The organism is Aquimarina spongiae (genome assembly GCF_900141785.1).
Classification (GTDB): domain Bacteria; phylum Bacteroidota; class Bacteroidia; order Flavobacteriales; family Flavobacteriaceae; genus Aquimarina; species Aquimarina spongiae.
The window spans coordinates 519,045-576,715 of sequence record NZ_FQYP01000002.1; the positions used below are offsets into that span (position 1 = coordinate 519,045).

Annotated in this window: 54 protein-coding genes, 1 tRNA gene and 1 riboswitch (2 of these 56 cut by a window edge); of the genes, 30 read left to right on the forward strand and 25 right to left on the reverse strand. The window is 36.4% G+C overall.

Annotated features, from left to right (window positions below; genetic code table 11):
- On the reverse strand, positions 1-954 hold the 5' end (the start) of the coding sequence (locus BUE24_RS07090) for a S9 family peptidase (RefSeq protein ID WP_073315371.1). It extends 1,356 nt beyond the left edge of the window; the window shows 954 of its 2,310 coding nt (coding positions 1-954); its start codon is at positions 952-954; its stop codon lies beyond the left edge, outside the window.
- Between the two features lie 252 nt (positions 955-1,206).
- Between BUE24_RS07090 and BUE24_RS07095 the strand changes: the two genes are divergently transcribed.
- From BUE24_RS07095 to BUE24_RS07105, 3 genes are all read left to right on the forward strand, one after another.
- On the forward strand, positions 1,207-2,061 hold the full coding sequence (locus tag BUE24_RS07095) for a DUF6503 family protein (RefSeq protein ID WP_073315273.1): 855 nt from the start codon (positions 1,207-1,209) through the stop codon (positions 2,059-2,061).
- 142 nt (positions 2,062-2,203) lie between these two features.
- Positions 2,204-2,551 (forward strand): DoxX family protein, encoded by a 348-nt coding sequence (locus BUE24_RS07100; RefSeq protein ID WP_073315274.1) that lies wholly within the window; start codon positions 2,204-2,206, stop codon positions 2,549-2,551.
- 2 nt (positions 2,552-2,553) lie between these two features.
- Positions 2,554-3,165, forward strand: coding sequence for an alpha-ketoglutarate-dependent dioxygenase AlkB family protein (locus BUE24_RS07105; RefSeq protein ID WP_073315275.1), 612 nt, complete (start codon positions 2,554-2,556; stop codon positions 3,163-3,165).
- Positions 3,166-3,250: 85 nt separating this feature from the next.
- Here the strand turns inward: BUE24_RS07105 and BUE24_RS07110 are convergent, their stop codons facing one another.
- Positions 3,251-3,664: a hypothetical protein gene (locus tag BUE24_RS07110; protein WP_073315276.1), complete on the reverse strand. Its 414-nt coding sequence runs from the start codon at positions 3,662-3,664 to the stop codon at positions 3,251-3,253.
- A 202-nt stretch (positions 3,665-3,866) separates the two neighbouring features.
- On the opposite strand from BUE24_RS07110, the gene BUE24_RS07115 reads away from it, so the two are divergent.
- A complete protein-coding gene (locus tag BUE24_RS07115; RefSeq protein ID WP_073315277.1) occupies positions 3,867-4,724 on the forward strand; it encodes a helix-turn-helix domain-containing protein in 858 nt (285 codons plus the stop codon).
- A gap of 7 nt (positions 4,725-4,731) precedes the next feature.
- Here the strand turns inward: BUE24_RS07115 and BUE24_RS07120 are convergent, their stop codons facing one another.
- Complete coding sequence (locus BUE24_RS07120; protein ID WP_073315278.1) at positions 4,732-5,514, reverse strand: S1/P1 nuclease; 783 nt, start codon at positions 5,512-5,514, stop codon at positions 4,732-4,734.
- A gap of 161 nt (positions 5,515-5,675) precedes the next feature.
- Between BUE24_RS07120 and BUE24_RS07125 the strand changes: the two genes are divergently transcribed.
- The 5 genes from BUE24_RS07125 (at position 5,676) to BUE24_RS07145 (ending at position 11,614) form a co-directional block, all read left to right on the forward strand.
- Positions 5,676-6,602 carry an alpha/beta hydrolase gene (locus BUE24_RS07125; RefSeq protein WP_073315372.1) on the forward strand — a complete coding sequence of 309 codons (927 nt, stop codon included), beginning with the start codon at positions 5,676-5,678 and terminating at the stop codon, positions 6,600-6,602.
- Between the two features lie 43 nt (positions 6,603-6,645).
- A complete protein-coding gene (locus BUE24_RS07130; RefSeq protein WP_073315279.1) occupies positions 6,646-7,452 on the forward strand; it encodes a Cof-type HAD-IIB family hydrolase in 807 nt (268 codons plus the stop codon).
- A 2-nt stretch (positions 7,453-7,454) separates the two neighbouring features.
- Entirely contained in the window at positions 7,455-9,356 is a 1,902-nt protein-coding gene (locus tag BUE24_RS07135; protein ID WP_084549433.1) for a M61 family metallopeptidase, read from the forward strand.
- Between the two features lie 79 nt (positions 9,357-9,435).
- Positions 9,436-10,740 carry a DUF819 family protein gene (locus BUE24_RS07140; protein WP_073315280.1) on the forward strand — a complete coding sequence of 435 codons (1,305 nt, stop codon included), beginning with the start codon at positions 9,436-9,438 and terminating at the stop codon, positions 10,738-10,740.
- A gap of 127 nt (positions 10,741-10,867) precedes the next feature.
- A complete protein-coding gene (locus BUE24_RS07145; RefSeq protein WP_073315281.1) occupies positions 10,868-11,614 on the forward strand; it encodes a DUF4369 domain-containing protein in 747 nt (248 codons plus the stop codon).
- Positions 11,615-11,668: 54 nt separating this feature from the next.
- Here BUE24_RS07145 and BUE24_RS07150 read toward each other — a convergent pair.
- The 13 genes from BUE24_RS07150 to BUE24_RS07200 all read right to left on the reverse strand — a co-directional run bounded on the left by BUE24_RS07150 (position 11,669) and on the right by BUE24_RS07200 (position 26,467).
- Positions 11,669-11,742: transfer RNA gene (locus BUE24_RS07150), tRNA-Thr, on the reverse strand.
- A gap of 58 nt (positions 11,743-11,800) precedes the next feature.
- The gene (locus BUE24_RS07155; protein ID WP_073315282.1) at positions 11,801-12,067 is read right to left on the reverse strand and encodes a hypothetical protein; all 267 of its coding nucleotides are present in this window, start codon (positions 12,065-12,067) and stop codon (positions 11,801-11,803) included.
- A gap of 39 nt (positions 12,068-12,106) precedes the next feature.
- Positions 12,107-12,568 carry a peroxiredoxin gene (locus tag BUE24_RS07160; protein ID WP_073315283.1) on the reverse strand — a complete coding sequence of 154 codons (462 nt, stop codon included), beginning with the start codon at positions 12,566-12,568 and terminating at the stop codon, positions 12,107-12,109.
- A gap of 1 nt (position 12,569) precedes the next feature.
- Positions 12,570-12,980, reverse strand: a complete 411-nt coding sequence (locus BUE24_RS07165) for a 6-pyruvoyl trahydropterin synthase family protein (RefSeq protein WP_073315284.1) — start codon at positions 12,978-12,980, stop codon at positions 12,570-12,572.
- Complete coding sequence (idi, locus tag BUE24_RS07170) at positions 12,977-13,498, reverse strand: isopentenyl-diphosphate Delta-isomerase (RefSeq protein ID WP_073315285.1); 522 nt, start codon at positions 13,496-13,498, stop codon at positions 12,977-12,979. The genes BUE24_RS07165 and idi overlap by 4 nt, the downstream gene beginning before the upstream one ends.
- 223 nt (positions 13,499-13,721) lie before the next feature.
- Positions 13,722-15,677, reverse strand: coding sequence for an OmpA family protein (locus BUE24_RS24370; protein WP_073315286.1), 1,956 nt, complete (start codon positions 15,675-15,677; stop codon positions 13,722-13,724).
- A gap of 29 nt (positions 15,678-15,706) precedes the next feature.
- Positions 15,707-16,660, reverse strand: coding sequence for a PorP/SprF family type IX secretion system membrane protein (locus BUE24_RS07180; protein WP_073315287.1), 954 nt, complete (start codon positions 16,658-16,660; stop codon positions 15,707-15,709).
- Positions 16,661-16,703: 43 nt separating this feature from the next.
- Positions 16,704-21,248, reverse strand: coding sequence for a T9SS type B sorting domain-containing protein (locus BUE24_RS07185; RefSeq protein ID WP_073315288.1), 4,545 nt, complete (start codon positions 21,246-21,248; stop codon positions 16,704-16,706).
- Positions 21,249-21,989: 741 nt separating this feature from the next.
- The gene (locus BUE24_RS07190; RefSeq protein WP_073315289.1) at positions 21,990-22,661 is read right to left on the reverse strand and encodes a response regulator; all 672 of its coding nucleotides are present in this window, start codon (positions 22,659-22,661) and stop codon (positions 21,990-21,992) included.
- Between the two features lie 106 nt (positions 22,662-22,767).
- Entirely contained in the window at positions 22,768-24,819 is a 2,052-nt protein-coding gene (locus BUE24_RS07195) for a tetratricopeptide repeat-containing sensor histidine kinase (protein ID WP_073315290.1), read from the reverse strand.
- 125 nt (positions 24,820-24,944) lie between these two features.
- Entirely contained in the window at positions 24,945-25,103 is a 159-nt protein-coding gene (locus BUE24_RS23910) for a hypothetical protein (protein ID WP_170864568.1), read from the reverse strand.
- A 57-nt stretch (positions 25,104-25,160) separates the two neighbouring features.
- Entirely contained in the window at positions 25,161-25,316 is a 156-nt protein-coding gene (locus tag BUE24_RS23915) for a hypothetical protein (protein WP_170864569.1), read from the reverse strand.
- A 413-nt stretch (positions 25,317-25,729) separates the two neighbouring features.
- On the reverse strand, positions 25,730-26,467 hold the full coding sequence (locus tag BUE24_RS07200) for a LytR/AlgR family response regulator transcription factor (RefSeq protein ID WP_073315374.1): 738 nt from the start codon (positions 26,465-26,467) through the stop codon (positions 25,730-25,732).
- A gap of 471 nt (positions 26,468-26,938) precedes the next feature.
- Between BUE24_RS07200 and BUE24_RS07205 the strand changes: the two genes are divergently transcribed.
- Positions 26,939-27,619 carry an SIR2 family NAD-dependent protein deacylase gene (locus BUE24_RS07205; protein ID WP_073315291.1) on the forward strand — a complete coding sequence of 227 codons (681 nt, stop codon included), beginning with the start codon at positions 26,939-26,941 and terminating at the stop codon, positions 27,617-27,619.
- A gap of 104 nt (positions 27,620-27,723) precedes the next feature.
- On the opposite strand, the gene BUE24_RS07210 is transcribed toward BUE24_RS07205, so the two are convergent.
- Entirely contained in the window at positions 27,724-28,245 is a 522-nt protein-coding gene (locus BUE24_RS07210) for a heme-binding domain-containing protein (RefSeq protein WP_073315292.1), read from the reverse strand.
- A gap of 168 nt (positions 28,246-28,413) precedes the next feature.
- Here BUE24_RS07210 and BUE24_RS07215 point away from each other — a divergent pair, with 168 nt between their 5' ends.
- Both BUE24_RS07215 and purB read left to right on the forward strand, forming a co-directional pair.
- On the forward strand, positions 28,414-28,968 hold the full coding sequence (locus tag BUE24_RS07215; RefSeq protein ID WP_073315293.1) for an adenylosuccinate lyase: 555 nt from the start codon (positions 28,414-28,416) through the stop codon (positions 28,966-28,968).
- Between the two features lie 92 nt (positions 28,969-29,060).
- Complete coding sequence (gene purB / locus BUE24_RS07220; protein ID WP_073315294.1) at positions 29,061-30,404, forward strand: adenylosuccinate lyase; 1,344 nt, start codon at positions 29,061-29,063, stop codon at positions 30,402-30,404.
- A gap of 233 nt (positions 30,405-30,637) precedes the next feature.
- Here the strand turns inward: purB and BUE24_RS07225 are convergent, their stop codons facing one another.
- The 4 genes from BUE24_RS07225 to BUE24_RS07240 form a co-directional block, all read right to left on the reverse strand.
- On the reverse strand, positions 30,638-31,243 hold the full coding sequence (locus BUE24_RS07225; protein ID WP_084549435.1) for a DUF4252 domain-containing protein: 606 nt from the start codon (positions 31,241-31,243) through the stop codon (positions 30,638-30,640).
- A gap of 67 nt (positions 31,244-31,310) precedes the next feature.
- A complete protein-coding gene (locus BUE24_RS07230; protein WP_073315296.1) occupies positions 31,311-31,847 on the reverse strand; it encodes a DUF4252 domain-containing protein in 537 nt (178 codons plus the stop codon).
- A 60-nt stretch (positions 31,848-31,907) separates the two neighbouring features.
- Positions 31,908-32,381 carry a hypothetical protein gene (locus BUE24_RS07235; protein ID WP_073315297.1) on the reverse strand — a complete coding sequence of 158 codons (474 nt, stop codon included), beginning with the start codon at positions 32,379-32,381 and terminating at the stop codon, positions 31,908-31,910.
- Positions 32,368-32,877: an RNA polymerase sigma factor gene (locus BUE24_RS07240; RefSeq protein WP_073315298.1), complete on the reverse strand. Its 510-nt coding sequence runs from the start codon at positions 32,875-32,877 to the stop codon at positions 32,368-32,370. Before BUE24_RS07240 ends, BUE24_RS07235 begins: the two co-directional genes overlap by 14 nt.
- A 149-nt stretch (positions 32,878-33,026) precedes the next feature.
- Between BUE24_RS07240 and BUE24_RS07245 the strand changes: the two genes are divergently transcribed.
- Positions 33,027-34,415, forward strand: a complete 1,389-nt coding sequence (locus BUE24_RS07245) for a S41 family peptidase (protein WP_073315299.1) — start codon at positions 33,027-33,029, stop codon at positions 34,413-34,415.
- A 93-nt stretch (positions 34,416-34,508) separates the two neighbouring features.
- The gene (locus BUE24_RS07250) at positions 34,509-36,020 is read left to right on the forward strand and encodes a S41 family peptidase (RefSeq protein WP_073315300.1); all 1,512 of its coding nucleotides are present in this window, start codon (positions 34,509-34,511) and stop codon (positions 36,018-36,020) included.
- 78 nt (positions 36,021-36,098) lie between these two features.
- On the opposite strand, the gene BUE24_RS07255 is transcribed toward BUE24_RS07250, so the two are convergent.
- Positions 36,099-38,057 carry a TonB-dependent receptor plug domain-containing protein gene (locus BUE24_RS07255; protein WP_073315301.1) on the reverse strand — a complete coding sequence of 653 codons (1,959 nt, stop codon included), beginning with the start codon at positions 38,055-38,057 and terminating at the stop codon, positions 36,099-36,101.
- Between the two features lie 80 nt (positions 38,058-38,137).
- A riboswitch (cobalamin riboswitch) is annotated at positions 38,138-38,397 on the reverse strand.
- 81 nt (positions 38,398-38,478) lie between these two features.
- On the opposite strand from BUE24_RS07255, the gene BUE24_RS07260 reads away from it, so the two are divergent.
- From BUE24_RS07260 to cobC, 4 genes are read left to right on the forward strand one after another with little or no spacing between them, the layout of a single operon-like run.
- Positions 38,479-38,991: a bifunctional adenosylcobinamide kinase/adenosylcobinamide-phosphate guanylyltransferase gene (locus BUE24_RS07260; protein WP_073315302.1), complete on the forward strand. Its 513-nt coding sequence runs from the start codon at positions 38,479-38,481 to the stop codon at positions 38,989-38,991.
- A gap of 9 nt (positions 38,992-39,000) precedes the next feature.
- A complete protein-coding gene (gene cobT, locus BUE24_RS07265; protein ID WP_073315303.1) occupies positions 39,001-40,035 on the forward strand; it encodes a nicotinate-nucleotide--dimethylbenzimidazole phosphoribosyltransferase in 1,035 nt (344 codons plus the stop codon).
- 3 nt (positions 40,036-40,038) lie between these two features.
- The gene (locus BUE24_RS07270; RefSeq protein ID WP_073315304.1) at positions 40,039-40,803 is read left to right on the forward strand and encodes an adenosylcobinamide-GDP ribazoletransferase; all 765 of its coding nucleotides are present in this window, start codon (positions 40,039-40,041) and stop codon (positions 40,801-40,803) included.
- Entirely contained in the window at positions 40,785-41,303 is a 519-nt protein-coding gene (gene cobC, locus BUE24_RS07275) for an alpha-ribazole phosphatase (protein WP_073315305.1), read from the forward strand. The genes BUE24_RS07270 and cobC overlap by 19 nt, the downstream gene beginning before the upstream one ends.
- On the opposite strand, the gene BUE24_RS07280 is transcribed toward cobC, so the two are convergent.
- Positions 41,300-41,956, reverse strand: a complete 657-nt coding sequence (locus BUE24_RS07280; protein WP_073315375.1) for a Dph6-related ATP pyrophosphatase — start codon at positions 41,954-41,956, stop codon at positions 41,300-41,302. The two genes, cobC and BUE24_RS07280, sit on opposite strands and share 4 nt — an antisense overlap.
- An 85-nt stretch (positions 41,957-42,041) precedes the next feature.
- Here BUE24_RS07280 and BUE24_RS07285 point away from each other — a divergent pair, with 85 nt between their 5' ends.
- The 12 genes from BUE24_RS07285 to BUE24_RS07340 all read left to right on the forward strand — a co-directional run bounded on the left by BUE24_RS07285 (position 42,042) and on the right by BUE24_RS07340 (position 54,957).
- The gene (locus tag BUE24_RS07285; RefSeq protein WP_073315306.1) at positions 42,042-43,181 is read left to right on the forward strand and encodes an ABC transporter substrate-binding protein; all 1,140 of its coding nucleotides are present in this window, start codon (positions 42,042-42,044) and stop codon (positions 43,179-43,181) included.
- Positions 43,182-44,213: a FecCD family ABC transporter permease gene (locus BUE24_RS07290; protein ID WP_073315307.1), complete on the forward strand. Its 1,032-nt coding sequence runs from the start codon at positions 43,182-43,184 to the stop codon at positions 44,211-44,213.
- A gap of 66 nt (positions 44,214-44,279) precedes the next feature.
- On the forward strand, positions 44,280-44,855 hold the full coding sequence (locus BUE24_RS07295; protein ID WP_073315308.1) for a DUF1572 family protein: 576 nt from the start codon (positions 44,280-44,282) through the stop codon (positions 44,853-44,855).
- Between the two features lie 130 nt (positions 44,856-44,985).
- Positions 44,986-46,104 carry a DNA polymerase III subunit beta gene (gene dnaN / locus BUE24_RS07300; RefSeq protein ID WP_073315309.1) on the forward strand — a complete coding sequence of 373 codons (1,119 nt, stop codon included), beginning with the start codon at positions 44,986-44,988 and terminating at the stop codon, positions 46,102-46,104.
- 127 nt (positions 46,105-46,231) lie between these two features.
- On the forward strand, positions 46,232-46,672 hold the full coding sequence (locus BUE24_RS07305; protein ID WP_073315310.1) for a VOC family protein: 441 nt from the start codon (positions 46,232-46,234) through the stop codon (positions 46,670-46,672).
- A gap of 25 nt (positions 46,673-46,697) precedes the next feature.
- The gene (locus tag BUE24_RS07310) at positions 46,698-47,096 is read left to right on the forward strand and encodes a hypothetical protein (protein ID WP_073315311.1); all 399 of its coding nucleotides are present in this window, start codon (positions 46,698-46,700) and stop codon (positions 47,094-47,096) included.
- A gap of 105 nt (positions 47,097-47,201) precedes the next feature.
- Positions 47,202-48,203 (forward strand): NAD-dependent epimerase/dehydratase family protein, encoded by a 1,002-nt coding sequence (locus BUE24_RS07315; protein ID WP_073315312.1) that lies wholly within the window; start codon positions 47,202-47,204, stop codon positions 48,201-48,203.
- 12 nt (positions 48,204-48,215) lie between these two features.
- Positions 48,216-49,064, forward strand: a complete 849-nt coding sequence (locus BUE24_RS07320) for an alpha/beta hydrolase family protein (RefSeq protein WP_073315313.1) — start codon at positions 48,216-48,218, stop codon at positions 49,062-49,064.
- Positions 49,065-49,094: 30 nt separating this feature from the next.
- Complete coding sequence (locus tag BUE24_RS07325) at positions 49,095-50,030, forward strand: threonine ammonia-lyase (protein WP_073315314.1); 936 nt, start codon at positions 49,095-49,097, stop codon at positions 50,028-50,030.
- Positions 50,031-50,206: 176 nt separating this feature from the next.
- A complete protein-coding gene (locus BUE24_RS07330; RefSeq protein ID WP_073315315.1) occupies positions 50,207-50,566 on the forward strand; it encodes a BlaI/MecI/CopY family transcriptional regulator in 360 nt (119 codons plus the stop codon).
- On the forward strand, positions 50,566-53,319 hold the full coding sequence (locus tag BUE24_RS07335) for a M56 family metallopeptidase (protein ID WP_073315316.1): 2,754 nt from the start codon (positions 50,566-50,568) through the stop codon (positions 53,317-53,319). Before BUE24_RS07330 ends, BUE24_RS07335 begins: the two co-directional genes overlap by 1 nt.
- Before the next feature lie 225 nt (positions 53,320-53,544).
- Positions 53,545-54,957, forward strand: coding sequence for a S41 family peptidase (locus tag BUE24_RS07340; RefSeq protein WP_073315317.1), 1,413 nt, complete (start codon positions 53,545-53,547; stop codon positions 54,955-54,957).
- 84 nt (positions 54,958-55,041) lie between these two features.
- Here BUE24_RS07340 and BUE24_RS07345 read toward each other — a convergent pair whose 3' ends face one another.
- On the reverse strand, positions 55,042-56,505 hold the full coding sequence (locus BUE24_RS07345) for a glutamate synthase subunit beta (protein WP_073315318.1): 1,464 nt from the start codon (positions 56,503-56,505) through the stop codon (positions 55,042-55,044).
- Between the two features lie 12 nt (positions 56,506-56,517).
- Positions 56,518-57,671 carry the 3' portion of a glutamate synthase large subunit gene (gltB, locus tag BUE24_RS07350; protein ID WP_073315319.1) on the reverse strand. The gene runs 3,346 nt beyond the window's last position, so the window shows 1,154 of its 4,500 coding nt (coding positions 3,347-4,500); its start codon lies beyond the right edge, outside the window; the stop codon is at positions 56,518-56,520.

Sequence of the window (57,671 nt, forward strand, 5' to 3'; positions counted from 1 at the left end):
AGCATATCCTTTTAAATTTCCATCCTTATCAAAATTGTATCCAGCGATAGGATTAGCGGCATCTTCATTTTTAAACAACTGTTTGATTTCTCCTGTTACAATATTGATCTTGTAAGGTTCAAAAATCTGCTTGTTGTTTTTGTTCATCGAAATGATCATATGATCTTCATCTTCTCTTAACCCTTCCAAAATATTTACCTGTACTCCTTCATAAGGGGTCAACTCTTTTTGATCAGATCCGTCGATATTAGCAGCAAACAAATGATAATCTTCATTCCCGCCTTTATCCATTACATATACCAGACGGCCGTTGTTGGCCCAGCCATACCCTCGGATCAATTCTTCTTTCTCTTCGATTACGCGAGTTACTTTGCCCGAGGCAATTTCTTTTACATATACATGATTCTTTTTGTTCTCATCCTTTTCTCTATACGAAAGGTATTTCCCATTTGGGGAGAAACGAAACGTTCTGGCCTTTGGTTTTGCAAAATAATCTTCTACAGAATACCCATAGGCCCCTTTATCCAGGTCTGCCAACTTTATTAATTCTGCATCAGAGGTAACCAATTCTGGATTACCGGGGATTGTTTTTTCAGATTTTTCCATTTCTAAGGGTAATTCCATTCCGCCTTGATAAAAAGTTCCTTTTAATTTTTGTGGTGCTACTGCTGCTACATACTTGATGCCAGCTTTCTTGAATACTAATGTTAATTGTTCATTTTCTAGTAGTACTTTGTCCATTGGAAGTCCCGTAGCTCCTTGAGAAGGACTATCCATGGTAGCCGCCAAAGCTCCATCCTTTTTTTCGATGTGAAATGCCAAAGGTATTTCGGCTCCTTGCACAGATAATTTACCTTTCCAGGTACCTGTGACTTCCTGTGCTTGTATAGGCACAAAAGACAAACATAAAAGCACTATAAATGTGCTCCAAACTGTAGATGATTTTGTTCTCATATTGATTGATTTATAAAGAAAAAGTGTGTTTCTAATATCATAAGTAATCATCGTTTGGATTTTGTTACATTCTATTTATGTTTTAACATAAAACTTGCAAATTTGGAAACAATCAAAGTAACATAATCCTTATCGCACCGGCACCTCTATCATATATACTTAGAATATTATGGAGTGTTACATTTTTCCCAAATATTACTATTCATTTTTTGGTTTTAGTACTTTTACTCGAGTAACACAAATTAACTATCTATGAAAAAATTATATATGTTGGCGGTTGCGCTTATTCTTATAAGTTGTAATCAAACCAAAAAAGAAGAAACCAACACCGATCAATCTTCAGAAACTCAAAAAGAAGCTATACCGGTTGAACCCAATGAAGGTATTGGGGATGGAGCAGTTTCTATTACCGATAGTTTTATCGGCAGCATTGAAAAAGCACATAAAAAAAGTGATTTCCTAAAGCATAAAGCCATCAGTTTTAATATCAACATCATCTTTGGTGGTAAGGAGCATCTGGATGGAAAAATCACTATGCTTACCAATTCTACAAAAATCAGAATTGACAAAAAAGATGAGACGAAGCTTATTTATAATGGTGAAAAAGTATTTTTATGTCCTGAAGATGCTACTGCCGGAGGAGCGCGGTTTGATATGTTTACTTGGACCTATTTCTTTGGTTTACCTTATAAATTAAATGATCCCGGTACGCAATGGGACTTAAAAAACGATCTGCCTTTGGACGGAGTTGATCATCATACTGCCAAACTTACTTTTAAACCAGGAACGGGAGATGCTCCTAAAGACTGGTATGTTATCTATACAGATACTGAAAAGAATACGTTAAAAGCTGCAGCGTATATCGTTACTTTTGGAAGTGGAGATGATATCAGTAAGGCTGAAGAAGATCCACATGCCATACAATATAAAAACTTCGAAATGGTAGAAGGAATACCTTTTGCCACCTACTGGGAATTTTATGGATGGCAGGAAGATAAGGGGATGACTCAAAAGCTTGGTGAGGCTACCATTACAGATATTACTTTCCTTGAAGATGAAGGTGCCATTTTTGAAACTCCTGATAATTCAAAAGAAATTTCTTTGTAATTTCTACAACTCGAGATACGATCTAATCCCTTTGCTATTGTTACGCAAAGGGATTTTTTTATTCATGCATATCCTTATCTTTAACTAAATAAATTTTGTGGTATCTTTTACCCTTAATCTTATTAACACTTAATTTTAAATAATGAGTTGGCATTTATACGTACTTTCTTTCATATTTATAATAGCAGGAATTTTTCATTTTATCAGACCCAAAGCTTTTATGAGAATAATGCCACTTTACATACCATATCATAAATTTTGGGTGTACCTCAGTGGAGTTTTTGAAGTTCTGGCAGGTGTAGGGTTAATTTTTGAGAGTACCCGAATATTTTCCTTGTTGTTAATCATCATCATGCTGGTTCTGTTTTTTCCGGTGCATGTCCATATGTTGATCAATAAAAAAGCAGGACTTAATCTTCCGAAATGGGTATTGATTCTTAGATTGCTTTTACAATTTGCCCTTATCTACTGGGTGTATCAATATGTATAAAAATGGAACCATTACTCTTTCCTAATAACTCGGATCCAATACAATTAGATATGAAAGATGCAGATGTGTGGTACTATCCTGCTTTTTTCACCGATGAGGAATCTACTCATCTTTACGACCAACTTATCAAGACCATAGCCTGGCAACAAGATCCCATTACTATTTTTGGAAAAACCTATATGCAACCAAGGCTCACCGCTCTTTATGCCAATAATACAAAGCCGTATCGATATTCAAATATCACCATGCATCCAAAAGCTTTTACTCCAGAATTGTTATCAATAAAAAATAGCATCGAAAACACTTGCGATATTCAATTTACTACCTGTCTATTGAATCTATATCGAGATGGGAGCGATAGTAATGGTTGGCATGCAGATAATGAAAAAGAGCTAGGACAACATCCAGTAATTGCATCTGTCACTTTTGGAGAAGAGCGTTGGTTTCACTTCAAACACAGATATGACAAAAATCTAAAACTAAAAGTAAAATTGCAACACGGTAGTTTATTAGTTATGCAAGGGGCAACTCAAGAAAATTGGCTGCATCAAATTCCTAAAACGAAAAAAAAGATTTCTTCTCGGATCAACCTGACCTTCAGAGTGATAAAGTAAAACCCCTACCAGGGGGCGGCAGGGGTTTTGAATCAAACAAAAATCAATTTATGAAAAAAATCCTATCTGTAGGGATTGTCTTTTACTATGTTAACCTATAAAAATCTTCTCTGTAATCTTTTGATCTTATGTCATAATTATCTTTCTTCAACAACACCAACGACACCAAACAGCATAGCAAATGGATAAACGCACAACTTTCTCTACCTGCATCCCAAAGAAATAGGGTAAAAAAAGCAAACAATATCACCGATATTTTTAATACATGTTTGGTAAACATTCCTAATACCAAGAAGAAGCCAATTACAAACTCTTCAAAAGGAACCAGAGGGGCCAACGCTTCCAACACCATATTATCAAACAAAGAAACTGAAACGAAGTAGCCATCCAGTCGATCTAGATACCCCGAATACTTGATAACATTATAAGTGCTATATACGACCAAAAAAGCACCGAAAGCGATTCTGGTAAAGTGATACAAATAAATTTTGAGTTTCATGTGAAGGTGTTTAAAAAACGGAGGACAAAATTACTAGAAAGGGGTTCATAATCTCTTGTACTTTTTGTTTAATAACTTGTACAAAAATCACCTAACTACCTCTTAATCAATAAAATCAAACGGTTTCGTTGAAATTTACTTGTAAAAAATAAATGTTAAAATATTGATTTTATTTTGTAACTTTAGATATAAAAAGTTGTTTATGAACCGCTATACATTGCATGAAACCTTTGTGGTACACCAATATTCTATCGATGAATGGGAAGCGGAACCTCACAATCATAATTATTTCGAAATAATTTTTGTTGAACAAGGAAATGGATATCATACCATTAATGATGTCAGGTTTCCATATAGAGAAAATGACATTTTCCTATTGGCTCCAGAAGACACACATCACTTTGAAATCGAAAGTCATACCAAGTTCACTTATTTTAAGTTCACTGAGCTTTTATTTTCCAGTAAGGTTAATCTTCCCGACAGAAAGTATTGGTTACAACGTATAGAACAATTGTTACACCATCCAAATATTATTCCTGGGGATGTGATCTGCCATGAAGAAGATCGAAGTATCGTTTGGGACATTCATAATTTGGTGTTGGAAGAATTCAAAAATGAAAAGATTTACTATCAGGAAATCATCTCCAACGCAATCAGTACCATATTAAGTATCATTGTCCGTAATATTTCAGAAAAGTACAATTCAAACAAAAGAGAGATCACTGTTAATCATTCGAAAATAGATCAAATACTAAGTCATATCCGACAACACGTATATGATAATGATCTTACTAAAATCAATTTTTTGGCAAATAAGTTCAATATGTCTCAGAGTTCAATTAGTACATATTTCAAAAGAAAAACAGGAGAATCTATCCATCAATATGTCACCAAGTATAAAATGAAATTGGTGGAATACCGATTACAACATACCGAGTTTACTATTGCAGAGATTGCCTACCAATTAGGATATACCGATGAGAGTCACTTAACAAAAACTTTTAAAAAGCATTTTGCAATGTCTCCCAAACAGTATCGTAAAGAATTGGCGTTAAGCTGATCTCGAATTATCCAAAAATTTCATTGAGTACTACTGCAAGTCGGATTCCTCCCTTCTGCAATTGGGCATGCAGGGTAGGAAAATAATCGTACATATATCTGTATCCGAGTTTTTCACCCACATTAGCAGAAGCATACACTTTTTTGGCTAAATCCTGAGATTCCTGAATCCAATCCAAGACAGTGCCTTTTTTGATTTCCTCAATTTGCTGATCAGAAAATAAGGTAGCGTTCTTAGACAATTCAGTATAACTCATCCCAAAATGATTGATCATATTGCTGTCCCAAACCCGATGCAAATTTGATCCATCTTTGAACCACCTTACCTGGATATCATTACCCCCTTTATCCTCTCCTCTACCCACATGCAAGGGTTGGTGTAAATCTCCTACAAAATGTACCAGCATTTTTAAATAGAATTCCTTATCCTCTATCGATGAAGAATCATTTTTTAACACTTCTATACATTTTTGTATTCCTTGTACCAGGTCTCCATATTCACTTGGCGTTTCTTCTCCATATTTTTTATCAAAAGGGAAATTCACATAATGCCAGGGGCTGTATCCTTTGTACTTGGCTTCACTTTTAATATCATCGGCAAAAGTAGACACCATAGCAAGGCTTTGGCCTTTTAATATCTTTGCAATATTACGTTTTGCTTTTTTGGTAAGGTAATTGCTTGCTATTTCTCCAGTCGCCCTATGACCGGTTTTACCCCAATCGTCTTTTGCGGTAATTGTAATTGAAGAAATACATAATATGATAAGTAGAAGCTTATTTTTCAGATTCATGTTTCAATATTTTGCGGCAAAGATAAAAAAAGGCTATGTTAGTGATTCGTTAAAATATGACTAGAGTTAAACCGTGCATTGTAGGTTGTTTAATTTTGTACATCAAAATATGATGAAGTATTTAACGTTTGCTATATAACTCTAAAGATACTACCCCAGATATGAAGTCAAAGTTTATACTTATTTTTTCATTATTCATATGTATTTGTTCTGCTCAGGAAAAAGAGTATAATTCAGCCATAGTAAAAGTTAACAGGTATGTCGAAGGTTCTTTAGTTACGCCATATTCCGATAAAAATTCCCCTCTTCTCATCTTCATTATGGATGCGGGACCAATCAATCGAGATGGTAACGACCGAATGTCAAAGAATGATACCTTCAAAAAACTAGCCTACGATTTAGCCAAGGCAGGAATTGCAACATTCAGATACGACAAGAGGCTTTTTAAAATGGAAAGTCTGGGTATCAAGGAGCATGAAATATCTTTTGATCATTTTGTCGAGGATGCAAAGTCAATAATTGATTACTTCAAAAGAAATGATGCCTATACCAAGGTAATGGTAGTTGGGCATGGTCAGGGCTCATTAATTGGGATGATCGCTGCAAAAGAAAGAGCTGATGGTTTTATTTCTATTGCTGGAAATGCGGATCCTCTGGACGAAGTGATTGTGGAGCAAATAGCCAAACAAGCTCCAGGATTAGAGAAAAATGCTGCAGTCGCATTTCGACAATTGCTGGAAAACGGAAGAGCTGTTGGATATGATCCAGCATTAGAGTCTATTTTCAGATATGATTTACAACCCTTTATCAAATCCTGGATGAAATATGACCCTAAACAAGAAATAGCAGCTTTGGATATTCCTGTTCTGATCGTTCATGGCGATAAAGACATACAAGTTGAGCTTTCCCAATCTGAAAAACTTAAAGAAGCTTCTCCCCAAGCCACCTACGCTATTATTTCGAATATGAATCATATCTTAAAAGAAATAAAGGGGGATCGTCTCGAAAGTTATAAATCTTATAACGAAGCCTGGAGAAAAATTATGCCCGAAGTTCTAAACAGTATCACTAAATTTGTAAAAGAATAATTATTATCTTAATTTGGATCAACCCAAATCTCAACCACTGCTAATGCCAAATCGCATTGTATTTTCTGACATTGATGGAACTTTATTAAATCCAGAAAGAGAGCTTTCATCGTTCACCATTTCCGAAGTTCAAAGAATAAAGAATCAAATCCCGGTAATTTTAATTTCCTCTAGGATGCCTAGTGCGATGACCCATTTGCAAAATGAGCTTGGTATTATCGATCAACCGTTAATCTGCTATAACGGAGGATTAATTTTGGTGGATCAACAGCCTATACACTCTACAGTAATACCTGTAGATATTATCGAAAAACTAAATACTTTCAACGCTAGCACCAAAGTGCATCTTAGCCTCTATTATGAAGATGAATGGTATGTTCCTGAAATGGATTTTTGGGCAAACAGAGAGGCCAGTAATACCAAAGTAGTACCCCAAGTGAAATCTACTTCGAGAGTTATTGATACGTGGAGGGATGGAAACAAAGGAGCTCATAAAATTATGTGCATGGGAGAAGAACCAATGATTGATAAGGTTTTCAACTATTTAAATAGTACCTTTGGTAACCATTTACATCTCTATAGATCCAAGCCAACCTATATAGAAATAGCCCACAAGAGCATTTCTAAATTGACTGCCATTGAAATGTTATTAGATACACATTTTGATATTCCGATTTCTGATGTAGTAGCCTTTGGTGATAATTATAATGATATGGAAATGCTAAAGGCAGTAGGTACAGGTGTAGCCGTTGCCAATGCCAAAAAAGAAGTGCTACAAATTGCAGATACAGTAACTCTGGCAGGAAAAGAAGATGGTGTAGCCACTTATATTAAGAATAACATTTTATAATTGTGAAGAAGAACTATAGATTTATACCTATCCTTGTATTAACAATACTATGCGTTATTGTTTTACCTGGGTGTAAATCGGCCGAATCTTCTTCTACTGCAATCAAACATTATTCGCCCATCAACGCTTCTATTGATCTTTATGAGATTATCGATGATAAGGTAAAAGTAGAAATCAGAACCGAAAGTATAGATGCCGATACCATAAGTTATTTCTTACCCAAGATCGTTCCCGGCACCTATCAAAACAACAATTATGGCAAGTATATCGAAAGTTTTGAAGCTTTTGATAAAGAGGGAAAATCATTGTCTGTTCAAAAAGTTGGGCATAACCAATGGAAAATCAATAACGTTCGGCAACTAGCAAAAATCACGTATCTAGTCAACGATACCTTTGATATAGAAAATACACACGAGATATTCTCTCCCACTGGTACGAATATCGACCAGGACAAAAATTTCATTCTCAACTTGTATGCTTTTGTTGGGTATTTTTCTGAGATGAAAGAAACCGAGTATCGCCTGTTTATAAAACATCCTGTTCATCTAGAAGCTTCAACCTCTGCTAAAGAAGTCGAACCAGGAGATTCTTCAGAAAATATCAATTTCAACGTTGACTACTTTATTTTTAATAGATATGCCGATGTAGCAGATACTCCTATTATGTATTCTGTTCCCGATCGGGTTACCTTTACAGCAAATGGAATTGAAATATTATTAAGCATCTACTCCCCTAATAAAATTCACAAAGCATCGCGTTTTACAGAGCAAATGGAGCGTATGATTAGAGCTCAAAGCAATTTCCTGGGGAATATTAATACCACAAAAAAGTATAGTATCTTATTATACTTATCGACTACCAAACCAAACGATGCTTCTGGTTTTGGGGCTCTGGAACACGACACCTCTACCGTAGTGGTCTTGCCAGAGTCGCTCACAAGGGCAAAACTAACTGAATCCCTAATTAATGTTGTTTCTCACGAGTTCTTTCATATCGTAACTCCTTTAAGTATCCAATCCAAAGAAATCCATTTCTTCGATTATAATCAGCCAAAAATGTCAAAACATTTATGGTTGTATGAAGGAACTACCGAGTATTTTTCAATCATCTTTCAAATTACACAAGGACTTATCGGGCAAGAAGAATTTATGGAAATACTGTTGGAAAAAATTGAAATTTCAAAACAGTTTGATGATTCCTGGTCTTTTACTGAAATGAGTAAAAACATCTTAAAGGAGCCTTACCGACAGAATTATCGCAATGTGTATGAAAAAGGAGCTTTGATTTCTATGTGTATAGATATTTTGATGCGAGAAAAGAGCGATGGACTATACGGAATTGTAGACCTTATTCACAACCTATCTCAGGAATATGGTAGTCAAAATCCTTTTGACGATGATGAACTGATCCCGACAATTCGCGAGTTTTCTTATCCTGAAGTAGGCGATTTCTTAGAAAATCATGTCGTTAATAACACACCGATCGATTATAATTACTATTTGAACAAAGTGGGCATTCAATTTGGCGAAAAGACAGTGAATTCTTCCTATTTCATAGATGGTCAACAACCACTAGTAAAAGCCTCTGAAGACAGTAATGAGATTATTTTTGAATCTAACACTAAGTATAACAATTTCTTGAAAAACTTGGGTATACAAGGTGGTGACGTACTTCTGAGTATCAATGGTAAAAAATATCAAGTAAAGAACATTTATGATCTTTTTGGAGATTCTAATCAATGGAAATTGGGCGACACTGTTATTTTTGAAATTAAACGAGGAACAGAAAAAATGACTTTACAGACCGAGGTCATCAAGCCCACTATACAAAAAACCATTCTTGAGCAAATTCCTGAGGCTTCAGAACAGCAAATAAAATTATTAAAGAGCTGGATCAACGACTGATAATTTTTCGTAAAATGCAGTTTGAGCTTTTATAAAATAGTGTATTTTGTGGGCTATTATCAAAAATTACACTTCTCAAATGGAAAATTCTCCTTTTTTTACTGATGACACTATAGTTTTCGGAATTTTGATGCTTTGTTTAGGTTTGGTGTTTTATACTTCATCCATCGACAAAGGTTTCTGGAAATCTTTCTACAAAATAGTACCAGGAGTTTTACTTTGCTATTTATTACCTGCCATTTTTAACTCAGTTGGGCTTATTTCTCCCCACTGGAGCGAGCTGGATGCAGATGGTGAATTGGTAGAAAAATCTTCAAATGTATATTTTATCGCAAGTAGGTATCTTTTACCAGCCTCATTGGTGTTAATGACCTTAAGTATCGACTTAAAAGGAATTTTTAATCTCGGGCCTAAAGCGCTTATCATGTTTTTGACAGGTACTCTAGGAATTGTTATCGGTGGACCTGTTGCTATCTTATTAATTTCTCTGGTATCCCCAGAAACTGTTGGAGGTGCTGGGTTTGATGCCGTATGGAGAGGATTATCTACTCTCGCAGGGAGCTGGATTGGTGGAGGAGCAAATCAGGCAGCTATGTTAGAAATCTATCAATATAACCCCGACAAATATGGTGGGATGGTTTTGGTAGACATTGTAGTTGCCAATGTTTGGATGGCTCTATTATTAATCGGAATTGGTAAAAGCGACAAAATAGATCGCTGGTTAAAAGCGGATAACACAGCCATAGAATCGCTAAAGGAAAAAGTATCCACTTATGCCGATAGCATCACTAGAAATCCATCGCTTACAGATTACATTGTCATGTTAGCAATTGCTTTTACCGCAGTTGGATTATCCCATTGGGGTGCCGCAGGAATGTCAAAAATGTTATCTAATAACTTTGAAATTTTTAACGATAAAAGTTCTGCATTATCTTCTTTTACTTCCAAGTTTTTCTGGATGGTAACCATTGCAACCATTATAGGAATTACCTTATCCTATACCAAAGCCAAAAAATATGAAGGTGCTGGTGCAAGTAAATTAGGAAGTATTTTTATTTATATACTGGTTGCTACTATCGGAATGAAAATGGATCTGGGGATGATTTTTGAAAATCCAGGATTAATCGCCATTGGTTTGGTCTGGATGTCTATTCATGCCCTATTATTGATTTTTGTTGCCAAAATAATCAAAGCTCCTTATTTCTTTTTGGCTGTAGGTAGCCAGGCTAATGTTGGTGGTGCTGCTTCTGCTCCTGTAGTTGCGGCCGCTTTTCACCCTTCGTTAACTACTGTTGGGGTACTATTAGCGGTTTTTGGATATGTGGTTGGTACTTATGGTGCTATTTTATGTACGATATTAATGGAAATTGCATCCAAAGGATAAACCTATAAAGCACTTAAAACTACTTTTAAGAAGATAGAGGTTTGAAGACTGAAAAGGGAATATGCCCTATTTATTTCAAATAAAATCTGCATCTTTGTAACCCATTTTAATTGAATATTTCGAACGCATGAAAAGAATTCCTTTTTTATTAATTACAGTACTATTATTAACCTATTGCAGCTCTCCTAAAAAAGAGGGAAATGTTGTTATTTCCGGAAACATTGATGGGTTAAAAAAAGGGACATTATATCTGCAAAAGATTAAAGACACTTTATTGGTGAATGTGGATTCGGTAGTTATTGAAGGAAACTCAGAATTTGTAATGCAGTCTAATGTAGAAGAACCGGAAATACATTATTTATATCTGGATAAAGACGATGGTACTCAGTACAACGATCGCATTGACTTCTTTGCAGAACCAGGAGAAATAGTAATCAAAACTACACTACAAGACTTTGAAACCGATGTAAAAATAACTGGTGGAAAAAACCAGGAAAAATACCAAGAGTACAAGAAAATGTTGGAACGTTTTAATCAACGTAACCTTCGGCTAATGAAGGAAGATTTTGAGGCTACCAAACAAAAAGATGATGAGAAATTGATGGAAAACGATGTGGCCTACAAAAAGCTTTTACGTCAAAAGTATCTGTATACCATTAATTTTGCGGTTTACAACAAAAAATTAGAAGTAGCTCCATATGTTACCCTTAGCGAGATCTATGACGCTAATATCAAGTATCTGGATACAGTAGCAAAATCTCTTAGCCCAAGGGTAAAAAAATCTTTGTACGGTAAACAACTTATAGCCTATGTAGAAAAGCGAAAGAAACAGCAAGAAGAAGCTGAAAAGACAATAGATTCGCTAAATCAGTAAAAAATAATACTAAAAGAAAAAGCTCTAAACAATGTTTAGAGCTTTTTTTTATTGAGCCGATAGAGGGACTCGAACCCACGACCTGCTGATTACAAATCAGCTGCTCTAGCCAGCTGAGCTATATCGGCAAAAGCGGTTGCAAATATAATTGCTCTAATGATATTTGCAAATACTTTTTCAAAAAAATTATAATGAATTTACTTTATCCAATAATCCTTTTGCTGTTTTTTCTAAGTCTTCTCGAATCGCTTTAAAATGCTTTGAAGCATTCTCTACTTTTTTATCATTCATTCTCTCTATAAAACCGTCAAAAGAAGCAATTGCTTCATCAATAATAGCTTCTCCTGCCTTATTATCCTTTCCCGGGTTTTCTAATTCCCAAGCGTATACTTCCTCAATAATATCTCCTAATACGTAATTGATATCTTTTTTGAGATCTCTCTTATTTGCCATAATTATATCTGTTTTATGATGTAAAATTACGATTTTCGATCAAACCGTAGTCAATTCTTTTACTTTATCCATTGCTTTCCCCAAGTGTTTTGAGGCATTCATACTATTAAATTTTAAACGTACCACACCGTCTTTATCGATCACGAAAGTCTCTCTACCTGGTAACAACCCGAGTAATTCGGACTTGACTCCAAATAACTTTCTTAGTTTTCCATTGGTATCTGATAAAAAAGTGAATGGTAGACGGTATTTGTTTTTGAATTTGGTATGAGAAGAAACACTATCTGAACTTATTCCGATTACCTCGGCTCCCATACTTCTAAAATCTTCGTAACTATCCCTAAAAGCACAAGCTTCTTTGGTGCAACCTGGCGTGAAATTTTTGGGATAAAAAAAGAACACTACAGGTTTTTCTCCAATCAAATCAGCACTGTTTACTAGCTCTCCTGAATCGTCTTTTGCTGTAAACGCCGGTATTTTATCTCCTATTTGTAACGCCATGTTATTGTCCTGTATAAATCACAAAATTACGAGGAGTTTCATATAATGTTATTTCCAAATCAAACTTCTCATCTATTTTTTTGCGTAGTCGATTCCAAATAACAACTGCAATATTCTCTACTGTAGGGTTTAACGAAGCAAATTCTTCCACCTCTTCATTCAAGTTTTTATGATCCATATAATCCTCAACCTCAGATTTAATATAATCCTTTAAAATTTTAAGATCGATGAGATATCCCGTTTCCGGATCAATTTCTCCAATAACTCCAACCACTAGCTCATAGTTATGACCATGGTATCTTGGATTATTACACTTTCCAAATACCACCTGGTTTTTTTCAGCGCTCCAATCCTTACGATATAGCCTATGTGCTGCATTAAAATGAGCTTTTCTGCATGCTTTAATTCTCATAATGTAATATGCGAATAAAATTTATCAAATATAATCTTAAACCACTCTGTATAAGTTTCAGGGCGCATCATAATGTCATTTTTGACATCCTCTACTGGCATCCATTTCCAATCTGCAACTTCTTCTGGGTTAATAACAGGATCCTTTTCGTATTCGCCTATAAGTACGTGATCGTACTCATGCTCTGTCAATCCATTATCAAAGGGAGCTTTATAGATAAAAGATACAGAGTCACGTAGTGGAGTGACAAACCCCATTTCCTCTTGTAATCTTCGGGTGCCTGCGTCTATATTTGTTTCTCCTTCTCTTTGATGACTACAACATGTATTGGTCCATAATCCTGGAGAGTGGTATTTATGATGAGCTCTTTGCTGAAGCATCAATTCGTTTTTGCTGTTTAGAACAAATACCGAAAAGGCTCTATGAAGTAATGCTTTTTCATGCGCCTCTAGCTTAGGCATCAATCCAATTTGCTCATCATTTTCGTTGACCAAAATGACTTTTTCTTCTTCTTTCATTAATTTTTTTGTTGTGTCAAAATTACAAAATCATAGTAGTATTCGTTTTACTAATTAGCAGGTTTTTAACGCTGAATCACTTTCCAACCTCAAAATGAACTTATTAGCAAAAAATGCTCTACTATTATGAACGTTATTCTTTCAATATAGTACAATTAACTTAAAACAAAAAAGCACCTTAATGAATAAGGTGCCTTTTGTAACTCTTTTGGGGTTATCGTTTTTATTTCAAAATAATAAACTCACTTCTTCTGTTGAGTTGATATTGATCTTTGGTACAGTTGCTATCATTACCGCAATCGTTAACCGGTTCGGTTTCTCCATATCCTTTGCCACTCAAACGATCTGAAGAAATACCTTTGCTGATCATATAATCAACTGTAGATTTAGCTCTCTTCTCGGATAAGTACAAGTTGTAATCATCATTACCATGACTATCCGTATGTGAGCGTACCTCTATCTTCATTTGTGGATATTGAGCCATCACCTCTATCACTTTGGCTAATTCTATCTTAGCATCTTCTCTAATGTATGATTGGTCAAAATCAAAATAGATCGGTTTTAAGGATAATACTTTAGCCAGATCATCCCCAACTCCTGCTGATTTGATCTTCTTCTCCATTGCTAAAGGAACATCAAGGGTCTGTTTGGTGTCTGGGGTAGTAACCAACTTTTCTGTAGTGGTGTATTCCTCTTTCTCGGCTCTTACAAAGTATTTGGTGCTGCATTCCAACTCGTCGGTAGTGTACTTCCCGTCTTCTCCTACTTCTATACTTTCGATCAAGTTGTTGGCACTATCGTAAACCGATACCTTTACTCCTGTAAGTGGCTCGTTGGTATCTTTGTCTGTGACTAATCCTGCTATAACAATCTTACAAAACTTACGCAGGTCTTCTAACTGTAAAAAGCTGTAGATATCATCACTACCTATCCCTCCTGATCGGTTGGAAGAAAAATAACCTCGCTTGGATTCATCATCTACGATAAAAGCAAAATCATCCTTGGGGCTATTGACCGGCTTACCGATATTAACCACCAAAGCTTCTTCTTCAGTCTGTGGGTTTAAACGAGTTACAAAAACATCTAACCCTCCTAAACCTAAATGTCCATTTGATGCAAAATAAAGATCATTATTCTTACTGATAAATGGAAAGGTCTCCTTTCCTTCGGTATTGATAGTATCTCCTAAGTTCTTCGGCTCTCCAAAACTACCATCTCCATTAATAGCTACACTATAGATATCAGACAATCCTTTACCTCCTGGCATATCGGATGAAAAATACAAGGTCTGCTCATCTATACTCAAAGCCGGGTGGGCTGTAGAGTATTCATCACTATTAAAGGATAAACTCTGTGGAGTAGTCCATCCTCCCTGACTATTCTTATACGATCGGTAGATCTTTAACTTATTGGTTCCTTTCTTGTCCTTACCGTACTTACGTTTTACGTAGTTGTTTCTGGTAAAATATACTGTACTCCCATCTTTGGTAAAGATCGGGGTAGACTCATGAAACTCTGAGTTGATTGTACCGTTAAACTTCTTGATCTCGGATAACTCTCCATTGGTAGGATCATATTCGGCCTGAAACAAATCCAAAAAGGCCTCATTATTCCATTGATGTACTGTCTTTTTAAATATTAAGGTATCTCTGGAGGAAGCAAAAACTACAAAACGATCATAAAAGGCAGTACCAAAATCCGTAAACGAAGAATTGATAGAAGAGTTCTCTATCTCGAATCTACCCGATTGAAAATCGATCCTTTCTAAGTAATTAGGTTGATCCCCAAATAGTTTAACCCGATTATCATCATTAGCCAGTTCGGTAAACTTCTTCATATACACATCGGCCTGATCATATTGCTCGGCAGCCTTTAAGGTCTGAGCATATCGAAAATAATACTCCGCCTCTGCCTCACTACTGTAATCATCAATTAGCTCCTTATACCATTTCTGTGCCTCTGCATATTCACTGTTGAAATAATAACTATTGGCCAACTTCTTTAACAAATCGGCATCCTTATAGCCTTTCTTTATGATCTTTAGATAGGTCTCTTGGGCATCGATATACTCATATCGATCATATTGACCCTGGGCCTTGGCTAGTTTCTTCTCTTGACCAAAAGAAACCGATAGCATAACTAAGGAAACTAAAACAACTGAAAGTAAATCTCTCTTCATATCAATGGTTAGGTTAAATATCTCTACTATTAAAAGAATCTTGGAGTCAGCATTCTATTGTATTTCTTAAATAACTCAAAGCGTAACATCACCTCATAACTCCCATCATTAAACTGCGATTGCCCCAACTCTGTGGTCTCTCTATCATAGGCAAAACCAATCATCATCGAATCCGAAATCTGGAAAGCAACTTGACCTGTTACCGCTGCACTCCATCGATAAGCAACTCCCAAAGTTAATCGCTCATATAACAAAAAGTTTGCGGAAACATCAACCTGTAACGGTGCTCCAAAAACCAATTTACTCAATAATGCTGGTTTAAACTTGAGGTCATCTGTAATATTAAAAACATGACCTGCTATCAAATAGTAATTGATTCGTTCCTCGGCCAAAAAACTAACCGCCTCACTTGAACTACTCGTGGTACTCTCATCAAAATGATCTGTCTCTAACAAATTAGGAGCACTAAGTCCCAAATAAAACTTATCGGTGTGATAATACACTCCAATTCCTACCTGAGGACTAAATTTATTATCAATATTGTTCTCAAACAAGGCATCATTTTGATTGAACTGAGTCAATTCCTGAAAATCAACATTCAACAAATGAGCACCTCCTTTCAATCCAAAACTCAGCTTTCCATACTCAGAAGTTGGAATCGTATATGAAAAATCAACTCCTATAAAAGTCTCATCGGTAGGACCGATCTCATCATTGACAATAGAGAGTCCCAATCCCAAACGTTCTGAATCTCCAATAGGAGTATTCAAGGTTAAGGTTTGAGTACGGGGAGCTCCATCCAAACCAACCCACTGGCTGCGGTGAAGACCCATAATACTCAAAACGCCTCGACTACCTGCATAAGCCGGATTTACACTAATCGTATTGTACATATACTGCGTATACTGTGCATCCTGCTGCCCTTGAACTTGTTCAATAAAAATTGTCAAAAAGAGTACAGCTAAAGTTAGTATTTTTTTCATACACATATTCTATTTTTCGATTATAGGGCTGTGATTTTATTGATTATCTATTAATATATAAATATCCTGCTCTGCTTTTTTGTTCTCCAGTTTCTAGAACATATTCTAACACATAAAAATAGGTTCCTACTGGTAACTGATCATTTTCTTTCACCGTTATTCCTGAAGAAGCCATACCTCTAAAGAAATTATCATTTCTACCATAGTTATCCGATTCAAACACTTTTCCTCCCCAACGATTAAAGATTTCTACTCTGTTTTGCAAACCTTGAATCCCTTGGATAATAAATACGTCATTAAGTCCGTCTCCATTGGGCGACACTCCTGTAAATACCGTGATGCCATCTTCACCTTCAGGAACCGTATTATCATTTGGTTGTAAATAATCCGGAGTACCATTTCCATCAGTATCTACAGCATCTTCAGGGTCTCCATCTCCATTCAGATCTGGATCTTCATCCTGGGTTAACAAACCATCTCCATCGTCATCATTATCCAAATAATCAGGAGTATTATCACAATTGTTATCGATCTCACAATCGGTATCCATGAGCTCTCCTGTATTCGGATTTCCATCACCATCTGCATTTACTCCTTCAAACTGTGTAAATACCCCATCTCCATCATCATCTACATCTATAAAATCGGGAACGCCATCTCCGTCTGTATCTTCATTTAGCGGATTATTATCATTATCGTAATCTTCAAAAACAGTATAGATTCCATCCCCATCATCATCGATATCCAAATAATCGTAAATACCATCCAAATCTGTATCCTGAGTTTCTCCGGTATCTGGATTACCATCTCCATCTGGATTAGGATTCTCATCAATAGTTGCCACGTTATCTCCATCATCATCGATATCCTGGAAATCATCAGTGGTATCATTATCTGTATCCTGAAGTGTATAGTTTACCAATCCCGAATCCGGATCATCCTGCACCACATCTGGAACACCATCGTTTCCAAAAGGTCCTTCTAATCTTCCGTCTCCATCCATATCAATTTGTCCATGACCAGCTTCAGCTACATCATTTACACCATCCCCATCAGCATCAATATCCACTCGGTCTACCAAACCATCATTATCAGTATCCAAAGTGGGATCTCCATTTTGCTCTTCAATATCCGTAATTCCGTCATTGTCGTCATCCATATCTACCGCATCAGGCACGTCATCCCCATCACTATCAATAATGATACGAAGTACGTTTGTGATTTCTGTACAAACTACCCCATTAAGTGTACTGGTATCTATCCTTCTAAACCATGAATCTGCTGTTAATACAGGACTGTCGTATATTGCACTTGTTGCACCAGGGATATCTGTAAAAGGACCAGTAGCACTAATGGTACTTACTTGCCATTGATGAGTTAATACACCATCTGCAATCGTAGGGGTTGTCTCGGTAAATGCCGCAGGATCACCTCCAGCAATAACACTTTGATCCGCTGCTATTACACCTGCAACGATGGTATTAATTTGAACTTCTATGACATTGGTTTCTACACTACATGCTACGGTGTTAAGTGTGGATGTATCTACTCTTTGAAACCAGGTATCTTCAGTCAAAGCCGGGCTGTCATAAGTAACTCCCGTAGCTCCAGCAATATCTGTAAAAGGTCCGGTTGGTCCTGCTGTACTGCTTTGCCATTGATACGTAATACTCCCATCTGCTACAGCACCACTAGTCTCCGTAAATGCAACCGGATCTCCACCTACGCAAAAGGTTTGATCAGCAGCAATAGTGCCGGCTGTGATATTATTAATAGTAATCGCAATTACGTTAGTCTCTCCCACACAAGGCACTCCATTTAGGGTATTAGTATCCACTCGTCTAAACCAAGTGTCTTGCGTCAATGCAGGACTATCGTAAGTATTGCTTGTCGCTCCTGCAATGTCTGTAAAACCAGTAGTAGCATTGGTTGTACTGCTCTGCCACTGAAAGGTCAAGGTTCCATCTGCTACGGTAGCTGCAGTTTCGGTAAAAGTAACTGGATCATCTCCTTCGCAAAGGGTTTGATCTCCTGCGATCGTCCCTATTGTAAAATTATTTACCGTAACAGCAATTACATTGGTAATAGCCGTACAACTTACTGTATTTAGAAGCGAAGTATCCACCCTTCGGAACCAGGTATCTTGAGTCAACACCGGGCTATCATACAATGGATTGATTGCTCCAGCAATATTGGTAAATGGCCCTGTCACACCTACGGTACTGCTTTGCCATTGATAAGTAATACTCCCATCAGCTACTGTCCCAGTAGTTTCCATAAATGCTACTGGATCATCTCCTTCACAAAGTGTTTGATCGGCTGCAATAACACCAGCTGTGATATCATTCACAGTAACTGCTATTACATTGGTTTCTACAGCACAAGAAACACCATTTAATGTATTCGTATCTATTCGTTTGAACCAGGTGTCTTGAGTTAAAGCAGGACTATCGAATGTGTTACTATTTGCTCCCACAATATTCATAAAACCAGTGGTAGCATTTGTAGTACTACTCTGCCATTGGTAACTTATTGCTCCAAAATCAATGCTCGCTGCTGTAGTTTCAGTAAAAGCTACAGGATCATCTCCTTCGCAAATGGTCTGGTCTGCTGCAATTACTCCTGCGTTAATCTGACAATTATCTCTAAAAGAAAGATCACTTGTTAATACTACGGGCGTTGGTGCCGCATCATTATCAAAATCTCCGTATACGGTTTGCAAATCCGCTACCGTTCCTGCTGTTACAGCATCATTTACATCCCAAACGACACTATTATCTACGGTGTCAAAAAGATCATCAATCCCGTCACCGTCTGCATCGGCAAAGACAACAATACTATTATCTGTATCTCCATTTTCAACAATATCCAGAACGGTATCATTATCACTATCAGTATCCCAATAATCAGGTGTGGTATCTGAGGGATTATCCGAGTTTACAGGAGTTAATCCAGGCCCTGCCAAATACGCATTATTGACTCCATTATTGGTCACAAACTCGGCTGGAGTAGTTGCCGCTGGTGCAATATAGCTTCCTGTACTTTGTGCTTCTACATTATCCGGAATTCCATCATTATCTGAGTCTAAATCAAAATGATTAGGCACTCCATCTCCGTCATTATCAAACGCAGGATCTAAAGTGTCACAAATACCATTTAAATCAGCATCTAAACAAACCGGTGGAGTTACTGTCCCATTATCATCAAAATCTTCATAGTTAGGAATTGTATCTGCATCAGCATCTGCGGATGGATCAACTCCCAAGCTATTTTCGGTTACATCCAGAATCCCATCGTTATCATCATCTCTATCAACACTATCTCCTACGCCGTCGCCATCTACATCATTCAAAAACAGATCACAAGCATCCACTATTCCATCACTATCACTATCCGGACCATCTTCTCTAAAATCTAAGGTCGTATTCGTATCACTATCAGCAGGAGCTGCATACGGTAGCGCCGCAGTTACCACTCCATTGGCATTTACTATAGTAGTTGGGCTTATAGGGTCCATCCCAAATACTCCCGTATCTCCTCCATCTGCTGTAGCACTATCATAAGCTTCATTGGCATCGCTACAGCCATCATTATCACTGTCTAAGTTTACAAAGTCATCACTACCATTGGCTAGCGTATCTATTGGATTGTTAATCCCCGTACCAAAATTAGCGTCAGAAGGTACTCCGTTGGTAGCAGTGTTATTTGCATTATCATCATTATCATCATGTGTTCCATTATTATCGACATCTACCCCACCTGCTTCTACCACATCGTATATTCCATCATTATCACTATCCAGGTCCAAACGATTTACAATGTTATCTCCATCAAAATCACATTCTGCAGAAAAGGTTATTAAACTGATATCTGCTGTATTTGGATTGATAGGGTTATCCACAAAAGACCATTCGATTTGTGTCATTCCAGTAGGGCTTGTAGCAGTAATTCTAAGACTTCCACTACCTCCAAATTCTGGGGGTACTGGGTTATTGGTGTTATCTAGTGTTCTTGTTCCCGCCACATAAGTCATTAATCCATTTGAAGACACCAATTCTTCGGTATGTTGAGTCCCAGTAAATTGGTAATTGGATCGTTCTACACTTCGAAATTGAAATATGATTTCGAAAATCGGCCGATCAAAGGTCAATACAAAATCTACGTTATTCCCAACTGTATTTTGATTATCAGCCCGAATGGATATACTTTCTACCGTAGTATTGGGCATGGGTGTATGCTCTGCCCCATTAAACACTCCAATTGGTGGAGATCCAATGGCAAGGTCAATAAGATCCCCTCCATCTTCAGTAATAGTTAAAGTTGCCGAAGTATTTAACGATGGTAAATCTATACCTGTAATGGTTTCTACAGGTCCGGTCATCCCAGAGATTACCGAACTGTCGTAAGTGGCGTATTGAGCTGGACACTCGGCCGTATCCAAAATCCCATCGTTATCATCATCTCGGTCTGTAGTATCCAATACCGTATCCCCATCGGTATCTGTTGCCTGACCATAACTCATTGTAACCCCCCAAAGTATTGCGACTACCAATACTAGTCGATTTTTAGTCATGTAAATTTTCCCCATAAATTTAAATCCCTTTTGACAATGTGCTCTATTTAATTATTGTTTCCCTATTCAATAAAACTGCATTATTACTCCAAAAATCTTTGAACTTAGCAAAGCAGTCTCTTATCCTTTTGTGTAATGACCAAGAATAACAACAATACTGTTGTACTATCCAGTCCCTACTTTGTATGATATTTAATACTTACTCATTTTAAAACATAATCATTCCAGAAATAACTGGAAAAATCTGCTACATATACAATATATCTTTGGGGAGCAATACATTGCACTCATTTTTCATTACCTAAAAAACTTTATCGGAAACTTACAAGAAACATAGAAAGGACTACAACGACATAAACTGGGTATGCACTATTTGTAATGAGTGGGGGAGAAAATCAAGTTGTAGTTGCAAGCGTATTTTTTTCTATAAGCGTTTAATTGAGTTTGATAAAATGTGTGTTTTAGGTTTTAATTACGGAAGTAAAAGTATAGATAATTACGAAATTCGCAAAAAAAGTTCTACTTAAAATACGGTTTTAACGTAGCGAACCCAATAAATCCAGTTTTTTCTTACATACACAAGTACGAAATAAGCTATAAAATTAAGTCGATATTCATCCAAATGAGTATCGATGATCCTCATACCTATACCGAGTGTCCCTAAGTACGATAATTGAAAAACAACACCTGCTAGCAAATAAAAAAGGCTATCAATGAAATGATAGCCTTTTTTTATATATTGGGAGATAGGATTTTTTATATGAATCCTCTTTTTCTTGCTTCTTCCAACAACTTTTGATCATCGGCCTTGGCGATAGAAAACATCTCTTTGATTTGATTCTTTCTTTTCTCGATAGCGCTTAAGGATAAGCTTACATAATTAGGTAAGTTCTTGGTTTTTACCCCTCGTGATAAGTGATACAGTATTTTTAAGTTCTTTTCATCCAAAGAGAACTTGTTGGTCATCATTTTTCTGAAATGATCATTCACTGTAGCACTGTAATACGCTTTTCCTTTTACAATATTATTAAAGGCTAATAGTAACTCGCTAGAAGTAAGATCACTCTTAATTAAGAATCCCGCAGGATTAATATTCTTTAAGATATTATGTATCCTATGATCCTCACGATGCATCGTTAATATGATAATCTTGGCTTTTGGTAATAACTCCTTGGCATGCTTAGCTAGATCTTCTCCAGAAGTAATTCGTCCATCTTCTGAGGGGGGTAACTTAATATCTACAAAAAGCATATCATAAGCGGTACCTTCTGCAGACTTGACGATCCTATCGTAGGCATCATCGCAATTGGATGCGATATCAATCTTGATTTGATACTCTTTTTGATTTTCTCCTAACAAGGTATTCTTATACCCTTCAATGATCATAGGGTGATCATCAATCATAAGAACTTTTAGCTTTTTTTTCATTTCAAAAATTTATGTTTATTAGTCTTCAAAACGAAGGTTATCCTAATTTAACTACAAAAGCAATTAAATAGTATAACGGTTCATAAAGAATTGTTGTTCGACATTTTTAAACCGGAACACTGACTGACACTGTTGTTCCTGCATTGGTATTGCTTAAAAACTGAACTACTCCACTCATTTGACTGACCCTTGAGGTGATATTCTTTAGACCAATTCCTTTTTTGACCTTGGTACTCTTGAATCCTATTCCATCATCCAAGATAGTAAGATTTATTTTATCTTCTATATAATCGAAATTAATTTTTATACTTTCTGCTTGTGCGTGTTTAAAAATATTCTGCAAAGATTCCTGTAAAATCCTGAATAAGTTGACCTTTTTCTGATCATCGATATGCTCCCAATCGATATTTTCGTCATTATTAAATTCGAAATTAATTTTGTTCACATCACAGAGATCGCTAATCAAACTCTCTACCGCATCGATATAAGCCACATCAGATGGCAAAGATTCTGTACCCAAATCGTGAGAAATCAAACGGATTTCCTTTTCTATAGATTTAAGCTCCTCAATATACTTGTTTCTGGCCTCGGTAAAGCCATCGTTGGCACGCTGGTTGATCCCATCCAGACTAAGACGTACCCCAAACAATCGACCCAATACCCCATCGTGTAACTCTTCAGACATCCGTTGTTGCTCCAGTTGTCGACCCTCTTCTAGCTTGATCTGTTGGTTGAGCAGTAATCGATAGATCTCCTGATTGGCTTCTTGCTGGGTTTGGGCGAACAATAACTCTTTATTACTTTGCTGCTGCCTAAAAATGATATACCCCAATAAGAATAAGGCAGTTAATCCCAGGATAGCGATGATTAGGATTTCGTTTTCTTTACTAATTTTTAGGTTTTTTTCTTCTATTTGATCTGTTTCGAATCGTATTCTAGCAAATTTATCCCTACTTAATCTTTCTTGATTTTGAATACTATCATTTAATTTAATATGTGCTAAAGCATATTTCAATGCTTCTTTATTATCTTTTGAAACTTCAGACAAAAACTCGTAGGACTTCAAAAGTTCTTCATTTTCCTTTAACTCCAATGCAATATTTTTAGATTTCCATCCATTTAAAATGGCTAAGCTATCATTACCAACAGATCTATAGTACTCAGCAAGATGCAGATGATTAGCAATAGAGCCTCTGGTATCCTTAATACTATCTCGAATCTTTAAAGCTTCATAAAAAAGCTCTGGAATATCAGCTGTATCTTTTGACAAAAAGTTAACATATCCCAAGTTATCCAATAAACGCGCATAGCGCTTAGGGTTTTTTCTTAAAAACTCTTTGTAGGACAAGGCCTTATTATAGTATTCCTTAGCTTTTTCATACTCTTTTTTAGATTTATAAGCGGTTCCAACATTGTTATATGATATGGTTCTCTGCAATGTTTCTCTTTCAGTACCAATATCAAACTCAATAGCTTTTAATTGATACTCAACCGCTTCATCATATCGTTCCATGTACTTAGCTAATGTCCCTAAATTGGTATAACAAATTGATAAGAACTTATCATCTTCTGCTAATTTAAAATTCTCTATTGCATTGATTGTAATTTTCTCGCTCTCACTATAATTTTTGGTTCGTTGTAAAAGTTGAGCTAAATCAATTAAAACTTTCCCTCTCTCATATGCTATTTTTTTTCTATCAAGATTTTCACTATTAAGGGATGAATAAATTTTTTCAGCTTCATAAAAATTCTTGTAGGCTATATCAATTTTTGTAGATCTATAAAATATCCCAAGATAAGCGTATGATTTAGCCATATTTAAAGAATCGTTCAAACTCTTTGCCAGTCTTAAAGCTTTCTCATTCATTTCTCTGTATCTATCATAATCGCTCAGTCCATAATACCCGAAAGAAATTTGATGTATTTTTGCTACTTTATAACTATCATCCGCTAAAGTGCTATAAATGTTATAAGCTTTTTCTAAATTATCTTTTCTTTGCTTTACAGTGTTTTCTCTGTTCTTAGCCTCTTCAATATAAGATTCGATCAAATTAGATTTTATAACTTTCTTTTCTATAACCTCATCACCATCATTACAGCCTACAAATAAAAATAAGACACTAATTCCAAAAAAATATTTAAACCAGAACCTTCGCATTATACTATTAATTTAAATCCTAAAATACAGAATATACTATTACAAAAAAAGAAGTTCTAGTATATTTTAGAACTTCTTTTTTTGTAATAGTATATAAGTGCCCGCTTTTTTAAGCAAAGTCATTTTTATTCTCCAGGTTTTACATTTCTGGCATCATCCTCAGTAGAAAAAAGATCATTATCATTAACCTCTATACCTATTTGCTCATCAACTGAATCTGTTTCACAAGCCATAAACATTCCTGTTAAAAATAGTACTGCGATTATTGTTTTTATAGTTTTCATAATATTTTGAGTTATAAGGTTGTTGTTATAAGTGTTGAAATTATATAGTTAGGAAATCTATTGTCCTGGAGATACCTCTTGGCTATCATCTTCTACCAAGAAAACTTCTTGATCTGATTCTAATCCTACCTCATCATTTACTGAATCAGCCTCACATGCGATAAAAAATGTACTTAAAAATAATATTGCGAATAAAGTCTTTATAGTTTTCATAGTTGTTGTCTTTTTATAGTTTAATACTTGTATTTTAAAACGAAAGTTGTTTAGGCTTTCGGGGGGTGATTTTAAAAAAAATCATTTTTATTCTGGGGCTCACTGTGCACGTGAAAAATAGTTTATGATTAATAGTAATTAAATTGTAACTACTTGATAACCTTGATTGTACACTACAAATGTAGGGCAAAATCCCGCGCGCGCCCAGAATAAATATGTACGTTTAGTGGATGAACAGAAGTTAGAAGTGGATGGACCGATTATACGGGTGAATGGCCAGATTTTAAAAAATGAGAAAATATATACGTATTTTCGTACAATTGTTAAAAGGTTTTAGTAAAAGCGGTTTTAACAAAAAAAACCGATAGATGTAGTTATCTATCGGTTAATGTTATAATAAAGCTATGTTAATATCAAACTTGTACCAAGCTATTCTTTGCCAAATTATCTTTGATCTCTTCTACCGTATTTTTGTAGGATTTTGAAAACGGTATCATATCATTTGTATTCTTTATCGCACATTTTGCTTTCCCAAAATGGATACGAGAAACATAACGTGTATTAATGATATAACTGTTGTGAATTCTTACAAAATGATCAGGCAGCAATTCCTGAAAATGTTTCAATGTTTTAAATGCTTCTACCTTGTTCCCATTACTCATAATAAAGTCAGTCGTATTGTTATCCGCCTTCAAATACAACACCTCTTCTACGTCTACAAATCGATAATCCCCATACGATTTGAAACATAAAGTGGTATCTGTGTGATGGTCGAAATCTTTTTCGAAACGCATCAAGGTTTTGGTAATCTGGCTTTTGCTTAATGGTTTTAAGATATAGTCCAATATACGATTGCGTATTCCCTCTATGGCATAGTCAGACGTTTTGGTAACCACAATAAACTCAGGCATATTAGATATGTACTTAGACAATTCTGTGGTTAAAGCATATTTTGTCTTCTCGCAATTATCGCCAGGAACCTCTGGTTCTAAGAAGACTAAACGAGGTCTTCTTTCCAAAATTAGATCCAATGCTTCCTGTTCATTTTTTGCAATTCCGGTGCAAATATAATCCGGTTTTTCTTCTAGGGCGATCTGGATTGTGTCCACGACGTTTTGATCATTATCAATGATTACATAGGGATATTTCATAGGGTATGAGATTAGTAAATTGGCGTTGGTAAATAAGCACTGCATTATTCTACTTACAAGATAGGATTTTTCGATTTTTTTATGATACGGTTTTACCGTAATATTAATACGGAAACCATTTGAAATCAATTAGTTACAAATTGTATTTTGTCGGGTTATATTAGCTTTTTATCGATGAAAAATAACCGGTATTCAAACGGAAAAAACTGGGTTTAAGTATGTTATTTTCAAAAAAGATGCAAAAATAAGGGTTGAGACACTAAAAATCATAGATAAAGAGTATGATTTTATAGTTTTTTAACACAAGTATTACCCTTCCCATCGTTTTTCTGATACCAAATGCAGCTCGTTTTTTACAATTTTAAGTACCTAAATAGCTCATTAAATTGTCTAAAAAAATGATCTTGGTTTTCCGGTGTTTGTAAAACATTTTAAATAGCTTTATCCTACTATACAGATACCTAATTATATATGAAGAAAAAAATAGTCGTACTTACAGGTGCAGGGATTAGTGCCGAAAGCGGCATCAGCACCTTTAGAGATGCCAATGGTCTTTGGGAAGGACACGATATTATGGAAGTCGCTTCCCCTATCGGTTGGCGCAATAATCCCGAATTGGTACTCGACTTTTACAACAAAAGACGGCAGCAACTACTTACTGTAGCGCCCAATGCGGGCCATAAAGCTCTGGTTACTCTGGAAGAAACTCATGATGTTACCATCATTACTCAAAATGTAGACAATCTGCATGAGCAAGCCGGAAGTTCACAAGTCATCCATTTGCATGGGGAATTACTAAAAGTAAGAAGTCAGTTTGATGAAAACCTGGTTCTGGACTGGAAAGAAGATCTAAACCTCGGTGATCTGTGTGAACATCAATCGCAATTACGTCCTCATATCGTGTGGTTTGGAGAAGATGTACCGATGATGGATAAGGCTATCACTATTACCGAAAGAGCGGATGTATTGCTAATTATCGGGACCTCGATGCAGGTTTATCCTGCTGCCGGTTTATTGCAATACGCTCCCTATCAAACTCCTGTGTATTTTATCGATCCTAATCCAGCGGTATCACCATCAGAGAAACTGACGGTAATTGCAGAAAAAGCCTCTACAGGAGTACCTAAGATCGTTGATCAACTATTAAACTAATATTAAAATGTTATTATTATAAAAAAATAATGTCACTCGAAGCCTGCAAACATGCAGGCTAAGAATGACAGGCGCTTTCAAAATAAGCAAATTGTTGTATCTGTTTATTTAGTGGTTAGGGTGTTGGATGTTTCTACTTGTAATGAATCTATTTCCTTAACATTTGTAGTATCTTCTTCTGGGATTATTGGCTTTTCTCTACGTTGTTTGGCCCAACTGATTAACCGTTCGGCGTCAGTATTCGACAATTCACCATGAATCCAGGTATATGGCTTTAACGGCATTTCCTTTTTCTCAATCTCTTCGATAAACTCTTCCAGTTTATGATCTTTTTGATTCTCAGTATAGGATTCCCATTCAGAAACATTGAAATGTTCTTTTCCCTCTTCAATTTGATACGCCATCCAATGCGAAACTGGGCTTACCTCCATATACCACGGATAACGTGTCACATTACTATGGCAATCATAGCATTGACTTTCTAAAATCGTTTGAACTTCTGGAGTGACTGCTGCCTGTTCTTCAAAAACCGTAATATTATCATAACTCGATTCATTTTTATCGGGTCTCAAAAACTGCGAAATCACAAGGGCTAGCAGTAGTAAGATAAAAAAGTTCTTGAGCATGATTGCTATATTTGATGGTCTTCGGTTACAGCAACAATAACGCTTTTAACAAGTAATTATTATTAGGATATGTGATTTTTGAAAGAACTAACTCCTATTCTACTCCTTTTTCAATTCATTTTTTCCTATTTTTCTTGCTGCAATCCTTATCCTATAATATAGGTAGTTATGATATCTCTAGAAGAACATATACAATCCATCAACCACTCACGAGAACAACGAAACGATTTTGCTCATCTCATCCTGGACAATACAGAATTGTTACCAGAGTTGTTGCAAATCTGCGCCCGGGTAAACGAAGAGATTTCGTGCAGAGCCTCCTGGGGTTTGGAGTTTTTATGCAAAAAGAATCTGACTGCCATTCTCCCCCATTTGGATCAACTGGTGGATTTGGTTCCAAAAGTCTACAAACACCCAGCTGTGCGACCTATGGCCAAAATATATGAGTACTTGATTCTCGCCTATTACAAAGCCAAAAAACCTGAGGTTAGACAGCATCTTACCCAAACACATCGTGAAAAAATAACCGAAACTTGTTTTGATTGGATGATCACGGACCAAAAAGTGGCCCCACAAGCCTATTCTATGACCTCTCTTTATCTTTTGGGCACTGAGTTTGATTGGGTACACCCCGAACTAAAAATAACGCTGGAAAACAATTATAATTCGGGTAGTGCTGCTTACAAAGCTCGATCGAGAATGATTTTAAAAAAACTCAGATAACTGACAAAGAAGTCTTTAAATTCTTTTTCTGTCATCAACTGTAAATCAAATCTTATATTTTATCTTTGCACCTTTCAAAAAAACACAACATTATGTCTACATTTCCTTTGCAAGCTATCTCTCCTATCGATGGACGCTATGCATCAAAAACCAATGCCTTGAGTGCATTTTTTAGCGAAGAAGCATTAATCAAGTATCGCGTATTGGTAGAAATCGAATATTTCATTGCTTTATGCGAACTACCATTACCTCAACTTAAAGATGTAGACACTAAGCTGTTTGACAAATTACGAGAAATATACACCACCTTTTCTAGTGAAGATGCGTTAGCTATCAAAGACATCGAAAAAGTAACCAATCACGATGTAAAAGCCGTAGAATATTTTATCAAAGAGCAATTCGATGCCTTAGGTTTACAGGAGTATAAAGAATTTATTCATTTTGGATTAACCTCGCAAGATGTAAATAACACGGCTATTCCACTAAGTATTAAGGAAGCGATGAGTAATGTATATATTCCTCAATATTTTGAAGTGCTGGAAAAATTAAAATCGTTGGTGAATGAGTGGGCTGCTGTACCTATGTTGGCTCGTACTCACGGGCAACCTGCCTCTCCTACTCGTTTAGGAAAAGAGTTTCAGGTATATGTTACACGATTAGAAGCGCAGTTTGATCTCCTAAAAGATATCCCAAGTGCAGCAAAGTTTGGTGGTGCCACAGGAAATTACAACGCGCACAAAGTTGCTTATCCCGATATCGATTGGAAAGCATTTGGAACCGACTTTGTACAGGAGAAATTAGGATTACACCACTCTTTCCCTACCACACAAATTGAACACTACGATCATATGGCCGCTTTATTTGACGGACTAAAACGAATTAATACTATCCTGTTGGATTTGGATCGTGATGTTTGGACCTATGTATCTATGGATTATTTCAAGCAAAAGATCAAAAAAGGAGAAGTAGGTTCTTCGGCTATGCCACACAAAGTTAATCCTATTGATTTTGAAAACAGTGAAGGAAATCTGGGTATTGCTAACGCCCTATTTGAGCACCTTGCTGCCAAACTACCAGTGAGCAGATTGCAACGTGACCTTACCGATAGTACGGTACTGAGAAACGTTGGTGTTCCTTTTGGACATACAATTATTGCTTTTCAAGCCACGCTAAAGGGATTGAATAAGCTACTGCTGAATGAAGAAAAATTTGCTGAGGATTTGGAGAACAACTGGGCGGTTGTAGCTGAGGCTATCCAGACTATCTTGCGTAGAGAAGGATATCCTAACCCATACGAAGCTTTAAAAGGATTAACCAGAACCAATGAAGCGATCAATCAAAACTCTATTGCTAGTTTTATCGATACTTTAGAAGTTTCGGATGCTATAAAATCTGAATTGAAACAGGTAACTCCTGCAAATTATACAGGGATATAGTCGCTTCGCTTCGACTACGCTCAGCGTACGTACGAAAACCTAAATAATATATATGAAAAGTACACTGAGCGGAGTCGAAGTGTACGATCGAATGATTACCCATTTAACGAACAATGTACACTTCGACTACGCTCAGTGTACGGCAAGCGTAGTCGAAGTGTACGCAATAAAAAAGCTTTGTCGGTCAGACAAAGCTTTTCTTGTTTTTTGATGTGATGAATGGCAGTTGACCACTAATCGAAGTTCTCTGCTATTTTTTTGAATGCACTTAGATCCATTTTATCCATGGATTTTGCTAATTTGGCAATATTTTCAGGCTTCATATTATCACCTAATACTCGTACAAGAGCCAATCCCTTTTCAGAATTGGTAGCAAATACGATCACTTCATCGATTTCTTCTTCATTACCCTGAAACTTGATGGTAGCTTTGGTCCCATTAGATCCCATGCGCATTAGGGTCTCGTATTTTTCACTGCTCAAGATCTTATTGATCTTCGCACTTTCTTCTTCAAATCTTCCTTGTAGCTCATCTGTAAGTTTTAATGCCAGGAAGTTTACCTTTTTGATGCTTTCTAAAGTTTCTTTTTCATCCGCAGAAAGTTCCACCTCATCTTTATCTAATAGACTAGAAGGAATGTCTACTGCGATAAAATCCTGATCATTCTGATGATCTACAAAATATTGTTGTAATGATGTTTCGCTGCTACAGCTAGCAAATACCAAAAGTGTTGCGGCTGCAAGGCAAGCGATTCTGATTAATTGTATCATGATTTTCATTTTTTTGGTTCCGATTACTCGGAGTAGTTGATTGTTTTTGATTGATGATGATGTTGCCATAATGAGTGGTATCAAACCTATGATTCAACACCACTCAAAAGGACAACGGATATATATAAAATAAGTCTTACTTATTCTTTTTTACGTTTTTAAGCTCTTCTCCACCAGGCACGTTTAAGTGATCAGCTATTTTAGAAACTTGCTTCAGGTCAATATCTCCGGTGATGGTTAATACTACTGTATCGGGCCCGTCTCCACTCTCTTTTACTCCATCCAGGAACATAAATAATTCGCTTACATGATCTTCGTCTCGACCTGGTTTAGAATAGAATTTTACATTTTTACCATCAGAGTTTACTCGCATCAATTCGTCTAGAGTAGACCCTTTAAGGTATTTAGAAACATCTGCTCTCATCTTTTTTCCGATTTCATCATTATCAGTAGCAAATACTTTGATATTCTTAATGTTTTCTACAAGGTTCATATATTCCTGCACCTCTGCATCGTTACTTTCTATATCGATTTTGCTTAATAGCTTAAACATTTTACTGGTTACGATTACAGACGATACGTCTTTCATATTTTCGTACTTATCAAATGCCCCTTGCGCGTTTGTGATGTAGGGTGCTATGGCAAAAACTAAAACTATTACTAACTTTTTCATAATTACTAACATTTAATTCCGGTTGTGTGTTGTTTGATCCGGAGTATGGATTTTTGTATTTTACTTTATTAATTTATTCGTGGTGTTTTCAAATTCATTGAGGTATACCAAATTTTGTTTGGCAGTCTCAAATTCGTTAAGGTACACCAGGTCCTTTTTACCCTCATTCATTAATTGCGAAACCATATTGAGGATCTTTTTGGTTTCTTGTAATGCTATTTCAGGATCTTCATAGGTTCCTAACTCCTCTGGTTGGGTGGGTGTCTTGGTAAAAAACAGCCCTGCAATAATTGCAACCGATGCTGCTACTCCCACCCACTTGTACCAATTGGTTTTCTGAACCGGAATATCAATATCCCTGGTAGCGGTTATATGGCTCTCTGCTGAAAAAAACTGAAACAAATCTTTGTATCTCTCCAAATGCGACGGCACAGTTTCTCCGGTAAAATAAACCTTTAATTCTTTTTCTTCAGAAATGGTCGTTTCGCCTTCAAAGTACTTTTCCAGTAGTTTTTCAATATTAGACAACTCCATAATTGTGTTTTTTTAATAATTCTTCTCTAATTTTTTTTCTTCCTCTAGATAATGCTACTCTCACAGCTGTTTCATTAATTCCTAGCATTTCTGCGATTTCTGCATTATCATATTGTTCTATATCTCTAAGCTGGATAATCATTCGCTGTTGTTCTGGCAAACCATTTAAGATTTTACCTACCCAATCCAGACTATCTTTTGCTTCAACTTGTCTTTGTAACGATGGTCGTTCATCTTTATAATTACTATGTACAATTTTTAGGTTGCCTGTTTCTTTGGCTTTTAATTTATCGTAACAGTAATTTTTGGTCATCGTCATCGCAAAAGCTTCTACATTTTTATATTCAGACATTTTACCTTTGTTCTTCCATAACTTCAGCAAAACCTCTTGCGTAGCATCTTCTGCCTCTTCATTACTCACCAGTAACCGTTTAGCTAAACGGAATAGTTTATCTTTAAAACCATTGGTAAGCGTTATAAATGCCTTTTCTTTCATTTTTTGATTGGTTGATGTAAAACTCCGTACTGTTTTATCAGTTTTTGGTAGCTTTATACAAGGGAGACGACTATGCTTGTAATTTGTTACAATCTTTTTTAAATTTATACTAAAGTCCCTATTTTTAACGCTATATATAAAAATATGCTATGAAGTACTTCAAATATTTTGTGGGTATGTTCCTTCTCGGAAGTATCACCACTGGATGTTTCGACGACAATGATGATGTTGTCCCTGTGGCCAGTGTTGCAGAAATCAATGATTTTATATGGAAAGGAATGAATACTTTCTATCTATATAAGGACGATGTTCCGGATCTGGCCAATAATCGATTTTCTTCTGAAGAGGAGTACAATAACTTTTTAAACAGCTTTGCTTCTCCCGAAGCTATATTTGAAGCTTTGCAATCCAATATAGATGAGTTTAGTTTTTTGGTAGCCGATTATGTGGCTCTCGAACAGTCTTTTGATGGATTGACGATGAACAATGGGATGGAGTTCGGTCTAATACGATATCCTGATGGCTCGGGCAATGTCTTTGGATATGTTCGGTATGTACTACCTAATACCGATGCAGAATCAAAGGGTGTAGAACGCGGTAATATTTTCAATACGATTAATGACACCCAAATTACCCAGGATAATTTTAGAGGATTAATAAATCTGGATTCGTACACCATCGGTCTGGCAACATTCGACGGTACCAATGTTACACCAACCGGAGCATCAATCTCATTAACCAAGGTACCTTATGTAGAAAACCCTGTTTTTATCTCAAAAACCATTAATAATGGAGGGAATCTTGTAGGGTATTTGATGTATAATGCCTTTACTTCTGATTTTGATGATGAACTCAATGCGGCAATAGGAGATTTAAAATCGGCAGGAATTACAGATTTGGTATTAGATGTTCGTTACAATGGTGGTGGATCGGTAGAATCTGCTATTGATTTGAGTAGTATGATTACTGGTCAATTTAATGGTGAAATCTTTACTGTTGATGAATGGAATAGCGAACTACAAAATCAATTTGGCCAAATACGACGATTTAACCAAGAAATAAAAACTGGAGAAGCTATCAATAGTTTAAACCTATCCAGAGTATATATATTAACCACAGGGCGATCTGCCTCTGCCAGCGAATTGGTGATTAATGGTTTGGATCCTTATATAGAGGTAATTCAAGTCGGGACCAACACCAGTGGAAAATTTCAGGCGTCCCGTACGGTTTATGATTCTCCGGATTTTGGAAGACAAGGTGCCAATTTGGGACACACCTATGCCATGCAACCTCTGGTACTTCGATCCATTAATTCTGTAGGATTTACGGATTATTTTGATGGCTTTACACCAGAAATCGAGATCGCAGAAGATTTTACTAATTTAGGCGTTCTTGGTGATCCCGATGAACCTCTTTTAAGAACTGCCCTAAACGCAATATCCGGTACAAGAATTGCCACAAAATCTCATACCGTTAAGCTCGAATCTATTGGAGACAGCAATATGTTTTCTCCAATATATGAGCGAATGTATGAATAATAATTCTGCAATAGTAACCTACTAATTAACAGTTGTTAGTATTGCGTTGTATTGGATAAAACCATATTTTTACAAAAATTTAACATTTAAGCTATGAATACAATCAAATTAAAATTATTACCCCTTTATGTATTTTCATTGCTATTGATCTTCTCATGCTCAAGTGATGATGGGGACCCTGAACCAGTAGTAATAAATAATCCTGATGAAGAAATTGATGATTTTATATGGAAAGGAATGAATTTCCTTTATTTATATAAAACAGATGTTCCAGATCTACAAGATAGTAAAGCAGATGATGAAAATGCGTATCGACAATTTTTAGCTTCGTATGATTCTCCTGAGAGTTTATTCCAAGATTTAAGAACTACAAACACATTACAAGGCGAACTAGAGGATCAGTTTAGTATTATTGTTGATGATTATGTTGCACAAGAAGAAAATCTTTTTGGCGGAATTACTAAAAATAATGGTATGGCATTCGGACTTGGCCGTTTTAGCGGTACTGACGATCTCTTTGGATTTGTAAGGTATGTCTTACCTGGTACCGATGCTGAAGCTAAAGGGGTGACCCGAGGTGACTTATTTACTACTATTAATGGAACTCAACTTAATCTTTCAAATTATAGAGATCTATTATTTAATGGACCTGACATCTATGATGTTGGTTTCAATACCATTGAAAACAATGCATTTGTTCCAGCTAATACCGTTACATTAAACAAAGTAGAATATACCGAAAATCCTGTATTCATATCAAAAACCATTGATTATCAAGGGCAAAAAATTGGATATATGATGTATAATAGTTTTACTTTCGCATTCAACAAACAAATGAATGATGCTTTCTTAGCTTTCAAGAACGAAGGAATTACGGATCTTATTCTCGATCTTCGTTATAATGGTGGAGGGTCTGTTTATACAGCAACGGGATTAGCAAGTATGATAACTGGTGCTTACACGGGGGAAATTTTTGCAAAAAGCGTATTTAATCCGGATTATACAGCTTTTATAAATCAGTTTTCTAATGCAGATGATTTTCTTACAGATAGGTTTTTTGATAATATTATTATTGATATTTCAGATAATGATGTTATTACTAGCGAACCCGTTAATTCTTTAGGGCTCTCCAGACTTCATGTACTTGCTAGCGGAAGCAGTGCTTCTGCAAGTGAGCTAATAATTAATAGTCTTTCTTCCTATATAGATGTCATTCAAATAGGAACAAGCACCCTCGGAAAATTCCAAGCCTCAAGACTAGTTTATGACTCTCCAGACTTCAGGAGAGATGATGCAAATCCAAATCACACCTATGCTATGCAACCATTGGTTAGCAAGGTAGCGAACAAAGATGATGTTACCGACTTTATTCTAGGGTTACCCGCTGATGTAGTATTCCAGGAAGATTTTAGAAATATGGGGGTTTTAGGTGAAGTTGACGAACCGCATTTAAATGTAGCTTTAGAGTATATTGTTAACAATACCACAGCTGCTGCAAGAAGTAAAGACTTTGTGGATTTTGAGTTGGTTGGAGAAAGTAAAATGAATAGTCCTTCATACCAAAGAATGTATATCGATAATATCCCTCTTGAAGGAAGGAATTAATAAAAAACCGTATTATTAATTAAAATAAAAAACTCCCGAATTCGCGAATTTGGGAGTTTTGTTCTATAGGGTTCAATTTTAGAAATCCAAATTCAATCCAAATCTTGCATTTCTACCACGAGTACTAAATCCAAAAATTTCCTGATAGTCTTCGTTGGTGATATTTTCTATAGCTGCAAATAGACTTACATGTTTAGACACTCTGTGGTTGATCGAAAAATCAACTAACACATACGAATCCAAAGTAATCGGTTCTGAAGCAAACGTAGCCAGATTAAAGAAACTATCGTCTCTCTCATCATTATACTGAAAATTAATAGCTGCATTTGTATTTTCGCTAAATTGATATCCCACATTCGCATTTACTTTAATCTCAGGGATTCTAATTTGCGAAAGATCTTCGTCCACATCTGTATAGGTAAAGTTACCTGCTAATGATAATTTATCTTCTAGTAATCTAGAGCTAATCTCAAATTCTAAACCACTTGTGCTAAAGTCTGCATCAATATTTTGGTATTGAAATACAAAACCTCCTGTATCTACAAAGTCCACAAAATTTTCTTCATCACGCTTAAAATACACCGCACTTATACGTAATTTCTTGTTTGAAGAAAATTCTAAACCTACCTCTAGAGTGGTATTCTCTTCAGGATCTAACTCCTGGTTACCAAAATTACCCGAATACAGTTGGAACAAGGATGGAGTAATGTAAGCGGTAGAATATGACGCCAAAGCTTTGATATAACTCTCATCAAATTTATAGGTATACGACGGGTTTACACTATATACCAGGTGTGTCCCATACTCACTATGAATATTTAATCTTGCTCCAGCATTCACGTTTAATCCAAAATCAGATACATACACGACGTTTACATAAGGATCAATAATATCAAAATCTGCCACCTCATCATTTATTGTCTGTACAAATGGATCTCTCCTTGAAGCAGCACTAAATCCGTTATAATCGTTATTAGATCCATTAACCCCTACAACCGTATAAAACATATTGTTGAAGTTATATTTGTTGTATAGGTCATATGAATAGAACCTACTCTCATTTTTGGTAGCAAAGGTATTCGAGAAAAAGTCACGATCTAGCAAAGAATAACTGTTGGTAAATACTATGCTTCCTTTGTCGTACTTGTATTCTGCAGAAGCTCCTGCTCGTAATTGTCTACTAAAAGCATCATTATCAGCATCAGCTCCTGCTCCTGCATCAAACTCATTGTTATATTGATCCAAGCTTCCAAAAAGATCAATTTTTAATCGTTCGTTTACCTCATACCCTACTCTTGCATTCACATTAAATTTGGAATACGCGTCATCTTCAAAAGTAGTGTCCGAAGTATCATCTGGTAATTTTTCTGCTGCAGATAAGCCTTCAGCAAAGTGATTACTAAAACTTGTTAAATAAGTTACCTTACCCACAGTTCCATTAATAGAAGCTAGATTTACAAACTCATTAATATCATAATCCTGATCGTCTTGAGATTGATTGGTTCCTAAACTCGATTGAAAGTTTGCAGAAATCTTTTCTTTACTTCCGGTTTTTGTAATAATATTCACCACAGCCGTAGACGCTCCAGATCCGTATAATGTACTAGAAGCTCCTTTCAGGATCTCGATCTCTTTAATTTGATTTACAGATAACAATCGTAGATCAAACTCACCCGTAATCGTAGAAGGATCGCTTACGGTTACTCCATCTACTCGTATTACTACTTGTCGATTACGCCCACCACGGATGAAATATCCAAGACTTTGACCAGGAGCACTGGTGTTTCCATTAATCTCGATACCTGCAACACGGTTCAATACGGTTGCTACCGATTGCCCCTTGCTTTGCGCTAGCTGTTCTGTGGTAATCTTTGTAATTACTTTACCACTTTGTTCTCGTTTTAATCCGAACTTAGAGTCAGAAATCACGACTTCCTCTAATTCGGTTACATTTTGGTCTTCTTGACTTTCCTGACTTATCGCCAAAGAAGAACCCAGCAGTAAAAATGCTGCCCCAAAAAACATTCTTGTGTTCATTGCTTAACTATCTTAATTTTAAAAAATTAAGGGAAAAAAGTATGTAGTTTACCCATACCCAAACCTTTATCCCGAAAGTTTGATACTGTTGAATATTGGCAGGTCTCCTGGCTTGCGTCTTGTTATTTACCTTCCCATCGTTACCTTGGTAAACGACAGTGGCTCTATTGTAGTAGTAATAACAAACACCGATCTAGATCATCGGCTTAGCTTACAGTTGCGGGAACAGCTCAGGATTCCTAAATTTAGTATTGATTGTCAACATAAATTCTTCACCTGATTCCCTTTTAATCCTCAACACTTCGAAAAGTGCCTCAGAACCAAAATTCTGCGCGAATGTATCATATTTTATGGAATTTGTGATCAGTTTAACAAATAAATAATTTATAGAACTACCTTTGCTCTCTTTAAAACCAAAAAAATGTTGTACTACATTACAGGAGGAGAACGTTCTGGCAAGAGTAGTTATGCGCAAAACCTTGCACTACAGTTATCTGACACTCCCTACTACTTGGCCACATCAAGAATTTGGGATGGAGATCATCGTAAACGAATCGATCGGCACATTGCAGATCGGGATGAACGTTGGACTTCTATAGAGAAAGAAAAAGAAATCTCTACAGTGATTCCCAAAGGAAGTACTATTGTAATAGACTGTGTAACACTATGGCTTACCAATTACTTTATCGACACCAAAAATGATATTGAAGAATCATTGCGTTTAGCTAAAGAAGAGTTTAATAAATTACTGGATATCGATGCTACCATCATCATTATTTCTAACGAAATCGGAATGGGGGTTCATGCCACTACCGAAGTAGGTAGAAAATTTACCGAACTTCAAGGTTGGATGAATCAGCATATTGCCAAACATGCCTATAAAGCCACCTTAATGGTATCCGGAATACCCGTAGAAATCAAAAGCACAAATTAATTCTGTTTTATGGAGTTTAACATACAGCCGCTCTCTAACGAAGATTTAAAAACAAACCTTCAATCCAAAATTGACAACAAAACAAAACCTGTAGGTGCTTTGGGAACATTAGAACAAATTGCACTACAAGTGGGTATGATTCAAAATACGGAAAGCCCCATTTTAAAAGAGCCTGCAATAGTAGTATTTGCAGGAGATCATGGTATTGCCAAACAAGGAGAAGTCAATCCTTATCCACAAGAAGTCACCGCCCAAATGGTCTATAACTTTCTAAACCAAGGAGCCGCTATCAATGTATTTTGTAATCAACATCAAATACAGCTCACCATTGTAGATGCCGGAGTAAATCACGATTTCGAAAGTATCCCTGGTTTGGTAGATGCCAAGATTGCACATGGTACAAGAAATTATCAGCACGAAGCTGCCATGACTGCGGACCAGTGTTCAACAGTTATTCGCAAGGGAGCAGATATTGTAAAAGCCATTTTTGACAGCGGAAGTAATATCATTGGTTTTGGTGAAATGGGTATTGGTAACACCTCTGCAGCTTCTTTGTTGATGGCCTATTTTACCAAAATTCCGGTTGCGGAGTGTGTTGGGAATGGCACAGGTAACGGATCCGAAATTGTAGATACAAAGCAACGTATCCTAAATAAGGTTTTTGAAAAACACTCGGTGACATCTCCAATGGAAGCACTAGCCACCTTCGGTGGTTTTGAAATTGCGATGATTACTGGGGCTATGCTTAAAGCTGCCGAACTAAAAATGACGATTGTGGTAGATGGTTTTATTGTTACAGCAGCGTTGCTTGCAGCTCGAGCGTTGCATCCTGAGATTATCGACTATTGTATTTTTGCACACAATTCTAACGAGCAAGGACACCAAAAAATGCTGGAGTTTTTAGGCCAAAAACCTTTACTTAATCTAGGAATGCGTCTGGGAGAAGGTACTGGTGTTGCTGTGGCTTATCCTATTATAGCATCATCCATAGCATTTTTAAATAGTATGGCTAGTTTTGAAAGTGCTGGAGTATCTAACGCATAACCTATGAAAAAAGAGATTCATATTTTCTTTACTGCTTTGATGTTCTTTACTCGTATTCCCTGTCCGAAATGGGTAAATCATGATCCTCGGTATCTACGACTAAGCGCCAAGTATTTTTCTTTGGTTGGTATTATCGTTGGTGGTATTGGAGCTGCTGTTTTTTACGGTACTTCTTTCCTTTTTTCTAAAGAAATAGCCTTATTCCTCTCTATGTTTTCTACGATCTATGCAACAGGTGCTTTTCATGAAGATGGTTTTGCAGATGTATGTGATGGCTTTGGAGGAGGTTGGACCAAAGAAAAGATTCTTCTTATCATGAAGGATTCTCGTCTGGGAACATATGGCACGATTGGAATCCTCCTGCTACTAGCCATAAAATTTGTAGCATTATCAGAGCTACCCATCCAATATATCCCTATTGCTCTAATAGCAGGGCATAGTCTAAGTCGTTTTATTGCTGTAACCCTGTTATATACACATCCCTATGTAAGAGAAAATGATGACAGTAAAGCAAAGCCTGCAGCAAAAAACATTAGCTTTACAATGGTCTTAGTAAGTGCTGTTTTTGGTATTTTACCGTTATTATTTTTTATGAATCCATGGTTGTTTATTACCTTAATCCCCATGTACATCTCCAAAATGTTTTTGGGAGCCAAGTTCAAAAAATGGATCGGAGGCCAAACCGGAGACTGTGCAGGAGCTGTACAACAGCTAAGTGAAGTTATATTTTATCTTTCAGTAATCGCGATATGGAATTATATCTGGTAAGACATACCACTCCAAATATTGAAAAAGGCATCTGCTATGGACAGAGCGATATTGGAGTTACCGATACTTTTCCTGAAGAGGTTAAAGAAATACATAAACAAATACCCTTAGATGCTATTACTAAGGTATATAGTAGCCCTTTACAACGCTGTAGATTATTAGCTAAAACATTTTCAAAAGAAATCATTTTAGACAAGAGGTTAAAAGAACTTAATTTTGGAGATTGGGAATTAAAATCCTGGGATGCCATCCCTTCAGAACAATTAACTCCTTGGATGAAAGATTTTGTTCATGTTCAAGTTCCTTTTGGAGAATCTTATACCATGCTTCAAACTCGGGTTTTGGATTTTTATCATTCATTAGACTCCCAATCTGATGAGAAGATCGCGGTCATAAGCCATGCAGGGCCCATAAGAGCATTGTTAGCACATTTACAAAATATATCACTTAAAGATTCTTTTGATATTAAAATTGCCTATTCTGAGGTTTTTCGTATCTAAACCAGTTCTAGCGTAGCAAAATTGTAATTTGTTGATTTTTCTTTACCCATTACTCTAATATCCAATGGCTTACAAAACAAGGGAGCGTTGATAACCAGCGTATGATACTCTCCATTTTCTCCACATGGATCTACTCCTATTTCCTCTAATTCTTTGAGTAATTGAGCATCTATTTTTCTTCCTAAAAAATCAGGACCTAATACCTGATTGCACGAAGTGATAATAGCCTCAATACCATTTTGAATCATTTCGATTACCAATGGTGTTCTGGATTCTTGCCATAACGGTAAAATAGCAGATACTCCTGCTGCCTTAGATACTTTTTCCTCCCAGGCTCTATGCGATTCAATATCAATATCACCAAAAACAGAATGCCCAAAGCCATAAGATTGTTGTAATGATTTTAAATTTTCGATATACAATCGTTCATAATCATCCCAGGTGCTTTCAAAAAAATGAATAGGTAATCCTAAAGCTTCTCCTTGCGCTTCCAAAATTTCTTTGGGAATACCGTGCGAACGAGAACGATCACCGTGTTCGTTTAACACATTGAGTAAAACAGTAGGTTTAAATCCACTGTTTGCGGCTTTATGAAAGGCATAACAACTATCCTTTCCCCCACTCCAAGAGCATAAAAATGTTTTTGTTTGCATGGTTATCAATGAGATTACTATTTTCGAACCAAAATTAGTTAGAATTCCCTTTCTTTGATTTACTATTTTTACAAAAAACATCATCATGCGTCATCTTTTTTTACTACTCCTGTTATCTTTCTATATATCAGGATGTAAACAAAACAAGGAACAAACAGAACCGCTAACTGTCATGTATTTGGCACCTCAAAATATTGAGTATTCCAAAGGGTTTTCGGTAACTCATCACAAAACGTATAAGGAAATTAAGGTGACTACTCCCTGGCCGGATGCAAAAAATGAACTTACTTATATCTTACATCCCAAAGGAACTGAAAAACCATTCAAATCAAATGAAGCGATTTTTATTGAAGTCCCTTCGGAGAGAGTTGTCGTTACCTCTACCACAGATATTCCTATGTTGGAATATTTGAATTTGGAGGAAAAGCTCGTAGGTTTTCCACACACGGATTATGTCTCCTCAGAAAAAACGCGTGTACTCATAGATTCTGGGAAAGTAAAAGAACTAGGAAAAGAGTACAATCTAAATACAGAAATGGTACTGGATCTTTCTCCTGATTTAATCATTGGGTTTTCGGCAACAGGAGATACCAAAGCATATGATCTTATTGAAAAAACAGGAATTCCTGTGGTGATTAATGGTTCCTGGATGGAAGAACACCCTTTGGGAAGAGCAGAATGGATCAAATTTGTGGCTGCCTTCTTTGGTAAAGAATCTGATGCCGAGGAAATTTTTCAGAAAATAAAAGAAGATTATACACAATCTTCTACTCTGGCAAAAAATGTGGAATCATCTCCTACCGTGATCTCTGGTAGTATGTTTAAAGATGTATGGCATGTTCCTGGTGGTAATAGTTATATAGCGCAGTTTTTAAAGGATGCTGGTACAGATTATCTATGGAAAGACACTAAAAAAAATGGTAGTCTTGCGCTTAGTTTTGAAAGCGTTCTGGAAAAAGGGCAAAATGCTGATTTATGGATAGGTTCGGGTAACTCGACCTCTTTACAAGCATTACAAGAAAAGAATCATCAGTATGCCTTATTCGACGCATTTAAAAATAAAACCGTATATTCTTCGACATTAAAGATGGGCCCCAAAGGAGGTTTAATTTATTACGAACTAGGCCCCATGCGTCCAGATTTGATTTTAAAAGATATCATTCATATTGCGCATCCGGAACTGCTAACCGATTATGAACCTTATTTTTTTGAAAAACTGAACTAATTGACCCCAAACAAATCATATAAAAAAGTTTTTATTGGTATTAGCCTATTGCTCCTGATCTGTTTTGTTGCTAATATCAGTCTGGGATCTGTGTTTATTCCCTGGTTGGACACCCTGAGTAGTTTATTTGGCGGGAATGTTGAAAAAGAATCCTGGAGACATATCATTATCGACTACAGATTGCCCAAAGCAATCACTGCAGTTATCGTAGGCAGCGGGTTAGGTATCTCTGGGTTATTGATGCAAACGCTTTTTAGAAACCCTTTGGCGGGTCCTTTTGTTCTGGGAATCAGTTCCGGAGCCACTCTTGGAGTAGCCATTTTAATTCTCAGCAGTTCATTTGCCGGAGCTGCGGTATCTTTCTTTATTGTATCCAAATGGGGATTGGTTCTGGCTGCCAGTTTAGGAAGTGTTTTGGTCCTTTTTGCAGTAATGCTCGTTTCTATTCGGGTTCGAGATACTATGGCTATTTTAATCATTGGATTAATGTTTGGTAGTATTACCACTGCTGTGGTAAGCGTTCTATCCTACTTTGCTCCTGCTGATCAATTACAACAATATATTTTTTGGGGTTTCGGGAGTTTGGGGAACTTGACCTGGAACGATGTTTTGATCTTCTTCGGAATTTTTGCGATTGGAATTCTCCTTACTATTTTCTCGATAAAACCATTAAACACCTTATTACTCGGTGAGAATTATGCACGTAGTTTGGGATTAAATATTAAAACAAGTCGTTTCCTTATTATTCTTTCTACAGGTATTTTGGCCGGAGGAATTACCGCTTTTGCCGGCCCAATTGCTTTTATTGGTTTGGCTGTACCACATCTCACCCGACAATTGTTTCACACTTCGGATCATAAAACATTGATTCCTGCGGTGCTCCTAATCGGTAGCATTATCATGCTGGTTTGTGATAGTATTGCCCAATTACCATCAAGCGAATATACTTTACCTATTAATGCTATCACTTCTCTTATTGGTGCCCCGGTAGTGATTTGGTTATTGGTAAGAAAACGCAAAATGTTATTCTAAAGGTTAACTTTCTTTTATTTCTATTGATCTACAAAATCAACTATCTTTAAGATCAAATCATTGGATATGAATGCTACAGAATATCTAGAAGGAATACAAAAGCAATTTCAATACTACAAATCTTTAGGAGAAAAAACCATTGATCAATTACCCGCCGAACAACTCTTTTGGCAATACAATGAAGACAGTAATAGCATTGGTATTATTGTAAAACATCTTTGGGGAAATATGATGTCTCGATGGACAGGTTTTCTAACTACTGATGGTGAAAAAGAATGGAGGGCCAGAGATGCCGAATTTGAAAGTGACCTTACTACCAAAGAGCAAATTCTAGACAAATGGAACGAAGGTTGGACATGTCTCTTTAATGCGCTAGATAGTATTACCGAGGATAATTTTGAGCAACCTGTTTATATCAGAAATATCGAACACACCATTACCGAAGCGATCAACCGACAATTAGCACATTATTCGTATCATATAGGTCAGATTGTTTTTCTGGGAAAAATGATCTCAGGTCCGCAGTGGCAAAGCCTTTCTATCCCCAAAGGAAAATCGTCTGAATACAATCAAAAAAGGTTCTCGGCGCCAAAACACAAGGCACATTACACAGACAAATTGATGAAAGATAACAAAGGCTGAGAAATTGAATTCCTGAAATAGTCAATAACTCCTTTAGGTTTGTTAATAACTATGGTTTTCTGCATGACCTAATCCTTGGGGATTACAATTATATTTGCGTAAAACTGTACAAAACTAGTCACACATACAAATGAAATTTATAGTATCCAGTTCATATTTATTAAAACAACTTCAGGTATTAGGAGGAGTTATCAATAATAGTAACACCTTACCCATTTTAGATAACTTTTTATTCGAATTAGATGGTAACGCGTTAACGGTTTCAGCTTCGGATCTGGAAACCACAATGTCTGCCAAATTAGAAGTAGAATCTTCGGATCAAGGCACAGTGGCTGTTCCTGCAAAATTGTTGCTAGAAACCTTAAAAACATTTCCTGAGCAACCTTTGACCTTTGTAGTTGGAAACAATAATACTATTGAAATTAGCTCAAATCACGGTAAATATGCTTTGGCGTATGCTGATGGAGAAGAATTCCCGAAAGCTGTAGAACTGGAAGATCCAAGTTCGACTACTATCCTAGGAGATATCCTGGCTACTGCTATTAGTAAAACAATTTTTGCTACTGGTAATGACGATTTGAGACCTGTGATGAGTGGAGTGTTCTTTCAATTTTCTACAGAAGGATTGACCTTTGTGGCTACCGATGCTCATAAATTGGTGAAATATACCAGAGAAGATGTACAGGCTTCTCAATCTGCAGAATTTATCATGCCTAAAAAACCGTTGAATTTGCTTAAAGGTATTTTGGCAGGAAGCGATAGTGAAGTGATGATTGAATACAACGAATCCAATGCAAAATTCACTTTTGACGAAACACAATTAATTTGTCGTCTAATCGATGGGAAATACCCAAATTATGAAGCAGTAATTCCAAAAGAGAATCCTAATAAGCTTACCATTGCCAGAACGCAGTTTTTAAATTCGGTAAGACGTGTATCTATATTCTCGAATAAAACTACACATCAAATTCGTTTAAAAATCGCTGGTGCTGAATTAAATATCTCTGCAGAAGACATCGACTACTCCAACAAAGCAGAAGAGAGACTTACTTGTGATTATCAGGGAGATGATATGCAAATCGGATTCAACTCTCGTTTTTTGAGCGAAATGCTTAATAATCTCAATGCCGACGATGTACAACTTGAGATGTCATTACCCAACCGAGCTGGTATTCTTACTCCAGTAGATGGACTAGATGAAGGAGAATATGTGACCATGCTTGTGATGCCAGTAATGCTTAACAACTAGAACATAAAATCATTAAAAATACCATTATACATCCAATCCTATAGCCAGGGTTGGATGTTTTGGTTTATAATTTTCTTTGGAATCTTTCTCTTTTTATAGTAAGTTTATCAGGTAAACCTAAGTGAAAATGGCTACGATAAATCCATATATTACGTTTAACGGAAATTGCGAAGAAGCTTTTCTGTTTTATAAATCCGTTTTCGGAGGCGATTTTCGTTATGTAGGAAGATTTAATGAAATGCCAAAGAATCCTGATTACGCTGTGGATAAAGCCGATTTGGAAAAGATCATGCACATTTCCCTTCCGATTAGTAAAGAAACTATTCTAATGGGAAGTGACACCTCTGAAGCATTTGGAGGCCCTGTTAATCAAGGAAGTAATTTTTCGATTTCAATAACCGTAGATACCATAGAAGAAACCACAAGAATCTTTAATGCTCTTTCTAAAGGAGGAAACATTACGATGCCTTTGGAGAAGACATTTTGGGGTTCTTTTTTTGGAACCTTTACAGACCAATACGGCATCCACTGGATGGTTGGCTGTGATGTAGAAAATAATACCCAATAACCCTAATATTATAAAAACACCTACTATGAAAATTAAAATAGTACTAATGGCACTCTTGGTAGGAGTAATTGCTACCGGATTTAGTCCGAAAGAAGATGTTGAAGGATACTCGTATGCTTTAGAAGTGAACTCACTTTCTGGAAAAGTAGAAAGTTTTGATGTCAAAATTGAAACTACTCCAGCTGGACACACCGAGTCTAAAGAAGTTGTTTTAAGAGGTATGCAAACTCCTTTTAAAAAGACTTTGAGAAGTGGAAAACACGTTATAAAGATTATTACCAATAGTGATAAAAAAACTTTAGAAGCAACTGTAATAGGTTTGTTGCATGATCAAAAACAAAACTTTGCTTCATCGGTAAATGATAAAATTAAAACCTTGGAGTTGTTTGCTGGTCCAAATGGAAATTGTGGAGCCTCTCAATAAAGTATTGACTCACATTTCATTGATCAGAAATCATCTTAGTCATGGTCAATTAAAAATTCATATAGCATCTTCTTGAGATGCTATATTTGTATAGAGACAAATCATATGCAGAAAATTGGAGTTATAGGGGCTACTGGTATGCTGGGGCACCATGTTGCAAAACTAGTTCAGTCTGATCCAGACCATGAACTCTTTGTAATACATCGAAAAAACTCTAATCTTTCTACTATTTCAGATCTTACATTTCAGGCAAGAATAGCGGATCTCGACGACAAGGATAGTTTAATTACGGCTTTCGAAGGATTGGATTATGTACTGAATTGCGGAGCATACTACCCTACTGTCCCTAGGCCCTTAAAAGAAGAGTTGAATATTGCTAAAAAGCAAATCAACAACTTTGTTGCTGCTATCAAAGAAAACAGTGTCAAGAAAGCATTGTATTTGGGAGGTGCTATAGCAATCCCCAAATCCAAAACCGGAATCGCCAACGAAGATGAAATTTATACTCAAAGCCCTAAAAACAAATCCGCCTATGTACAGGTAAAATGGATAATGGATAAAATCGCAAGAGAAGCCGGCGCAAATGGAATACCCATTGTGATTGGTATCCCTTCGATGACTTTTGGCGAATATGATTATGGCCCTTCAACTGGGCGTATTATTACCAATACTGTAAACCAAACCTTACCGGGATATGTACAAGGAGATAGAAACGTAGTGTATGCTGGAGATGCGGCTCGTGGATTATTGTCGGCTTGTTTCAAAGGAAAAATAGGACATCGTTACCTTATTACCGGAGAAAATGTCTCTATGAAAACGCTTATTGAAACCATTATCAGATTAGAAAACATTGATCAAATGCCAAAATCTGTATCCCTGGGCTTGGCGAAACTGATTTCAAAAATTAAGATTACCAAATACAAATTCTTTGGAGGAGAACTGCCTCTTCTAGACGATACTGCTATAGCTGTGATGTCTGCCGGGCAATTCCTGAATGGAGACAAAGCCAAAGAAGAACTTGGATATACCCCACAAACTACTTTAGAACAAGCCATACGCCGTACTATTGACTGGTTTATATCACAAAATTACATATCCAAACCTTAGCACATCAGATCTATGAAACTCATTCCTGCCACCGATAGTTATCCACTTTCTGCCCAGATTTACAGATCAAATAAGGACGTTTCAAAAAACAAAGTCTTGATCATGAATTCTGCAACGGCGGTGGATAAGAAATTGTATCATCATTATTCGGTATATATGTCAGAAAAAGGGTATGATGTAATCACCTATGATTATAGAGGAATTGCAGCTTCTAGACCCAAAAAGCTAAGAGGGTTTACGACTTCGTTTTTAGAATGGGGGCAACACGATTTTTCTGGAGTAGTTGATTTTGCCTTACGAGAGTTCCCGGGTCAACAACTTTTTGTTTTTGGTCATAGTATCGGAGGAACCATCATTGGTATGACAGAACATTGTAAAAAAATAAGTGGTATCATCAACATAGGAGCTCAAACCGCCTATTATAAGGATTGGGATAAAAAACAGCGACGAAAGATTTATTTTCTTTGGCATGGAGTGTTACCACTAATTACTAAAATAGTTGGTTATTTTCCTGGTAAGAAATTAGGAATGCTAGAAGATGTGCCCAAAGGTGTTATTGACCAATGGCACCAAAGACGTTTACAAGAAGATATGAAAGAGCAACTTGAAGCTAACGGAATCCAATTTTTCTATGATGCTTATCCCAATAAATTGCTAACTTTGGGAGTAGAAGATGATCCTATTGGTACCGAAGCGGCAATCCGAAGAATTCATGATTCTTTTATACAAGCCGATAAACAATTAAAGGTAATTCAACTAAAGGATGTGCCTACCAATAAAATTGGTCATTTTGGTTTTTTCAGCAGGAAATTCAAAGACACCCTCTGGAAAGAAACACTGCATTGGTTTGATGCTATCTAGGAAAACAAATACATAAATACTGCATTGTTAATGACAAAACAAGATCTAAAAGACTGTCATACCAGAATCACACCTTATATTCATAGAACTCCTGTTCTTACTTCTCGATTGCTTAACGAAATTTGTGGAACTTCTATTTTCTTTAAGTGTGAAAACTTTCAGCGTATGGGAGCTTTCAAAATGAGAGGCGCTGCCAATGCTATTCTTCAGCTTACTGCAGCACAACAATCCAAAGGAGTAGTTACCCATTCTTCTGGGAATTTTGCACAAGCTATATCACTTGCAGCCAAAAGTTTGGGGGTAAAAGCTTACATCGTGATGCCTTCTACTGCCCCACAAGTCAAAAAAGATGCTGTAAAAGGATATGGAGGTGAAATCATAGAATGCCCTCCTACCTTACAAGATCGAGAAAATACTTCGATGCAAATCCAAAAAGAAAAAGGAGCTGCTTTTTTACACCCTTCTAATGACCTGGATGTTATTTTGGGGCAAGGTACAGCTGCTCTAGAACTATTAGAAGACCAACAGGATTTGGAATATATCTTTACTCCCGTTGGTGGTGGAGGACTTATTGCAGGTACCGCTCTTGCAGCTCACTTTTTTGGAACTAATTGTAAAGTGATCGGTGGAGAACCTTTTGAGGTAGATGACGCCTATCGATCACTGCAAAGTGGCAAAATTGAAACAAACACCAGTACCAACACCATAGCAGACGGACTTAAAACCCAGTTAGGAGATATTAATTTCCCAATCATACAAAAGCACGTTTCTGAGATTATACGAGTAGAAGAGCAAGAAATCGTGGATGCCATGAAATTGATCTGGGAGCGTATGAAAATAATTATAGAACCTTCTTGCGCGGTACCTTTTGCAGCTTTGCTTAAGGATAAAGAACGTTTTCAAAATAAAAAAATAGGTATTGTACTATCTGGTGGTAATGTGGATTTAAATCACCTCCCTTTTTAAACAATAAGAAGTCTATCAGCTATGCTTTAAGCTTTTATACTTTTTTTAACATTTCTCAAAACTCCCCTATTTTAAGTGGTTTACAGAACCATCTCCTAATTTTTTAGTAGAACTACTAATTAATTAGTTGTAAAACTAATCGATTAGTAGTATGTTTGTGCTATACAATTAGAATTATGCAGAAATTAGCCAAAAGAGAAGAGCAAATTATGCAAAGCCTTTGGAAACTGGAAAAGGCTTTCATCAAGGAAATTATAGCTGAGTTACCCAATCCCAAACCTCACTATAATACAACCGCGACCATTGTAAAAATTCTTGAAGAAAAAGGATTTATCAGTCATGTTGCTTTCGGAAATAGCTTTCAGTACTATCCGCTGATCAGCAAAGACGAATATCAAAAAGAAGTCGTGGGCGATGTAGTTAATAATTATTTTGACAACTCCCCTCTGGCGCTGGTAAAATTCTTTGCCAAAGAAGAAAAAATCAACTCACAAGAATTAGAAGAAATCATACAACTGATCAAAAAGAAAAAATAATGGAAATCGATTATATCATTCATAGTTCTGCCTTGATAGGCCTATCCTATATTATCTATCGCTTTTTCTTATCCAAAGAAACTTTTTACGGATTAAACAGATGGGTTTTACTATCATTGATCATATTATCTTTTACGCTTCCATTAATAAGCGTACCTCAAAGTCTTTCGTTTAAAAAAGCAGCTGATCAGGAAATTAGTCTGTCGTTACCAACAGAATACGCTCAAAGCTCTACCGCTACTGCTCCTTCTACATCAGAAATTAATATCCAAGAAACACAGATTATAACGGAAGATGGGACTTCATTAACAGCTTCGGAAATCTTTATTGACTGGAAATCGATTTTGGTCTACATCTACATCCTTGGTATGATGGTATTTGGAGTACATTTCTTAATTCAATTAGGAGTTTTATTATACCGAATTTTAAGATATCCTACTATCGAAGTGGATGATTATAAAATCATCGAAACCGATAAAAAGCATGCCCCCTACTCTTTCTGGAATCGGATATTTATGAACCCCAGCCAATATCAACCCGACACCTATTTGCAAATCTTAAAACATGAGCAATTACACATTAAAGGAAGACATAGTTTTGATATGTTGCTGGTGGAATTATTAGTCACCCTGCAATGGTTCAATCCTTTTGCATGGTTATATCGCAAAGCCATAGATAACAATCTGGAATATCTTACCGATGACAGTATGTTGAATATCGGTGAAGATAAAGAGACCTATCAAATGAATCTTTTAAAAGTTTCTACCCCAAATATGCCTACAGGTTTGGCAACAAGTTACAATCAATCATTTCTCAAAAAACGAATACTTATGATGAATTCAAAAAAATCAACTGCAAAATCAGGATGGAAATACCTAATCATTGTTCCATTACTGGCGCTAACCGTATTTTCTTTTAATCCGGTACAACCCAATGCGTCTAGCATTACTCATATCGATGAAAACGATATGCCTCCAACAACAGAAACCAACAGCACTGCTTTAGCAAAAAATGACTACACCAGAGGTGTATGGGATGCCGAAGTGGGTGGAGGTAAGTTGTGTGTAATGTACCGAAGCGCTGAACCACTAAAACGCAATTATTGGTCCATTACTCGTTGTTATGACCCCTCATACTTTGCGAATTTCCCGGCAGGAGATCGACAAGAACTAAAAGTAACAGCAGATGCGGGAACCCTTACATACATAGGTCAATTTGACAATAAATTAGGTGACGGAAGATATGTTTTTGAACCTAACGAAGGATTCAAAAAAAACCTAACTTCTTATGGGTTACAAGCAGAGAATCGAGATCTAATGCACTGTTTTCTTACAGGATTTGATAACAAGTACCTGGCGTATCTAAAGGCAGAGAATTTGAACCTCGACCAGGATGATTTCGAAGATATCATTCACAAAGCGCTACCACTTGACAAGTTAAAGTCTTATCGTAAAGATTTGGCACAACTTGGATATAGCCAATATAGTATGGAAGAAATTGCGAAACTCAATCTTTTTGATGTAGATGCCAATTATATCAAATTTGTAAACAACCTCAATGGTAGTAAAGTATCACTAAAGAAAGTAACCAAAGCCAAAATTCATAGTCTTACACCAGAGTTTGTAAAATCGTATGCATCGGCGGGATACGGAAAAATGTCGCTGGATGATTATATGAAATTAAAAATCCACAATGTAACTCCGGATTTTATCACCTCTTTCAAAAAAGCAGGTTATGGTGATATTTCTGTAAAGGATGCAAAGAATCTTAAAATTCATAATGTGACTCCTAAATATGTTTCTTCTTTCAAAAATGCAGGATTCAAAAATGTTTCCTTAAAAGAAGCTAAAGAAATGAAAATCCACAATGTGACTCTGGAGTACATCAATGACTTGAAAAAGCTTGGATATACTAATGTCACTTTGGGAGAAGCAAAAAAACTAAAGATTCATAATATAACACCAGATCTTATCAAAGCATACAAGAAATCCGGTCAGAGCAATCTTAGTTTACAAGAAGTAGTTAAGCTAAAAATACACAATGTAACTCCCGGACAAGTAAAAGGGGCAAAAAACTATTCTTCTGATGGGGATTCTGAATCAAGTTCAACCAACAGTTACGGTAGCAGTCAAGATTTACAAAATACACCAGGTGATTATATCAAGCAGTTCAAGGCCTTAGGGTATGAAGACATCACTATGGATCAAATCATTTCGCTTAAGATTCATAATGTAACCCCAGATTTCATCAAACGATATCATAAAGCGGGATACAAAAACATTCCTTTGGATGATGTGGTTGGATTAAAAATTCATGGAGTCACACCAGAGTTTATAGAAACCTTCAAAAAGGCAGGGTATTCAAACATTTCTTTGGACAAAGCTATGGCACTCAAAATTCATAATGTTTCTCCAGATTCTGCTGCAGAATACAAGAAAATTGGGTACAACAACTTATCTATGGATGACCTGATATCCCTTAAGATTCATAACGTTACTCCAGAGTATATTAAAGAATTTAAACAATCCCGTTTTGGAGATTTACCATTGGACGACATCATGTCCTTCAAAATTCATCGTATTACACCAGAATTTATTAAATCTTTTGAGGATATAGGATATAAAAACCTTTCAGCCGATCAAATTCAATCCTTAAAAATTCACAATGTGAGTCCAGAATTTGTTCAATCCTTAAAGAAAGAAGATCCTAGTATTTCTCTGGATCAAGCTATAAGAATTAAAATCCACTTTTAGTCAAAATTTGTTCATCAATCAAAAAACGAAATCTTACTAATTATTATTCATAGTATTTTAATTAATATCAGTAAGATGGAGTAATTAAGAGGTTTACAATTATTATTTAAGGTTACACTAATAGCAATGAATAGAATATACCGATTAATACTTGTAAGCCTCCTAATGTTATGTATAACTCTCGGGAGAACCCAGAGCTCCTCTATAGTTTATCAACCGGAACAAATGCAGGGTGATTTAAATATTTATAAAACCATACTCACCAAAGCTCATCCAGGTACTTTTACTCACCAAACTACTGAAGAGTTCAATGCAATGATTAATGACATGATGCTTCAAACTTCGAAGCCCATGTCGGCTAAAGCATTTTATAAAATTCTTCTCAAGTTAATTGCAAAAATACATGACGGACATACACAAGCATATACATTTGGTAAATTAGGGAGTATTATTAACAACCAACAAAGGCTCCCATTTCAAGTTTACATAAAAGATGAAAGGATTTATATTCTCAAAAATCTTAGTCAACAAAAAATTACTGAAGGTTCTGAAATACTATCTATTGATAACAATCTTAGTAATAAGATTGTTTTTGAAATCTTGACATATTATTCTTCTGATGGTGAAAGTCACAATGGAATGATGCATTGGCTGGGAGGGCCATACAAATCATTCAACAGAATTTATCCCGAAATATTTAACGAAAAAACCACATACGATCTTGTATATAGAGATTACAAGACCAGGGAAATTACAAAAACCACAATCAAATCTATTTCAAAAGAAGTTTATAGCACTAGAGCATCCAAAAAATACAAATCAGAAACAAGCCCTCAAAAGGCCTTTATGTATCGTATCAATACTGAAGAAAACTACGCTTATATGAAAATAAGCCGTTTTTTTAAAGATAGTTATGAGGAGGAGGAGGATACCTATCCCATTTTTTACAAACAATGTTTCAAAGAAATTCATGACAAAAACATTAAAAACCTAATCATCGATTTGAGAAACAATGGAGGAGGAAAAGCAAGTAATGCCGCTTATTTGCTTCAATATTTTGTAGATAAACCTTTTACTCCAGCTCAAGAGATTACTACTCTAGGGAATGATGAATATTTTTCGCATTTACTTGGGGATACACTCGATTTGGACACCTCTTTTGGTCTAAAACCTAAAAAAGATGGCACTTACCGTGTAACAAACCACGGATTACTTCGTGATTTGATGACCTATTCTCCTATCGAAGACTATTCTTTTAATGGCAAATTAATCGTTTTGATTAACGGAGGTACCTCTTCGGCAGCAGGAATTGCTGCTGGCTTACTGCAAGAATATACTGATGCTGACTTAGTAGGAACAGAAACCTACGGATATGCCGGGATTAGCAATGGTGTCCGGCAAATTTCTGTTAAAGGAAAGTATACCGAAACCGCTATCTACTTACCTTTATTGCATGCAAAGTACGATGTACACGAGCATATTCAAAAAAGATCTGTTGTCCCTGATTATCATATATCACACTCCATTAAAGATAAGATAGAGAAGAACGATGCTATTTTCGAATTTGCATTAATAAACCTATTAAAAGTAACACAAAAAATACCTAGACAAGATACAACCATAAAAACTGAACACTAATTCTCTATGATTCAAAAACAAAGGCCGCTAATCCCATTTTTTAGCGGCCTTTTGATTAACACGTATATTGAATAATTAATCATGTTATATTCTTGGCAGATCTCCATCCCCTTTGAGTGGTAGATTAGAAATCCCCATTAAGTATTTATCTACATGATGCGCAGCCTGTCTCCCTTCAGAAATCGCCCAAACAATCAAAGATTGTCCTCGTCTGCTATCTCCAGCTGCAAAAACTCCTTTTACATTGGTAGCATAGTCTTTTTCTGTAGCCTTAAGATTAGTACGAGCATCCAGATCTACTCCAAGTTGTTCTGCAACAGTAGGCTCAGATCCTGTAAATCCTAATGCTAACAAAGCTAATTCACACTTCCATTCTTTTTCTGTCCCTAACACTTCTTTCAGTGTAAAACGTCCGTTTTGTTTTACCCATTCTACTTCGGTAGTTACCAGACCTTTTAGATTTCCATTTTCATCTCCCAAAAACTCTTTGGTCGAGATACTCCAATGTCTATCCACACCTTCCTGATGCGAAGAACTAGTACGTAATCGCATAGGCCAAAAAGGCCATGGCTGATCGGCAGGACGATCAGTTGTACCTTTACCCATAATTTCAAAATTGGTCACCGAAGTGGCTCCATGGCGCACCGAAGTACCGATACAATCAGATCCCGTATCTCCTCCCCCGATTACGATCACATCTTTACCAGTTGCTAATATTTCTTCGCCTAAATCCTTTATACCATCTACTCTCCTATTGTTTTGAGGTAGAAAGTCCATCGCTTGCACTACTCCTTTCAAGTCCGCTCCTTTGATTGGCAAATTACGTCGTACGGTAGCTCCGGTACATAATACCACTGCATCAAAATCTTCTTTGAGTTGCGAAGCCAAAATATCTTTACCGATTGCGGTATTGGTTTTAAAAACAATTCCTTCTTCTTCAAGAACGGTAACTCGACGATCGATGATGTGCTTTTCCATCTTAAAATCAGGAATTCCATAGCGCAACAATCCACCTACCTTTTCATCTCTTTCAAAAACAGTTACTAAATGTCCTGCTCTATTTAATTGTTGTGCTGCTGCTAATCCTGCGGGACCAGATCCTACTACTGCAATTGTCTTTCCCGTTCTATCCTTTGGCGGATTTGCTTTTATCCATCCATTTTTAAAAGCTTCTTCTGTAATATTTTTCTCGATATTTTCAATCGTTACAGGATCTTCATTAATCCCCAAAACACAAGCTTCCTCACAAGGTGCTGGGCATAACCGTCCTGTAAACTCTGGAAAATTATTTGTCGATTGCAGGATATTGGCTGCTTTCTCCCATTTGCCTCGATATACGGCATCATTAAAATCTGGTATAAGGTTACCCAACGGACATCCACTATGACAGAACGGGATACCGCAATCCATACATCTAGCTCCTTGGTCTTTAAGCTTACTTTCTGGCATAGCCACAGTAAACTCCTTATAGTTTTTAATACGATCTTCTACAGGTTGATACTGTTCAATCTCTCTTTCAAATTCTAAAAATCCAGTTGTCTTTCCCATGTCTACTATCGTTTATGCTTGTGCTAATTTTTCTTCTTCTAATCGTTTTAACGCCTGTTTGTACTCTTCTGGGAAGATTTTGATGAATTTTGGTAATTCGTTCTCCCAATTTTCGAGTATGCTTTGTGCCAATGGACTTAAAGTTGCGTTATAATGGTTCTCGATCAAGGTTTTTAACTCTTCCTTATCCTTAGCTTCTGCTACAGGATCAAGATTCAACGCTTCTTTATTACAATTCTTTTCGAAGGTTTTCTTATCATCATAGATATAAGCAATTCCTCCAGACATTCCTGCTCCAAAGTTTCTTCCAACCTCTCCCAGAATTACAGCAACTCCACCAGTCATGTATTCACAACCGTGATCTCCGATTCCTTCTACAACGGCTTTGGCACCAGAGTTACGTACACAGAAACGCTCTCCTGCTTTTCCATTGATATACACCTCCCCGTCAGTTGCTCCATACAAGGTCACATTACCAGTGATGATGTTCTCCTGAGGAACAATTGTTGCCTCATCGGGTACTTTGATGATCAGTTTTGCTCCTGATAATCCTTTTCCTAGATAATCATTAGTATTTCCGTTGACCACCATGGTCAATCCCTTGGTAGCAAAAGCCCCAAAACTTTGTCCTGCAGAACCGGTAAAATTCAATTTCAACGTATTATCTGGTAACCCTTGAGCTCCGTAGATTTTAGAAATCTCGTTACTCAATATCGCTCCAACAGCACGATCGGTATTACTAATATCAAAGTCTAAAGTCGTTTTCTCTTTACGGAACAAAGCGGGGTGTGCTTGCTCTATAATGTCAAAATCTATCGACTTTCCTAATCCATGGTCCTGGATTTCTGTATTGTAAACTTCTACTCCTTCTGGTGCATCTACCTGATGTAAAATCGGACTAAGATCGATCCCTGCAGCCTTATAATGTTCTACAGCTTTTTTATGATCTAATTTGCTTACTTGCCCTACCATTTCATCTACGGTTCTGAAACCAAGTTGTGCCATGATCTCTCTCAATTCCTGTGCAATGAAATACATATAGTTGACCACATGTTCTGGCTTTCCTTTAAACTTCTTGCGCAGTTCTGGGTTTTGAGTTGCAATCCCTACTGGGCAGGTATTTAAGTGACATACACGCATCATAATACATCCTGATGCTACCAGCG

Bases quoted from the DNA above. Each gene is read 5' to 3' on its own strand.
- BUE24_RS07095 (WP_073315273.1), top strand. From the start codon at position 1,207: ATGAAAAAATTATATATGTTGGCGGTTGCGCTTATTCTTATAAGTTGT.
- BUE24_RS07100 (WP_073315274.1), top strand. From the start codon at position 2,204: ATGAGTTGGCATTTATACGTACTTTCTTTCATATTTATAATAGCAGGA.
- BUE24_RS07105 (WP_073315275.1), top strand. From the start codon at position 2,554: ATGGAACCATTACTCTTTCCTAATAACTCGGATCCAATACAATTAGAT.
- BUE24_RS07110 (WP_073315276.1), bottom strand. From the start codon at position 3,664: ATGAAACTCAAAATTTATTTGTATCACTTTACCAGAATCGCTTTCGGT.
- BUE24_RS07115 (WP_073315277.1), top strand. From the start codon at position 3,867: ATGAACCGCTATACATTGCATGAAACCTTTGTGGTACACCAATATTCT.
- BUE24_RS07120 (WP_073315278.1), bottom strand. From the start codon at position 5,514: ATGAATCTGAAAAATAAGCTTCTACTTATCATATTATGTATTTCTTCA.
- BUE24_RS07125 (WP_073315372.1), top strand. From the start codon at position 5,676: ATGAAGTCAAAGTTTATACTTATTTTTTCATTATTCATATGTATTTGT.
- BUE24_RS07130 (WP_073315279.1), top strand. From the start codon at position 6,646: ATGCCAAATCGCATTGTATTTTCTGACATTGATGGAACTTTATTAAAT.
- BUE24_RS07140 (WP_073315280.1), top strand. From the start codon at position 9,436: ATGGAAAATTCTCCTTTTTTTACTGATGACACTATAGTTTTCGGAATT.
- BUE24_RS07145 (WP_073315281.1), top strand. From the start codon at position 10,868: ATGAAAAGAATTCCTTTTTTATTAATTACAGTACTATTATTAACCTAT.
- BUE24_RS07155 (WP_073315282.1), bottom strand. From the start codon at position 12,067: ATGGCAAATAAGAGAGATCTCAAAAAAGATATCAATTACGTATTAGGA.
- BUE24_RS07160 (WP_073315283.1), bottom strand. From the start codon at position 12,568: ATGGCGTTACAAATAGGAGATAAAATACCGGCGTTTACAGCAAAAGAC.
- BUE24_RS07165 (WP_073315284.1), bottom strand. From the start codon at position 12,980: ATGAGAATTAAAGCATGCAGAAAAGCTCATTTTAATGCAGCACATAGG.
- idi (WP_073315285.1), bottom strand. From the start codon at position 13,498: ATGAAAGAAGAAGAAAAAGTCATTTTGGTCAACGAAAATGATGAGCAA.
- BUE24_RS24370 (WP_073315286.1), bottom strand. From the start codon at position 15,677: ATGAAGAGAGATTTACTTTCAGTTGTTTTAGTTTCCTTAGTTATGCTA.
- BUE24_RS07180 (WP_073315287.1), bottom strand. From the start codon at position 16,660: ATGAAAAAAATACTAACTTTAGCTGTACTCTTTTTGACAATTTTTATT.
- BUE24_RS07185 (WP_073315288.1), bottom strand. From the start codon at position 21,248: ATGGGGAAAATTTACATGACTAAAAATCGACTAGTATTGGTAGTCGCA.
- BUE24_RS07190 (WP_073315289.1), bottom strand. From the start codon at position 22,661: ATGAAAAAAAAGCTAAAAGTTCTTATGATTGATGATCACCCTATGATC.
- BUE24_RS07195 (WP_073315290.1), bottom strand. From the start codon at position 24,819: ATGCGAAGGTTCTGGTTTAAATATTTTTTTGGAATTAGTGTCTTATTT.
- BUE24_RS23910 (WP_170864568.1), bottom strand. From the start codon at position 25,103: ATGAAAACTATAAAAACAATAATCGCAGTACTATTTTTAACAGGAATG.
- BUE24_RS23915 (WP_170864569.1), bottom strand. From the start codon at position 25,316: ATGAAAACTATAAAGACTTTATTCGCAATATTATTTTTAAGTACATTT.
- BUE24_RS07200 (WP_073315374.1), bottom strand. From the start codon at position 26,467: ATGAAATATCCCTATGTAATCATTGATAATGATCAAAACGTCGTGGAC.
- BUE24_RS07205 (WP_073315291.1), top strand. From the start codon at position 26,939: ATGAAGAAAAAAATAGTCGTACTTACAGGTGCAGGGATTAGTGCCGAA.
- BUE24_RS07210 (WP_073315292.1), bottom strand. From the start codon at position 28,245: ATGCTCAAGAACTTTTTTATCTTACTACTGCTAGCCCTTGTGATTTCG.
- BUE24_RS07215 (WP_073315293.1), top strand. From the start codon at position 28,414: ATGATATCTCTAGAAGAACATATACAATCCATCAACCACTCACGAGAA.
- purB (WP_073315294.1), top strand. From the start codon at position 29,061: ATGTCTACATTTCCTTTGCAAGCTATCTCTCCTATCGATGGACGCTAT.
- BUE24_RS07225 (WP_084549435.1), bottom strand. From the start codon at position 31,243: ATGGCAACATCATCATCAATCAAAAACAATCAACTACTCCGAGTAATC.
- BUE24_RS07230 (WP_073315296.1), bottom strand. From the start codon at position 31,847: ATGAAAAAGTTAGTAATAGTTTTAGTTTTTGCCATAGCACCCTACATC.
- BUE24_RS07235 (WP_073315297.1), bottom strand. From the start codon at position 32,381: ATGGAGTTGTCTAATATTGAAAAACTACTGGAAAAGTACTTTGAAGGC.
- BUE24_RS07240 (WP_073315298.1), bottom strand. From the start codon at position 32,877: ATGAAAGAAAAGGCATTTATAACGCTTACCAATGGTTTTAAAGATAAA.
- BUE24_RS07245 (WP_073315299.1), top strand. From the start codon at position 33,027: ATGAAGTACTTCAAATATTTTGTGGGTATGTTCCTTCTCGGAAGTATC.
- BUE24_RS07250 (WP_073315300.1), top strand. From the start codon at position 34,509: ATGAATACAATCAAATTAAAATTATTACCCCTTTATGTATTTTCATTG.
- BUE24_RS07255 (WP_073315301.1), bottom strand. From the start codon at position 38,057: ATGAACACAAGAATGTTTTTTGGGGCAGCATTTTTACTGCTGGGTTCT.
- BUE24_RS07260 (WP_073315302.1), top strand. From the start codon at position 38,479: ATGTTGTACTACATTACAGGAGGAGAACGTTCTGGCAAGAGTAGTTAT.
- cobT (WP_073315303.1), top strand. From the start codon at position 39,001: ATGGAGTTTAACATACAGCCGCTCTCTAACGAAGATTTAAAAACAAAC.
- BUE24_RS07270 (WP_073315304.1), top strand. From the start codon at position 40,039: ATGAAAAAAGAGATTCATATTTTCTTTACTGCTTTGATGTTCTTTACT.
- cobC (WP_073315305.1), top strand. From the start codon at position 40,785: ATGGAATTATATCTGGTAAGACATACCACTCCAAATATTGAAAAAGGC.
- BUE24_RS07280 (WP_073315375.1), bottom strand. From the start codon at position 41,956: ATGCAAACAAAAACATTTTTATGCTCTTGGAGTGGGGGAAAGGATAGT.
- BUE24_RS07285 (WP_073315306.1), top strand. From the start codon at position 42,042: ATGCGTCATCTTTTTTTACTACTCCTGTTATCTTTCTATATATCAGGA.
- BUE24_RS07295 (WP_073315308.1), top strand. From the start codon at position 44,280: ATGAATGCTACAGAATATCTAGAAGGAATACAAAAGCAATTTCAATAC.
- dnaN (WP_073315309.1), top strand. From the start codon at position 44,986: ATGAAATTTATAGTATCCAGTTCATATTTATTAAAACAACTTCAGGTA.
- BUE24_RS07305 (WP_073315310.1), top strand. From the start codon at position 46,232: ATGGCTACGATAAATCCATATATTACGTTTAACGGAAATTGCGAAGAA.
- BUE24_RS07310 (WP_073315311.1), top strand. From the start codon at position 46,698: ATGAAAATTAAAATAGTACTAATGGCACTCTTGGTAGGAGTAATTGCT.
- BUE24_RS07315 (WP_073315312.1), top strand. From the start codon at position 47,202: ATGCAGAAAATTGGAGTTATAGGGGCTACTGGTATGCTGGGGCACCAT.
- BUE24_RS07320 (WP_073315313.1), top strand. From the start codon at position 48,216: ATGAAACTCATTCCTGCCACCGATAGTTATCCACTTTCTGCCCAGATT.
- BUE24_RS07325 (WP_073315314.1), top strand. From the start codon at position 49,095: ATGACAAAACAAGATCTAAAAGACTGTCATACCAGAATCACACCTTAT.
- BUE24_RS07330 (WP_073315315.1), top strand. From the start codon at position 50,207: ATGCAGAAATTAGCCAAAAGAGAAGAGCAAATTATGCAAAGCCTTTGG.
- BUE24_RS07335 (WP_073315316.1), top strand. From the start codon at position 50,566: ATGGAAATCGATTATATCATTCATAGTTCTGCCTTGATAGGCCTATCC.
- BUE24_RS07340 (WP_073315317.1), top strand. From the start codon at position 53,545: ATGCAGGGTGATTTAAATATTTATAAAACCATACTCACCAAAGCTCAT.
- BUE24_RS07345 (WP_073315318.1), bottom strand. From the start codon at position 56,505: ATGGGAAAGACAACTGGATTTTTAGAATTTGAAAGAGAGATTGAACAG.